Source organism: Mangrovimonas sp. DI 80 (genome assembly GCF_001975575.1).
GTDB lineage: Bacteria > Bacteroidota > Bacteroidia > Flavobacteriales > Flavobacteriaceae > Mangrovimonas_A > Mangrovimonas_A xylaniphaga.
Genome location: NZ_MSDT01000006.1, coordinates 1 through 57,671 on the forward strand (window position 1 = coordinate 1; position 57,671 = coordinate 57,671).

The window sequence follows — 57,671 nt, forward strand, 5'->3', positions numbered from 1 at the left end:
GAAAATCAACCGAAAAAAGGTCAACCTATTTCAGTATAATACAAGGTTGAATTTTTATGCATATCTTTGATGAAATTTGATATAAACCAGAGTACACGATTGCGTACACGGTTTAGCAAAAAATAGCATCAATAGCGCTAAAATTCGGGGCAGTTTTCAAACTCATAACCCGAAGGTCACTGGTTCGAGTCCAGTTCCCGCTACAAAGGACAAAAGTCAAGTATAACAAACGGTTTGGAGTTGCCAAACCGTTTTTTTATGCCTAATTTTACCGACCTTGTCAACAATGCATATGAAAGTGCATATGGAAATGCATATGATTTGTCCTTGAAAAAAAAGTATTCCAAACCCAAAATCTACACAGCAAAAGGCGACCTCAAGAAAAGATGGTATGTCTATTTTTCCTATCGAGATCCCCAATCTGGGAAGCTCAAAATGCAGACCCCGTTTTATGGCGATGCCAATAAGTATAAGACCAAGGAAGAGCGCTTGGCAGCTTTGGGAATTTACAGTAAAGTCATCAGCAAACTTTTATCGGAAGGCTACAATCCCTATGAGGACAATACCGAGCGTTTCTATGCAAGTGAAGATGGCAAAGAAGCTGTAGTAAATAAAGAGCCAATCCCAGAAGTGAAAGAGGAAACGGTAAAAACTGTTTTGCCTGTAGAAGTCCCTCAAGCTACTGAAGAGGTCAAAGAGACCGAAATAGGTGAGGGGTTCATAGAGGCCCTTGATTTTGATCTGAACCTAAAGAAGCGTTTGCTACGGGAGAGCAGTTTGAGGTCTTATGAGAACCATCTGAGTGTGTTCAGGAGATGGGTTGGGGAGAATCATCCCAAACTCAAATATATTGCCCAACTCGATAAGAAGGTTGTTCTGGAGTTTTTGAATGATGTACTCGATAGAACCTCTGCCAGAAACTATAACAATTACAGGGCGAGTTTGAGCAGTATGATGGGAACCCTTGAAAGCAACGATAAGGTGATGAACAATTTTGTAAAGAACATCAAAAAGCTCAAAACAGACCCCAAAAGGAACAAAACCTATAGCAGGGAAGAACAGGAGGGGATATTCCAATATCTTGAAGACAACGATCCATTGTTGCTCCATTTTATCAAGTTTGTTTCCTATAGTTTTATGCGCCCAATAGAGGTGTGTAGATTAAAAGTTGGTGATCTTGACCTGAAGAACAAGACCCTTAGCTTTAAGGCTAAAAACAGTCCCTTAAAAACAAAGATCATCCCTGATATACTCATTGATGAACTGCCTGACCTTTCCAGCCTAAAAAAGAAGGATTCACTGTTTACTCCCAATGGGATGGGAGGTGTTTGGGATATCACTCCCGACCAAAAGAGAGGTTATTTTACCAAACGCTTCAAGAAGGTTGTTAAGGATGAGTTTGGTTTTGATGAAGACTATGGAATCTATAGCTTCAGGCATACCTTTATTACGAAACTATACAGACAAATGTCCCAAAAGACAAATCCACATACTGCAAAGGGGAATCTAATGTTGATTACAGGGCATACCTCTATGGCTGCTCTTGAAAAATATTTAAGGGATATTGATGCCGAACTGCCAAGTGATTATTCAGAAATGTTAAAGAATTAAATATGCAGGGTGTACAGTCTATGGAAGATATCCTTTTGGATCTTGGAAAAAATCTTCTAAGGTCTTTGGTGTTTTATTTGCCAAAGAATCTCTCGGAGTATTTGGATGAAGAAGGAAAGGGGCTTTGGGAGGACCATGCCAATAAATTGATCTTGATAGAAAACAATGGCTCGAACTATTTTGTAGAAGATAAACTGGCCTGTTACCACATCATGTCCAAATCCATGTTGCTCAGTGATAATCTGTTCAAGTTAATGGAACTGAAAGGTGAGCTTGGGGAAGAGAGCCTGGGCTATCTTTTGAAGAAGTATGGGCAACAGGTTGAGGGCTGTGTATTGATGAGCCAATGGTTTCTTGACAATTGGCAGCGTGATATCCCTGAAATCACCAAGGATCAACAGAGGGCGATAGCATTTCAGCTCAAGAGTTTTCAGGATCATTTTGAAGAGTTCAAATCCCATTTTGGAAGTTATGTCATGGATAAGAATGATATAAATGAACTTCGTCGTGAAGCTATAGAGAGATGGAAGGAACAATTGGTTCAAAACAAAACGCCAATAGTAGTGCCAGCATTGCCTCCAAAGGAGCCCGAGAAAGTTACAAAAAATGATGAGAGGAAACAGCGTTTGGACAAGGTGAAAGAGCGAGCGATGCTCAATGCAAAAGAACAGATACTCGCCCAAATCTTCAAAGTTAAATTTAGGGAGGAAACCACCGATATACCCAATTAAGATATATGGCTAAAAAGAAAAAGATTCAAAACGAAGAAGAGAGCTTAAATTTTAGAATTCCAAAAGAACTCAAGGCAACAATAGTGTCACGAGCTGAAAAACGTAATATCACCGTTTCCAAATATGTTAGGGAGGTATTGCAGCAGGTTCATGATGGAACCTATTGTGAAGAGGAGTTCGGGAAATTTGAGCGGGAAGATTTTCTGTTTTCAAAGGAATTCATTCAGCTCATCATTTGGATGTATAGCTTGCGTATTGATAGGAGCGTAAAGGAAAATCGGGAGCAGGTTGAAACGTATATAGCCACGTTAAAGAAAGTTGGTGATCATGTGTCCGATGAATTGAGTGCGGAATTCGATAAGGTATTGCTAGAGCTTTTGGAACTTAAAAAGAAAGACACATGGACTTATCAAAGCTATTATTTTTCGGACTCGGGCTCTGGTTCAAGTAAATTTAATTTTAGTGTGTTGGAATCCTTTTTCTTAAACGAGGGATGGATAAGAACCTTCACTATTGATATGAGTAGAAGCTAAATTTTGTCTCAGATTTTTTTGTGATAATTCCTGTGATATTTTTGTGATAAAAAATTATCACAAAAATATTTTTTGTTTTTTGAACTGTTGATTATGTCTCAAAAGCCTTGTAAAATGGAATAAATTGAATGTCAATGTTCAAAATTGAATTGTTGCAATGGTTTATTTTTTGTGATACAAAATGTTTTTATGGAAAGGTTAATTTGAAAGCTCTCTTATTTAAAATCTTTAGTTGTCACTCCAATGGGGATTTCCAAATTCAAACCAATCCGTAGGAGGGATGGAGGAGCCGTCCGTATTCATTGGAGTAAATCTAACCTTATATTTACTGAATCTATCGAACTCGAATGCGCCTCCACACATGCCATGTCCCACCAGTAGTTTGTTATTTCTGTTTGTAATGTAGTAGGTACTAGTTCTAGTGGTAGTTAGATTGACAACTTCCGTTTTAAACCATATTTCGGATCTTGAATTATGCTGCAGACTGAAAATTGCATTTACAGAAGGGCCGCAACCAAGTTGTTTGACTTCTGTTTTTTCAAATGCAATATTGAGATTTATATCTAAGGGGTCGCATGCTGTAATCTCTCTAGTGATCCAATGTACTTTTTCTGTCCTTTTTGTATCGGGATACCATTGTGTGAAAAACTCATCTTCGCCAGTAGTGTTTGGTTTTTTTAGGTAGTAAATGGTGTTGGGGCTTAGTTGCTTTTCTGGTTTGAAGAGGGCTTGGGTGAGGCCTTTCTGCCCTTCTAGGATTTTTTGAAGTTTTAACTCTACTAAATCTCCGTTTTCACTTAGCAAGAAGACTTTTTGTTTTTTAAACTCAAGAATTTGCTTTTGACTTTTAGCATAGCCTTGTATCATAAACATGGAGCTCATGCTGATTTCCTTTTGCGATGGAAAAAATTGAAATCCTCCATCTGTGCATTTTGCAAAAGCCGTTTGTACCATTAAAAGGGAAAGTAAAATAAGTAGGTGCTTTTGCATTTCTGTTGTTGTTAAATGGGGTTCTAATACGTAGTTCTGTTAGTTTTGGATAGGAATGATGATGGCTAAAAAGTGTAATATATATAATACTTGTCTAGCCATTCAACCAGCCATTTAGGTTGATTGATAGTTATAGGATTGTCATAAAAAAAGAATTCTTCAACCTTAGTTAACTTGGCGATGGATTGGGGTAATGTTTCCAACTCATTTTTAATAAAACTTGCTTTTTTTAATGAGGTTAAATCTCCTAAGTCCTTAGGGAGTTCTTTCAAGTTGTTTTCTGGCACCCATAAAATTTCAAGACGCTCCAAATCCACAATGTCCTTAGGTAAATAAGTAAACTGGTTGGCTCCCAAATACAGTTCCTTAAGGTTCTTTAGGTTGCCAAAACCTTTGGGTAGTTCTGAGAGCTTGTTCGATGACAGGATAAGAATTTCCAAATTGCTTAGTTTGGAAAAACTTGTAGGCAATCGTTCTAATTTATTTTCCCCTAAATGCAGTTCTTTGAGATTGTTCAATTGCCCAAACGATTTTGGTAATTGGGTGAGGTTATTGGCTGTATAGCCTCCCAGCTTTAAGATTGTTAGGTTCTGTAGTTTGCTGATTTCATTAGGCAGTGCGTTTAAGCCGTTGTTTTCCATATCCAAATACGCTAACTGCTTAAACTCTAGTACGGCCATTGGAAATGTCTCAAAACGATTATCACTAATATCTAAGTATGATAAGGGAATAGCAGTAGGGAAGGTACTTGGTAGGACTTCAAAATTATTCCCGCTTATGGTGAGTTTTTCAAGATTTTTAAATTGTTGAAGTTGTAAAAACACCTGCTCCCAATCCAGTTCTGGGGCTCCAATAATTTTAAGCTCTTTTAGGTGTTTCAAATTGGAAAAACTATCAGGTAGCTTTGTCAGGCCTGCAAGTTTTCCATTACCAAGGTATAAGGAGGTGAGCGAATCAAAGATCCCTATTTGTTCAAACTGTTCAGGAGTATAGTCTGTGCTAAACGTAAGATCCAAAGTAAACACCTCTTTGGGATGTTCTAAAGCAAACCAAAGGTTTTCAAAGGTATCATCTTTTTGAGCCTTTGCTTGAAGGCTCAAAAAGATAGTGATAAGGAACATTAGGTTTTTCATGGTTTTAAATCGGGTTAGGGTAAAATTGATTTTCTATAATGATAGAAAAATGTCCCACATTCCATCATTGTAGCATCTTATGTTTGTGCTAATAACTATTAGCCTTGTTTTTTTCCATTCTTCCACTCACCTTTATAAACTTCTCCGTTTGCATAGGTCATTGTTCCAAAGCCATTTCTCTTTCCATCTTTCCATTCTCCTTCATATACATTTCCATTTGAATATTCCATGGTGCCCTTTCCGTGCATTTGGTGTTTTTTCCATTCACCTGTATAAATATTTCCATTTGGATAACTCATAGTTCCTTTCCCTTCCTTATAATCGTTTTTAAATTCACCATCGTACATAAACCTTTCAAAACCGGAGTATTTTAGAAGCCTTCCATTCCCGTGACGTAGACCTTTATGGGATTCACCTGCATAAATAAATCTATGAAGTGTATTAAATCTACTTACTCTAATCAACCCCCCATTAATATTTTTATTGTGTTCTATATCAAGTCCATCTTTGCTACAGCTAATTTTAATGTATTGATAATCACTAGTAGCTTTGCCTTTATAGTTTCCCGGAGTCCATAAAGGAGAAGATTTAACTGTTTCTAATATTTTATTTGTTAATTTATCATCAACATAGGTCTCACCCCCCGCTTCAATTGAATAATCTTTAGAATGTTTTTTTATTTTTAATTTTCCTTGTTCATCTATGGTAACCCAGAGACTAATGTCAATTACTCCTGCCTTTGGCCTATATGTGATGTGAGCGAGTTTTTTTTTTAACCAGTTTTCAAAGTTTAGAGAGTCTAATAATCGAGCTCCAGTGAAAATTAGGTTTTCTTCTAGCATCACACCATTTTCCCAATAGCTTTCATAAATATTCCCATCCGTAGGTAATTTATACCCCCAGTAGTCTCGCTTATCTTTTTTCCACTCCCCTATATATAAATCTCCGTTCGAATTTCTCATTATCCCTATTCCACTTCTTTTTCCCGCTCTCCATAGGCCTTCGAATACAGAACCATTTGCATAGGTCATTGTTCCTTCGCCACTTTTCTTATCATTTGCCCACTCTCCTTGATAAACATTTCCGTTTGAGTATTCCATTGTGCCCTTTCCGTACTTTTGGTTCTTTTCCCATTTACCTTGATAAATATCTCCGTTTGAATATTTCATTGTTCCGGTAGAGTGCTGGTAACCGTCACTCCATTTACCTTCATCACTCCATTTACCTTCATAAACATCTCCATTTGAATATTTCATTATCCCTTTGCCATTTCTCCTTCCGTTTATCCATTCCCCTTCATAAATATCTCCATTTGAATATTTCATGATTCCCTTACCATTTTCAAATCCACCATTAGCCATTTCGCCTTCATAGACTCCATCATAACTGCTTCTGGTTCCTGAAATCCTTTGTCCATTCTGATATTCTCCTTGAAAAATAATATCCCCATTTTGCGATCTTAAAGTGCCCAAACCATTTTTTTTGTTGTCTTTCCATCCTCCCTCATAAACTCGTCCATCTCGGTAGGTCATTTTTCCTTGGCCGTTTCTTTCATCTTTTACCCACAAACCATTATAAACGTGTCCATAAGAAAATTTGTGGATCCCTTGTCCATCTCTATAACCTTCCACCCATTTTCCCTCATAAATACCACCGTTTTTGTACACCATTTTCCCATAGCCATGTCGCTTATAATCTTTGAAATCTCCTTCATAAAAATCACCATTTTCATAGATTTTTGTTGTGGTTCCATTTTCATATAGTTTTTGTTGAGCAATACGCAAATTATATTGCCTCTCTTTTTCTAAATTTTTAGAAACAAAGCTCTCAAACGACTCAAAGTAGAACTTACTATTGTCTATTCTAAAATCTAAAACTGAGGTTGGATCATAATTTTTATTTAGTGCATTCATGTAATTATTTAAATGCTCTTGCTTAAAGAACACTTTGGCAAAAACGCCATAGCCATTTTTGCTATATCTGCTTTTTTCTTTGATGTCATATACGTAGTTGTTGAACAAATATTGGTGGGAATTAATTTCTTTTATAGGGATAGTTATGACATCTGAACTATAAACATAGTATGCTGGTAATACATCTGTAATAAAATCATCAACAGAAGGGACATACGATTTCTGTGCTGCATTAGTATAATCATATACAGTTGACCCCGATTTAGTGGACAATTGAATTAATTGTATAAATACATTACCACTATCAAGTTGTTTCATCAATTCGTAATTTATTTCCCCTTCATATAAAATGGACAGTAAGGATCGTATTGGTTCAACTTGCCGATTTCTACGTTTTCTTTCTAGATTGACTTTTTCATAACCTGCTTCAGCCTTTGCATACTTTTCTAATGCGTTATTTTCTTGTTTGACATTTTCCTTAAAGAATTTTGAAATCGAAGTATTTAAGGATTTTTGAAGTACATCATATTCAGCATTCATTTGGTCAATATATTGCTGCGCTTTTTGAGCCCCTGTTTGCTCATAACCTGCATTGGTAGCTCTATGTCCTGAGGCAACCTTAGCATTAAGATCGGCCAGTTCCTGATTTTTTCTATCGCGCTCCGCAGCAATTTCAAGTTCTTTTAATTTTTCATTGGCCTTTCGTTCTTGTTCGGCCATATATTCATTGTGTTCGACTATTTTCTTCTGGGTTTGTTTTTCTTTTTCCTCAACTTTTTTTATTTGTTCCTCCTTTTTCTCTTTTAATAAGTCATTTTTTCTTCTTGTTTTTAATTTGTCGAGTTCTTCGAAATAACTATTGGTTAATAATAAATTTCTGAAACTAAAAGGTAAAAGGTAAAATTCTGTACTGTTCTTTATAGACAAACGATCCGCTAATTCTTGGACTTCAGTATTTGTCAAATGTGTGATATCAAACGCACCAGAACTTACACCGCGTATTGTTTTTTCAACCTCATAGAAATTATTATTACGTGATCCAAACGTAACAATTGCTTCTAAATCACTTCTGATATTACTTATTTTGATTGGAAATATTTCAGGATATAAATCTTCATAATGTTCACCATTGAATTCGAAACGGTCTATTTGATATGAGATAATTGAAAATTGTAACCGGACATCATTCTTACCTGGGTTGTTAGCTCTTACTTTTACTGTGGCGCTATAGGAATATGTCCCTTCGTTAGCTGATCTGTTGGATTCTATTACATTATTTTCTGCAGTTAGGAACTGAGCGAAGGAGATTGAAGGTAATAGAGAGAGAAAAAGGATAGTAAAAAAGTATTTGCTTTGTTTGGTCAGAAAAGATTGCATTAAAATTATTGTTTAATAGTTGTACCAAATAAATTATTATTGGTTATTATAGATTGTAAGTCGATTAAGTTTGGGGAGATTCCTGGGGTTTGAGGCAAATTAACGAAATAATTCCTACAAAATAATTAATTTTCCCTAAACTTAAGGCCTTATTTATTAGAACGGTATCCGTGTTTCTACGTATTTATGGAATGCTTGGTTTTACCGGTAATTAGATAAAATCGACAGAAATACTATGCAGACACGGGATTATGACAGTTATATACAGGTTGAAGCACTTAAAGGCTTTAGGCAACTCAATGAAGAATTTACGGCTGTAATTCCTGCCCAAGAAACTAATGGTTATACCAATATGTATGCTAACAGTATAGCGGTTAGTTTTTTGCACGATATGGAAGACGAGCAGTTAAACGCCATTCACTTTTTTGAGGACCACCAGAAAACCATAATGGATACCATAACAGGACACCTTTCAAAAACCTTCGAAGCCCCCAAAAAGGCGTTGGGGCTTGATTGCATCAACATTCTAAATGAGCACAAGGATGGAATTTGCTATGTGGCCTACCGCTTTTTGGATGCGGCGGGAAATAGGTTGATTGTGAAGCTCCATAGGGATAAAATTATTGAAGGGGGAGGCTTTATGCGGAAACTATACAATTGGCTAGCAAAGTTTAAGAATTGATAATCTTTGGCTCAAACTATTTTTATGATTAAGACTAAAGAAAAAATTACTTACATACTGTTCTCTGTACTTATCTTAAGTGCCTTTTCGTGCAAAAATGCCAATACAAACAATGTTTATGCTGTTAAACCTAGTAAAGGGGAGAGTGAAATCCAATACACTAAACAACCTGAAAGAACGGTCTTTCGGAATTTAGAAGTGGACACAACAAAAATATTTGGTCTTTGGTCCCAGGATCCAACCGCTCCCTTTGCGGATTTTCACATATCGGCAACATCCTTTAATGTGGTTGATCCTGATGGAGGAGGTCTTAATCCTTATAGTTTGGAAAAAAATAAAATTACGGTATTTCATAAGGGGCTTAAGCATAAAGGCACCATTACTTATTCGGTAAATGATACGCTAAAAATAAAATGGACCGATAGTGATTTTGAAATGCTGTATGTTAGAGTTGGAAATTAATAGTTGGATGGTATTTTTAATTGCCTCCCTTCACGAAGTGCTTTTGTGTCTTTTTAATTTTCGGCCAACTTTATTTATACCGATATCGTAAACTGACTTAAGGGGGCTTCTAAGCAACGATGGTCGCAACGGTTATTTTTAGTAAATTTAAGTCATGTGTTTCCATGTTAGTACATATCAAGAGCCGGAAAATTTAGAAAGGAATTTTAAGGTAAAATTAGCTGATGAAAGCTTACGGCCTTATTTTAACCAGCCACACTATCATCACAATGGCTTTTCTCATCCCAATATGTTGGTCATTCCCCAAGAAAATTCGGCTGTCTTGGCGCCTGGGGTTTGGGGCATCGTTCCAAATGATAGAACAGTAGAGGAAATTAAACCCTATTATAAAGAATCTGTGGCCTATGGGGCTGGCTTAAATGCCCGTTCCGAAAAAGTATTCCAGCACTTTCTCTACAAGGAATCAATTATGGGAAAAAGGTGCATTATTCCTGTATCTGGCTTTTTCGAACCTCACGACCACAAAGGCAAAAAATACCCTTTTTACTTTAGGGAAAAAGAAAACAAGCCCTTGGCATTGGCAGGCCTGTATACCCTTATCGGTACCTATATTACCTTCACAATCCTAACTAGGGAAGCCTCTCCCTTGTTTGCCAAAATCCATAATAAGAAAAAACGGCAACCATTGATACTCGAAGCCGATTATGCTCATAACTGGCTGTCTATGGACCTTACTCAATCCGACATCAAGGACATAATTAACTATACTTTTCCGGAAGAGCGCCTCGATGCCTATTCGGTGAGCAAAGACCTCTTCAGCCCAAAAGTGGATAGCGATGTGCCTGGTATTATTGAAAAAGTCGAGTATACGGAACTCGCTTAAAAACATTATGGGATAGGTAGGGGGCGTAATAATTCCTGTGATATTTTTGTGATAAAAAATTATCACAAAAATATTTTTTGTTTTTTGAACTGTTGATTTACTCTCAAAGGCCTTGCAAAATGGCCATAGTTATCTGTTGGTGTTCAAATTTGAACTGTTGCAACAGTTTAATTATTTGTGATACAATATGGTTATTGTATTGTTGAGTTTTGATGGGTTCTATTTAGGTTTCATTTGAGACAATAGGAAAATGAAACGCGCCCAACAGGAGCAGCTTTTCTATGACATACACTCTTAGTATTACACGCTAACGTCGTGACGTTTATTTCCCCTCATAATAAAACCAATCATAAACCGCTTTGTTTTTGGAGGCCTTGCCATTGCTGGTAGCATACATGCCTATCCCTGGGCCATTAAACATGGCATTTCCTTGAAGGTCTGCAATCACAATTAGGTTTTGTTTGTCTCCAATAGGTTTTAGGGCGTCTAGAGTTTCTCCATAGCTAAATTGAATGTCCAAATCGTTGCTTTCTACATGGAAATAGACTTCTTTGTTTTTATAAGGGATACGGGCTATTTCGGTTTGTTCACCTTTAAAAGCCTTGGTCAATACTAAGGAATTCTTGTCTTTTAAAAGGTTGAAGTGATTTTCATTGGTTCTGTATACTGTTAAACCTGCCTGTTCATTGGTTTGGGAAGTTTTAAAAGTCATCTTGGTGGAGGCTTCAAATTTATGGTGTTCAATGCGCTGTACCAAAATGGAAGAGTTGACAAGGCTGTCCATAACTTCCTTGCGTAAATTTAGGTTTACTGCTCCCTTTTCTACAGTGTAAAAGGGCTCTTTAGGTATGCGAATGGTACACCATTTTAGATCCAGTTTGTCACCATTAAATTCGTCCTTGGCAGGTTGTTTTTCAAAAGGGGTCCAAGGTAAATTGGGGCGGGTTTGTGTCATGAGTACTTTGCCTTCCCCTGGATTAAATACAGGCGTTTGCTCATCAAATTCTACTTTGGCCAAAAAGGTTTCTCTAGCAAGGGTGGTTAAACGGTCAAGACGACGTTTGCCTAGCATCACACACCACCATTCGCCGTTTTGGGTCTGTACCAAATCGCCATGTCCAATAGCATGCACAGGGTAATCCTGTCCTAAATGGCGGTGACTCAACACTGGGTTGATATAATCTGTGGTGTAGGGACCAAATACAGAATCGCTGTGGTGTACGGTAAGGGCGTGGTAAATACCTGTGCCTCCTTCAGAAATCATTAAGAGGTATTTGCCGTTTATTTTATATAGATGTGGTCCTTCGGAATAGGAGGCATTGTTGGCATGGCCGTAGGTAGCGTTATGGCGTTCGCCTACCAATTTCTTTTGTTGTAAATCCAGTTCTTGGGTAAAAATAACCCCTTGGTCTTTCCATTCTGGAATTTCGGCACCTACCACTCCTGTATAATAACATTTGCCATCATCGTCCCACATTAACGAAGGGTCAATGCCATCGGCTTCAGGCAGCCAATTAGGATCGGACCATGGCCCTGCAGGATTGGTCGCGGTTACATAGAAGTTCATCCCGCAACCTACACAAGTATTGATGATATAAAACACACCATCGTGATGCCTAATGGTAGCAGCAAACAGGCCAAGCATATCTGGTAACTTATCGAAATTCATTTGACCTGGGCGGTCAATAGCATGCCCAATAAGTTCCCAATTTACCAAGTCCTTACTATGGTATATGGGGATGCCCGGAAACCAGACAAAGGTGGAGTTTACCAAATAATAGTCGTTACCCACCCTGCAAATGGACGGGTCGGGATGATACCCCGGAAGAATAGGGTTGTCAAAAGTGGTTGGTGCTGTTTGTCCGAAGAGGGAGAAACTAATCATTAGACTAAAAATGGCTAGTTTGATGTGGTGTAGTTTAGACATGTAATTGTATAGTGTTCATTGAATATAACAAGGGGTGAGCCTCGTTGGTTTGAACGGTTTTATGCAGTGCTAAAGGTAAGAAATCCTTATGAAGTAATAGTACAGCTTTCTTTCTGTTGTTTTAAAAAGAATAGTTTGAATTTCTTAATTTTGCAGTATGGCAGATGCAATTCAAAGATCGGTATCAGAGTTCAACAACGAACTTAAGTTAAAAGGCTTTAATGTTTTTCAGATAGAGAAGGATAGCAATGCGACAAAGGTATACAGTCGCAAGGATTTTTATAAAATCTGTTTAACCACGGGGAAGAGTATTATTCATTACTCGGATAAGAGTTATGAGGCAGATGATACTATTTTGTTCTTCGGAAATCCCCATATTCCATATTCTTGGGAGACCTTATCGACAACCTATGTAGGTTATACTTGTTTGTTTTCAGAAGAGTTTTTGAAGTTGTCCGATCGTTCGGAAAGTATCCTGCAATCCCCCTTGTTTAAACTGGGGGGAACCCCCATTTTGAAAATCTCTAAGGAACAACGTGAATTTTTAAATGCCATTTTTGAGAAAATGATTGAGGAACAGTCGTCTGACTATTCTCATAAGGATGATTTAATTAGAAATTACATCCATTTAATTATTCATGAGGCCTTAAAAATGGAGCCTTCAAAAAACTTCGAGCAGCACATGAATGCTTCCGAGCGCTTGACTACGGTGTTTTTGGAATTGTTGGAACGGCAATTCCCTGTAGAGAGCGCCGATAAACCATTGGGCTTAAAAACGGCTAAACATTTTGCAGAGAACCTTTCGGTACATGCCAATTCCTTAAATAGAGCAGTAAAAGAAGTAACAGGAAAACCTACGTCTGCCCATATTTCAGAACGGATTGCCCAAGAGGCCAAGGCTTTGTTACAACATACCAATTGGAATATAAGTGAGATTGCCTATGCGTTAGGTTTTGATTACCCTACCTACTTTAATAACTTCTTTAAAAAACAAACAGGAACCAATCCTAAGACCTTTAGGATGGAGGCTGTTTGAATTTCTTAATTTTTGGTTTGATTATCGTTAACCCCTAGGACTTCTTCAGGAGTAATTTTGTACCATAATTTTTAAATAAAGATTATGAGTGTAAAAAAGGAACCTATTAAATCCCAAAATATTTTTGACAGAATAAGGTCTGGTGAAGTGGTGTCTTTCAATGATCCAGCCTTTTATCAACTTGCAGAACAATCAGAAAGAACGATTGGTTTACTAGTAGACTTGAACGCTTCCAAATCACTTGATGATATCAGAAAGCATTTAGGTCGTATAATAGAACAAGAAGTAGATGCTTCTACTACAATTTACACACCCTTCAGTATCAATTATGGTAAAAACCTAAAATTAGGCAAGAATATCTTTATTAATCAAAATTGTCAAATGTTGGATCTGGGTGGTATAACCATTGAAGATGATGTGATGATTGGCCCTCGCGTTAATTTATTATCTGAAACCCATTCTATTGAACCTGAATTACGAGAAGCACTAATTGGTAAGCCAATTCATATTAAAAAACATGCATGGATAGGAGCTGGCGCAACTATTCTTCCAGGAGTAACTGTAGGTGAGCATTCGGTGGTTGCAGCAGGAGCAGTTGTTTCTAAAGATGTTCCAGACAGAACAGTGGTAGCAGGGATTCCAGCAAAAATTATGAAATCAATTTAAAACTAAAAAGAGAATGAAACATAAAGTATTACTCGTAGTACTTTTTATGAGTACAGTGGTATTTGGTCAAACAAAGTCAAATCAAAATTTTAAAAACATGAGTACAGCAACAGAACAGTATACGTTCAAACTGAGCGATAAGGTAATCAGAGAAAAAGTATCATTTAAAAATCGTTACGGAATTACAATTGCAGGTGATTTATATACACCTAAAAATAGAGAAGGAAAATTGGCAGCATTGGTCATTAGTGGCCCTTATGGAGCTGTTAAGGAGCAGGCTTCAGGTTTGTATGCTAACCAAATGGCAGAACGCGGATTTGTGGTGTTAGCTTTTGATCCGTCTTATACAGGAGAAAGTGGCGGAGAACCTCGTCATGTATCGTCACCAGATATCAATACGGAAGATTTCAGTGCAGCGATCGATTTTCTTGGATTGGAGGATAAGGTCGATAGAGAAAAAATAGGAATTATTGGTATTTGTGGCTTCGGAGGATTTGCGCTTAATGCTACAGCGGTAGATAAACGTGTAAAAGCCGTCGCAACAACCAGTATGTATGATATGTCCAGAGTAACCTCAAAAGGGTATTTCGACTCTATGACACCAGAGCAACGCACAGATATGTTAGAGCAACTAAGTCAACAACGTTGGGTAGATGCCGAAAACGGAACGGTTCAACTATCAGGGATGGGATTACCGGAAAAATTGGAAGGAGGAGAGCCTGAGTTTGTTCAAGGCTATTTTAACTACTACAAAACGGAACGAGGATTCCATCCAAGATCCATTAATTCAAATAGTTCGTGGACGAAAACAACGCCAATTTCTTTGATGAATATGCCAATTATGACGTATATTGAAGAGATTTCCCCAAGACCTATATTACTGATAGCTGGAGAAAATGCCCACTCGCGCTATTTTAGTGAAGATGCCTATAAAGCAGCAAAAGAACCTAAGGAATTGATGATTATTCCAGGGAAAGTACATACCGATTTATATGATCAACTGGATGTGATTCCATTTGATAAGTTGGAAGCCTTCTTTACTAAAAACCTTAAATAAAGATGAAACGATTTTTAGTCATATGTGGTGTCATGGCTTTTTTTTGAACAGCTGTGGAAGCCAAAATGAAGAGGTTCCTATTTTTCCTAAAGGGGAGAAGGGGGCAGAAAAATTCTTTACAGGAAATGCCTATAATTATGGGTTGGTGCCAATGGATTCTACCTATACCACTTTAGTTGGTAATGTGTATTTTGAGCCAGGGGCTCGTAGTAATTGGCATACACATCCTGGAGGGCAAATATTGATCATTACAGATGGTGTGGGGTACCATCAAATAGAGGGACAATCCATACAAGTAATGAAAAAAGGAGATGTGGTGAAGTGTCCTCCAAACAAAAGGCATTGGCATGGAGCAAGTCCAAATCAAGGATTGCAGCAAATGTATATAGTGCCCAATACCGAAAAAGGAATTGTAAACTGGATGGAAGCTGTGAGCGATGAACAATATCATATGAATCAATAAAATAACCTATCATGAAAATTTATAAAAACGGAGATATCCCATCCATGAAAGGACCAGATGCTTGGTTTACAGGAGAGGTCATTGTAGATCCCTTATATCAAAATATTGAAAACGTCACCAAAGGTGCCGCAGCGCTTGTAACCTTTGCGCCAGGGGCAAGAACGGCATGGCACACACACCCAGCTGGACAAACCTTGATTGTGCAAACTGGATTGGGGTGGATTCAAAAAGAAGGTGGGCCAATAGAGGAAATTCGCCCTGGTGATATCGTGTATTTTGAGCCGAACGAAAAACATTGGCATGGAGCATCGGCAACCAAAGCTATGAGCCATATAGCCATTCAAGAGGAAGTAAATGGAGAGGTAGTGGCATGGATGGAAAAGGTTTCGGACGAGCAATACTCAAAATAGAACGATGCCACATATTCAAGTAAAATTGCTTTCAGGTAAAAGTGAGGAACAAAAGCGGGAATTAACCAAAGCGCTTATGGAAGCAGCGCAAAGTGTTATTGGTTATGGAGACAAATCCTATTCGGTAAGTATTGAAGATTTTTCACTTCAAACTTGGAAAGATGATGTGTGCCCAAATGATATCCTGGGTAATCAAGACATATTATATAAAAAACCGGGGTATAAGATGTAATCGAAATTAAAGTTTCGGAAATAAATATAGCTTCGTATAAAACAAAAAACCGATTGCTTCGAAATCTTGGCAATCGGTTTTTTTTTTTGTCTTTAAGAGAGCAATTTTACTTTCTTGAGTAATATTCTTTAAGTACATAAAAAGCTTTCTTTTTGATTCCTTTTTCAGAGATTAAACCTTTGCGGTTCCAGCCATCCTGAATACCGGGTAATTGTCTTAAAGGTGACATGTAGTCTACTAATATCCAAGGGGTCATTCCAACCATGCCGTCAATTTTGTCAAACATGGCGATGCTTTCTTTGTAAAGGTCTTCTTGGAATTCTTCACTCCAGCGGGTACGTTTATCTCCATGAAACCCTTGTAGCGCACCACCGCCAAACTCACTAATAATGATTGGTTTTTCAAATCCAGAGGTAAAGGATTTGGTTCTGCAAGCCTCAGGCAATCCGCCGTACCATCCCAAATATTCGTTGATGCTCAAAATGTCTAACTTTTCAATAAGTGGATCGTTGTAGGTGTAAACGCTATCCGGGTGCCCGTCTAATTCTTGGTCTTTTTTAATGGCTGCCGAAATCAATCTGGTTTGGTCAATGCCTCTAATGTAATCGGCCATTTCAGATAGGAATTCATTTCTTGAAGGGATAGGTGCTGTTTCGTTGGCAATGGACCAAATGATAGAACTCGCGCGGTTGTAATCACGGTTGATCATTTCGGCATATTGAGCCTTGGCTTTTTTGAGCACTTCAGGGTTTTCCCATTGAATTCCCCAATATAAAGGCAATTCTTCCCAAAGTAAGATTCCTAATTTATCGGCCAGTCTCACCAATTTTTCTTGATGTGGGTAATGTGCCAATCGTATGAAATTGCAACCAAGTTCCTGTGCCCATCCCAAAACCAGTTCCGCATCTTCAATGGAGTTGGCACGATCCTTTCTAAGTGGGTTTTCATCGTGTAAACAAATCCCTTTTAAAAACACAGGTTTTCCGTTTAGCAGGATTTCTTTGCCTCTGGTTTCAATGGTTCTAAAACCAATCTCGTCATTGATACTGTCTTCACCAGCTTTAATGGTGATGTTGTATAATTTAGGAGTCTCAGGCGACCATAGTTCCAAGTTTTTAACGTTCACTTGAAAGTTGGTTGCTCCTTTTGGGTTAACATCAATTTCTTGGTCTATTTTTAATTCAGGAATAAGGATGCGGGCCTTTTTGGGTAAAGAGGTACCGGTAAGTTCCAGTTTCCCATTGATATGCTTAGTTTTTTGATCGAGGGAGCTTCGATCCAACGATAGAAAATAGTTGTTGATAAACGTATTGGGTACTTCAATAAGTTTGACACCTCTCGTAATTCCTCCATAGTTGTACCAATCATGTACTTTGGCAGGAATGTCGTCAGCATCTCGTTTGTTGTTCACGCCAATGATTAGGAAGTTGTCCTTTTCTTTCATCAAATCGGTGACTTCAAAATTGAAAGGAGTATAACCACCTTCATGTTTTCCCAATGTTTTCCCATTGAAGGTTACGGTGGCCGTTTGATTGGCTGCATCTATGTAGACAAAATAGCGTTTATTGGCAGAAAGGTCTGGTTTGTCAAATGTTTTTCTGTACCAAATGGCCGCTTCAAAATATTCCAATTCGGGCTTTTGGGTATTCCAGCTTCCGGGTACATATAATGTTCTGCCTTCAGTAAAGCCATACTCCACACGGCCTGTTTTGTCAGTAGGTTCGTAGTTGTCGGAAATGGCTCGACCTCCCATACCGCCAGTTTCGTAGGGATCTAGGATATAATTCCATTTTCCGTTGAGGTCTGTAAAGGTTCGGTTTTCTGTATTTGAAATAAAGGTGTTTTGGGCCTGTTGTGCAACTGTCCATAGACATAGGATCAAGGCCATGGGAAGTAATAAATGTTTTTGTGACATTGAAATTTTAGTAATTGGTATTGTATCGAATAAGATCTTGCTGCAAGATTGGAAAAATAAAAACGATTTACAATTTGTAGATTTCCAATAATAAAAAAGCGCAGATTAATTAACCTGCGCTTTTCCATTGTCTATTTGATTGGAGTATATACAAAATTCTTGAAGCGCACATTGCCTTCTCCCATGGAGCACAGGCCAATTCTAAGTCCCATGAAACCACTTAGGACATTGTGGTGGTAGGCAGTGGCATCGAATGAGTTTTCAATTTTAAGCCATTCCTTACCGTCCAAACTGTAGTACATATCTACTAAGTTATTTGTGTTTTTCAAGCGGAGGTAGACATGCCTAGTGTGAACCTGTTTTTCGGTTTCAAACTGCCAGCCTCTAAGGTTAGCCAATACATTTTCTTTGTCGGCAAGAATTCCCGAAAAAGCATTTTCGTTGTAGAACAACACCAAGCCACCTATGGCATCTCCTTCAATTTCCAATTCTACGTCTGCAGTATACGAATGGTTGGCAGGCATGGTAAGCAAAGGGGAGCAATTGGCAACACCATTGCCTTTACCTTTAACTTCTAAGCTGTTGTCGATAAACTGATACCTGTTGGTGTCAGATCCTTTAAAGAAACTCCATTGAGGTTGCAGTTCGGGTCCTTTGAAGGTGTCGCTAAGGGTAAAGCTGTCCTTTAGCTTGTTTTTAAGTTTAGGAAGTTTGATGACTTTGTTAATTTCGATATGGTCAGGGATTTTGTACCAGCCATCTTTGGTCCATTCAATTGGGACTAACATGGTTTGGCGGCCCATATTGTAAAAACCTTTTTCGTAGCCGTGGAATAGCATATACCATTGGTCATGCCCATCTTCAAAAATCGTGGCGTGCCCCATGGACCACCATTGCTCCTCAACAGATTGCGTTCTAAGGATAGGATTGTGAGGCGCATTTTCCCATGGTCCTAAAGGGGATTTAGAACGTGCGGAAATCACCATGTGCCCAGTGGCGGGTCCAGCAGTACCACCTTCGGCAACAGTTAGATAGTAATAGTCTCCACGTTTAAACAGTTTAGGGCCTTCCATGCAGAAACATTCAATACTCCATTCGCGTGGAATTTCCCAGCCATCATACACATGTTTAGGTTCTCCTGTCACGGTAAGACCGTCTTTGGAAAGTGGTACATAACTACCGCTGCTGAAGTAGAGGTAGCGGTTGCCTTGGTCGTCGGTGATATGACCGGGGTCGATCATGGTAATTTTTAATTCTTTTGGAGCACTCCAAGGTCCTTTAATATCGTCCGCTACAATTACATAGTTGGTGTCACTTGCTGGGAAATAGATGTAATACTTGTCTTCGTATTTCACCAAATCTGGTGCCCAAACGGAACCTACATAGGTGTTCAGGGCATTGGTAACTGGTTGCCAGTTGATGAGGTCTGTGGAATGCCAGATCAAGAGGCCTGGGTAATATTCAAAGGAAGAATGTACCATGTAAAAATCATCCCCATCCCTTAAAATACTTGGGTCTGGATAATCACCAGGGAATATAGGGTTGGTGTAATATCCTTCTTGGGTTGTTTGCTTGTAACTTTGGTTTTGGGCATTTGCCGTTATAGCTGCTATGGAAAGCAATAATGCCAGCAATAATCGTTTCATGAACTTAGCTAATAAATTGATAATGTTTGATATGTTGTTTGAGATATAACTTATGGTCATATTGACTGTAAAGATACGATTTGTATTTTGGTTTTTATGTACAACTAGGACATTCTAATGGAGATTTGAGGTGTATTTTTATTCGCTTTTATTGAAATATGATGAGGTTTGGATTAGTGTCCAATAAATAAAAGTCCGATTTTTGTAAAACGATCTTCAAAGGGGCAATAGAATAGAATTAAAGCATTCAATTAATACAGTTATTATACTCAAACTATGACAAGAAAACATTTTATATGGGGCTTATTCTGTTTTGTGCAGTTCGCATTTGCACAGCAGCAGAACGAATGGGAAAATCCAAATGTAATAGACCGAAACAAGGAAGAGGGGAGAGCACATTTTGTGGTTGCTGATGCTAAAGATTCCAATAGTTCTTCCTATGTGAAAAGTTTAAATGGGAATTGGAAATTCAATGTGGTTAAAAATCCAGAGCAACGGTCTCTTGACTTTTTCGAACCTAATCTGAATGATACTTCTTGGGGCAATATAGAAGTGCCTTCCAATTGGGAATTACAGGGGTATGACATTCCTATTTATACCAATGTTACCTATCCTTTTCCAAAGAATCCGCCTTTTATTGATGGCGATTACAATCCCGTAGGATCCTACCGAAAGACCTTTACCATTCCAAAGGATTGGAAGGGGAAAGAGATCATGTTGAATTTTGAATCTATTTCGGGGTATGCACGAATTTACTTGAACGGAGAGGAAGTTGGGATGACCAAGGCTTCAAAAACTTCAGCAGAGTTTAATATTACTCCGTATGTAACGTCAGGAGATAATTTGCTGGCCGTGCAAGTAATCCGCTGGCATGATGGTAGCTATTTGGAAGATCAGGACTTTTGGCGTTTGAGTGGTATTGAACGAGATGTGTATTTACAGGCATTACCGGAAGTGACGGTTTGGGACTACTTCATCAAGGCAGGTTTAAATAATACTTACACTGATGGGATTTTGGATGCTGAAGTAGATTTTAGGGCTTTTGGTGATAAAAAAATAAAGAAGGGAGAGGTCTCTTTCATTTTGTTTGACCAGGAAGGACAAGAAGTTTTCAGGCAGACAGAAAACCTAAAGAATAGTAACAACGGAATCCACTTTAAAACGGTTTTAAAAGATGTGTATCTGTGGAGTGATGAAACTCCTTATTTGTATAAGTATGATATAGTTTGGAACCTTGGAAAGAAAGAGAAATATCGTATTTCTGGTAAAACAGGTTTTAGAAGTGTGAAGATAAAAAATGCTCAGCTTTTGGTCAATGGAAATGCCATTACAGTTTATGGAGTCAACCTTCACGAGCACCACGGAACAAAGGGGCATACGCCAGATGAAGCTACCATGAGACAGGATTTGGAATTGATGAAGCAACACAATGTCAATGCTATTAGAATGAGCCACTATCCTCATGATACCAGACTTTACGAGTTGTGCGATGAATATGGTTTATATGTAGTTGACGAGGCCAATATTGAAACCCATGGTATGGGAGCGACCTTACAGGGGTATTTTGACAAATCGGTGCATCCCGCTTATTTGCCAGAATGGGCTCCAGCACATTTGGATCGAATAAAAAGAATGGCCGAGCGTGATAAAAATTATCCGAGTATCATTTTATGGTCATTGGGGAATGAATGTGGCAATGGCCCAGTGTTCCATGAGGGCTATAAGTGGTTGAAGGCATTTGATGATACCCGTTTTGTTCAGTTTGAACAGGCAGGTGAGGAAGACAACACGGATATAGTTTGCCCAATGTATCCGGGAATAGATTATATGAAATCTTATGCCGCCGATATAACTAAAAAACGTCCCTTTATCATGTGTGAATACAGTCATGCGATGGGAAACAGTAACGGGAATTTCCAAGAGTATTTTGATATTATTGACAATAGTCCGCACATGCAAGGCGGCTTCATTTGGGATTGGGTTGACCAAGGTTTGAAGGCGGAAGAAAATGGTCAGGAATATTGGGCTTATGGCGGAGATTTAGGAGGTGAAAATCTTCAGAATGATGAAAATTTCTGTGCCAATGGTCTGGTGTCGGCCGATAGGGTTGTGCATCCAGCCATTTATGAGGTGAAAAAAGTATACCAGCCCATCAAATTTGGTTATCAGGATGGGAAAATCGCAATCTCAAATGGTTATTTCTATACCAACTTGAATCAATTTGATTTTAAGTGGGAAGTATTGAGAAATGGAGACATTGAAAAGACAGGGACTTTTAAAATAGATGGAAAACCCCAAGATAAACTCATTCAAGAAATTCAATTGCCTCAGGTAGACAATGCTGCAGAATATTTTCTGAATGTTTATGCTTTAACCAGTAAGGCTTCTAGTTTTGTGCCTGCTAATTTTGAATTGGCAAGAGAGCAATTTCAGTTAGGTGCTAATGATTTCTTTGCAAACCTATCTCAGAAAAATGCACCCAAAAAGGAATTGACTTATGCCAAAAATGGGGATGTGCTGACGTTTGAAACAGGAGCAGTAGAAGGAGCTTTTGATCTTAAAAAAGGAACCTTGACTTCCTATCACGAAAAGGGAGAAAAAGAAGTAATGCTAGCTTTTCCCGAACCTTATTTTTGGAGGGCTCCAACAGATAACGATTTTGGAAATGGTATGCCTGAGCATTTAGGAGTCTGGAAGGAAGCACATAAGATGCCTAAGGTACTATCTGTTGAAGTTGGAAAGCAAAACGAATTAGGATTGCCAATAACAGCAACCTATGAATTAGCGGGTGTTGAGGTATCCTACGTTGTTGCATATGTGATTTTGAATAGTGGAGATATTCAGGTATCGGCTTCCATCGATATGAACGGTAAAGAACTTCCTGAATTACCAAGATTTGGAATGCGTATGCAGCTTCCTGAAGAGTACTCCCAATTAAAGTATTATGGCCGTGGACCATGGGAAAATTATTCCGATAGAAAAACTGCGACATTTTTAGGAAACTACAAAAGCACTCCAGAAGATGAGTTTGTGTGGGAGTATATTCGTCCTCAAGAAAATGGATATAAAACAGATGTACGTTGGTTAACATTGGCAAATACCAATGGTACAGGGTTGAAAATTCAAGGCATGCAGCCACTTGGATTTAGTGCGCTGCCAGTGTCTACAGAGTACTTGGATCCAGGGAAAACCAAAGCGCAGCGTCACGCTACGGATGTTCATTTTGAGGATAAGGTATATCTACATGTTGATCTAAACCAAAGAGGAGTTGGAGGCGACAATAGTTGGGGAGCCTTACCTCATGATGCATATAGATTGCTAGGAAAAACATATAGTTATTCTTTTGTACTTTCTTTGAAAACAGAGAAATAAAATAAGAAGAATTAAATGTGGTAAGGGAGGATGAAATTTGTATATTCGAGTATTAAATTTTTGTTTAACAAACAACTTCAAACTATATATAAATATGCATAAGATTATGCATATGTTTTTGGAAAATGTAGTTTTTTAAACTGTTGAAAATCAATAGTTGTTAAAATGAGGGTTGGACTCATAACCCGAAGGTTACTGGTTCGAGTCCAGTTCCCGCTACTAATTGGAAATCATCAGAATAAGCAGTTTAGTTCACACTAAACTGCTTTTTTTATGTCCAATTTGAACGAATTACTTAAATTAGAACACGAAAGTGAACACGTTTTAGAACTCGATTTGCCAACCAAAAAACTATTTTCGAACCCAGAAATCCATACGGCAATAGTAATGTTTTTTCGAATAGACTCAGCCATAATTAGGAGCCAACCTTCTCCAAATTTTTAAGCATTTCGAGGAATTCCGTTTTTCCAATCTTTCCAACAGCGTAATCAAGTACCTTTCCCTCAGGATCGGTAAAAATTGTTATTGGCGTGCCTCCAATTTTATAATGCTTTACAATTTCGGCTGCATTGGGGTCGTTGATATTGATCATTACTGGTACAACTTGCGAATTGATTGCTTTCATGACTTCTTTATCCGCAAAAACTTCACGTTTCATAATTCGGCAGGGCACACACCACTCTCCAGTGAAAAATAAGAGCATGTTCTTGTTGGAATTATTGGCAAGTTCCTTTGCTGAGACCATATTGTCTACCCAGGCCACATCATTGGAAGGTACATAAAAGGAATACCATGCATAAGCAAGGGAAACCACAAGGAACGTGAGCCAGAACCATCTCTAAAACGGATGGGACTTCTTTTTTTTAATTTCTGGGGAATTGGTCGATGGATTGGCGGTGTCAATTTTTATTTGTTTCATTCGGGGTACTAATTTTAAGACTCTGTAAGCAATGGTTGGCTAAGGCATCAGTTTTGGGAAGGGGCTTGTGTAAGGTCTCCATTGTAGGATTACTTGGATTAAAGATAGGTAAAGAAAACCGACTTTCACGACAGCAGGTGATTTTTCGAAAGGTAAAACGATGTCTCCCTTCAAAAGTGATATAAATACTAGACGGTTTAAAGGCAATTAGGTGATTTATCCCTTGTATATAGCCTTTAAAGTGCTATTTTCGCCAGAATTAATTTTAAACCTTGAATCTATGAAAGAACTTTTAGAACAAATCAGCGCACAATTCGAAGCATTTTCAACTGATGCAGCAGCACAATTGGAAAATGGAAACAAAGCGGCAGGAACAAGAGCTCGTAAAGCAACTTTGGAAATGACGAAGTTAATGAAGGAGTTTCGTAAAGTGTCCTTAGAGGCTTCTAAGCAATAAGGTATCTTTAGATTAGTTGTTTTGCTGTAGTTGGTATCAACTTCGAGAACACACAAATAATAGAAAACAGCTCCATTTTTTGGAGCTGTTTTTATTTATATCATGAATTCTCAGGCTATTTAGGTTATTTCTCTTAATAATAAAACCAATCATAAATGGCTTTGCTTTTAGAGCTTTTGTATTCTCGAAAAAGGAATTAAACAAAACTGGGAAATTGTTTAAAGCAGCCCTTTTGCCTCCAAGGTTTCTTGCAGCTCGTCATGGTTCTTCCAAAACCGCTCGTCAATCTTTTTCATGACAGATCCATACTCAGGGTGCGCTTCCAAAGCTTGTAGTGCGGGGTCCAAGCGCATGAACAAGACAATCCAGTATTGAAAATGATCTTGTGTTGAGAAGGCCTTTAAATGCTCGATAGCGAGATCAAAATTACCTTCATGGGCATATTTTACAGCCAAACTAGCATCTTTGTAGATAGAAGCATCTTGTTCGCAATAGGCCGTATAAGAATCAAACAATCTGGAAGCTTCTTCCTTTTGGCCCATTTGTTCATAAGTAAAACCTATTTTGATGTCTTCTTGTGGGTAAATAGCCAAACCTCTGGCCTGCCTAATGGAGTCAAATTGTTTGTAGTAGTAATAAGCATTATCATAGTCTTTTTGGAAATAGTGCAACTTGGCTACTTCCTGTAAGATATCCAGTCGTGTTGTGTCCTTTTGATATTCTTTTTTAAGGGCATGAAGGGTCTCTTGGAGATTTTGGTTTTTGGCGTAAAGAATATAAGCCCTCAAATACGGGGAGTAAGGATTGTCGGGGAACAAGGCAAGGGATTGGTCAATATAGCTCAGTGCTTCGTCTGTAAATCCTGATTGCACAAGAGCATTGCTCAAATGCAGATAGATATAACTTTTGCCAATGGAATCATTGGCGGCAATATCCAGTTGAATACCTTTTAAGGCGTACTCCAGGTATTTTCCAGTATTGGGAATGTAATTGGCATACAGACCGGATAATAACTGCATCACAGCAGAAGAATTGGGATTGTACTCCAGCGCTTTTTCCAAATGGGGCACTGCCAAACGGTAATCGCCTATATGTTCATAGTATAGCGCTTTGGCGATTAGGCTTTCGGTGAGTTTGGAATCGTAGAGTAGTGCTTTATCTGCGTAGTTATTGATAAGTTCCGTATACTGTTTTTCTTTTTTGAACCAATCAAGATAATAGTAGGAAATGGCCAAATCGGCATAAGCCAAGGCAAACTTTGGGTCTTCCTCTAGCGCCTTTTCAAACAGAGGAATGGCCTCCAAAAGACCTTCGGTGGTTCTTCTAAAAAAAGGTTCTTGTGCCTGTAGGTAATAGTCATAGGCCACGAGATTATTGGTAGGTTTCTTGTCTATTTGCTCTAGCTCGGAAGGGGTGATGTTGGCTTGAATGGCATCGGCAATGGTTTTGGCAATTTCATTCTGTAAAGCAAAAATATCTACAATTTCATGACTGTACTGCTGGCCCCAAAGTCGGGTGTCCGTCGCGGCATCGATCAGCTGTATGTTCAACAATACTTGATCATCTATTTTTTGTCCGCTGCCTTCAACGATATAGTTCACATTCAATTCGGCAGCAATCTCCCCAATGTTTTTATTGGAATGTCTATATTTTTCCACCGAAGTCCTACTGATCACTCGCAGCGTACCTATTTTCTGAAGGTTGCCCAAAGCGGCCTCCATCAAGCCATTCACAAAGTATAAGTTGGTGGAATCGCTGCTTTCATTTTTAAAAGGAAGCACAGCAATCGATTTTTCCAAGTCTTGGTTGATTGGTCTTGTCTTTTCCTCTGAAGGCGTTGAAGGGATTAAAAGATAGGTGATAATTGCTAGTGCAATCACAGTTCCTACAATTGCAGGCCATTTGTAACGTCTGAAAAAGGTGGGAGAAATGGCTTTCTCTTGAACTTTGATCTCTTGGGTAATCTCCTCTGCTTGTTTGCCTACCTCACCGGGAGTAACACCGTATTGTTCTTTAAAGCATTTGATAAAATAGGAAGAGTTTCCAAATCCCACCTGAAAGGAAACTTCTGAAATAGTGAGGTCAGATTCCTTGAGTAGCTCCATGGCCTGTTCAAGACGCACCTGACGCATAAACTGGCTGGCCGAAAGATTTGTCTCCTTTTTACACTTCCTCAATAAATTCGACCGGCTCATATACATGGCAGATGCCAGTTCTGAGACTCCAAAGCTCTCATCACTTAAATGCTCAAGAATAATGGCTTTGGCCTGATCGGTAAATTTCAGTCCTTTTTGGTCTTGTGTCATGGTGGTTTGCTACTTACTGATACAAGCAAAGATAAACAATTACTTAGCACGGCATACGGCACAAATTGCGCCATAAATGGCATGCTTGCGTCATAAGTTGCATCCCTTCCGCTCCCTTTGCATACTTCGCTTCATGGGTTATTGGTCTTGCTTCAGCCTTTGCAGGACCTTTGTAATGTAAAATTTAATGTTCAACACAATTAAAAATTAAAATCATGAAAACAATGCAATTCAATTCCGTAAAACAGTTTAAGTATTTACTTCTTATTGCCGTATTGGTCCTTATGGCTTGTAAACAGGATAAAACCGAAACTTCTCAAGAAACAATGGCTAAAACGGAAGTTAAAGCTCCCAAGATTAAATTACAGGAGGCAGTTATTTCTGGAAATATGGATGCGGTACAGCAGCACATCAAATCAGGCTCTCCGTTAAATGAAAAAGATGCATTCAGTGGTGCCACTCCATTAATTTCGGCCATTACTTTTGGGAAGCAGCCTATTGCAAAAGAACTCATCCGGGCAGGGGCAGATCTTTCCATTAAAAACAACGACGGTTCAACAGCGCTTCATGTTGCTGCATTTTTCTGTCGTGTGGAAGCGGTAAAAATGCTATTGGATGCGGGAGCAGATAAAACCGTGAAAAACAACTTTGGGGCAACACCCCAAGAAACAGTTATGGGGCCATTTGAGGAGATAAAACCCTATTATGAAATGCTCCAGCAACAATTAGAACCATTGGGATTGACTCTGGACCTTTCTGAAATAGAAAAAACACGTCCAGTAATCGCTATAATGTTACAGTAAAAATTAAAGAATTAGAAATCATGAAAACAATTAGAAGATACGATATTGATTGGCTGAGGGTAATAGCCATAGCTTTACTTCTTATCTACCACATAGCCATCGTTTTCCAACCTTGGGCCTCGTTTATAGGGTTTGTAAGAAGTAAAACTCCTTTACAGGATTTATGGATTCCTATGACCATGTTGAATGTGTGGCGTATTCCATTTTTATTTTTCGTATCGGGCATGGGAATGTTCTTTGCTATGCGCAAACGGAATTGGAAACAACTTCTAGGTGAACGCTCCCGACGCATATTGTTGCCGTTTATTTTTGGGATTGTAGCAATTACCCCATTGCATATGTATGTATTTCAGATGTTTTACAAATTGCCATCGAGTTATTACCCGCATCAAGGACATCTATGGTTTTTAGGGAACATTTTTGTCTATGTACTGTTATTTTTGCCTGTTTTTTATATGATGAAGCACAGGGAAATGGTGGGGTTCAAGAGGGTGATGGAGAAGGTGATGTCAAACCCCTTAGGACCATTGGCTGTTTCTTTATTTTTTATGGTAGAAGGCCTGTTGGTAAAACCCCAGGTCTATGCCATGTACGCCGAAACCTGGCATGGCTTTTTCCTGGGGGCACTAGCCTTCTTTTTTGGATATCTGTTTGTGTATAGCGGTAGCAGTTTCTGGAATACGGTTAAAAAATGGAAATGGGGGTATCTAATTTTAGCACTGCTACTGTATGGGATAAGATATCTGAAATTTGAAATGGAAGCACCTAGTTACCTAATGGCCTTGGAATCTATTTCTTGGATTTTATGTCTCTTTGGAATAGGTTATCACTACTTAAATAAACCGAGTAGGGCTTTGTCGTATCTAAGTCAGGCCGCCTATCCTGTGTATATCATTCATATGGCGGTTTTATATTTGAGCTCTTTATGGATTTTGAAAATAGACATGTCTCCGTTCCTGCAATTTTTGGTGATTACAACTTTTACCTTTGTATTGTGTTTTGTTATCTATGAATTTGTTGTCAGGAGGCTAGGGGTGCTAAGACTTTTGTTTGGATTGAAGGTTAATTGATTTCAAGGAAATGAGGGTTTTTGAAATGCAATGAGTATGAGTTTGAAAGGGGTGAGGCATGATAAAGGTATTCCTAGTTGCCACATTGCTCTTGCGAAGAACTAATAATGTTGTCATACTCCGATTGGTTGATGTAAATGGGGGTATAAGTTCCTAATTGGGCTACAAAGCTTCGGAAATGATTGCGGGATCCACAGGCTAAATTGTCATAAACTTCCAGTAAGTCGGTTTTTGAAGTATGACTGACAAAGATACTGATGTCATTGATGTCCAAGTCTTCTATATTGGCGCCTACTTCAAGGGCTTTGCTTAAGGAAATATCGGAGATGGCAGTTAATTGATTGTAAAGTGACTGTAGTTCGCTATTTGAAAAGATGCCTACGGCATTATTGGTTACAGGATCGACAAGTTCATACTTGTTTAACAAGAATAAAACGCCATTCATGTGGGATTGCTCGCTGTTGGAAATATTGGAAAATATAATCTGGTTGTATAGGTTATAAGAATAGAGATACACATCCCTTGCTAACTTTTCTTCTTCCCTCAAAAATAGCAAATCGGCCTTTTCTTGGTCGCTTAAATAAGAAGCTTCATCCTTTTCGCAAGACGTAAGAAATGAAACCCCAATGACAAAAAGTAGTACAAACGTTTTCATATATAAATTTAAGAACCTTAATCCATTTCTTTGGTGACTAATGCTACATAGCAACTTTAGATTTGGGAAGATTTATATATAACGGTTCAGTTTAGGGTTGTGTTCAGCAACGTACATCTCTATAAGCCCAAATATTTCTTGTTGCCGTTCTTTTTGTTCAGAGTTTATGTCTTTAATTACATTTTTTATCAAGGAAGTATTTTGGCTATGTGGGTTTTTGGAAAGGAACTGCTTTAAGGATTTCCGTAGTATTTTATAATCGTGCCATTGGCCTATGTGTTCATTGAGTGACTTTATTTGGCTTCGAAGGGTAACCATTGCGTTGTTGGTATTTAATTCTTCTATAACAGCCAATATTTCCTGCATGGCTTTTAGTTGAATCCGAATTTTATGAAGTTTATGTTCGTTGAAAAGCAACCCCTTGGTTTTCGCGATTTTTTTGTTCCTTTTTTTAACATTGGCCAAAGCTTGTTTTAAAACAATGTCATCTGGAATCTTTATAATCGCCTTAAGCAACTTGGCATTCAATATTTCCAGTTTTTGGAGCTCAAATTTTTCGAGGGACTGTGTTAGTTTCTTGCTGTAGTTTTTTTCCTGTTTTATCAAGCTCTCCGTGTATTCCGATAAATTAATATCCTCAAATTGCTCTGTCATCAGTAGGTTTAACTGTGTTTCTCGCAACTTTCCAGCTGATCTAAATAAATTTTTAACCAATGAAAAATGCTTGGTTTTCTTCCATTTTTTATCACTAAGCATCTCGAGTAAACACCAAATGGCTTTGAGTTTTTTTACAGCCACTCTCATTTCGTGTATGGCCTCCATTTCCATACTTTCCTGCGCTTGATTAAAATACCTTAGAAAAGTGTCCGATTGGTTGTTGTAATATTGAATGAGCTTACTTTTATTCATTGCTATATTGCTGAAAGGTTGGTGAAACTTTGCCGTTACCACATTGTATGTTTAAAGATAGCTAAAGGAAACCAACTTTTGCATTTTCGAGTGGTTTTCTGGAAATGTGTAGGCAAAGCTAACTCGTGAAAGCAAAATCCTAAATTTTATGCCCTACACTAAATTTCTAACAGTTTTAAGGTAAAGGATAAGCGCATTACCCTTACAGAACGCGATTATTTAAACTTTTTAAGGAAAGCTGTAACAAAGAAATATAATTTGCGTTTGAACAAAAAAAAAGAATTAAGTTGCACAACATAATTCAGTGACGTCTACCTTTAATAAAGGAAAATTATGAAATACATCATTAGTTTTATTGTCCTTTTAAGCTTAACATCTACAAAATTACTCCCGGTTGAGACAGTAACAACCAATCCTGTTTGGGATGCCAAAAGTAGTGTTGAAAACTTGATTGAAAACGGAACAGTCTCTGGTGGGCCTGTAGAACTTGATTCATTAAATGAAGAGCAACTTCAAAAAGCAAAAAAAGTTCTTTGTAATATGAATTATATAGTTGAATTAACCGGAATCAATAAAGATAGATATCAAGAAGATCTTACTAAGATTGGTGTCTTCAATGGAACAAAAGAAGAATTCAAAGTTTTCTTCCCAGAATTCTTAAAAAAATACTCCGATCATTTTATTTGTCCAGAAAATAAACAGAGAAATATTCGTGCGGGTTATTTTTTAAAACAAACAGCCCAACTGGGAATTTTCAGTATTTTTGATAAAATTTTCTTCGAATATGAAGAAGGTGGAGTTGATTTCAATTCCTATGAAATAGTTGATGGAAAAAAAGAAACTCTTCTGGATTTTGTAGAAAAACTCATTGCTCAAAATTATGGGGAAAAAGCACAACTTGAATACCTTGCAGAGGTCATAAGAGATGAATATGGTGCAAAAAGAGGAAGTGAGTTGAAGGAAAACTGATTTTATAACTCCTGGTTAACTATTCAATTTTTTGATATTGATAATTTATTTAAAATTAGTTTAAATGTAAATGATTGTAAATTAATTGTTTAGATTGTTTTTAGCGTGATCGAATTGTATATTTGTATATAATTTAAACACTTGAAATCATGGCAATTAGATTCTCTCATAGCTGCGACCATTGCGCCAATATGGAAGCAACTCATATGTGTGCAGTGCATCATGTTAAAGTAAATCATGACTATACTTGTGATTCTTTCGATATGAAGCTGGCTTTAAAAGATGATACCAGTTGTGCAACGTGTTTGCGATTTTCAACACCAAGTTGCCCAAATCCAACAAAAGCTGCGCCAGACATGTTGTGTTCTCATTGGGGACCAAAAAATATTGCTTAATACTTTTGGGTTATAAAGCCTATGGTTTAGCTCCATTGGGTAGGGGGAATTGTCTGGTTTTATAAAATTTGCTTTGGTCAATTAGTAATGCTTACGCCATAATTTTTAACATCCTCAAGTTTATTCGATTAATAGAAAAAGCCACTTTCTTAAGAAAGCGGCTTTCATATTTATAAATGGAATGGTTTTGGGGCTATATATCAAAACGGTCGGCATTCATAACTTTCACCCAAGCATCCACAAAGTCTTTTACAAATTTCTCTTTGCTATCATCTTGGGCATACACTTCAGCATAGGCTCTTAAAATGGAATTGGAACCAAATACCAAGTCGATTCTTGTGGCTGTCCATTTGGTAACTCCAGATTTGCGATCACATATGTCGTAAACATTATTGCCAACAGGCTTCCATGTGTAGGCCATGTCGGTTAGGTTTACAAAGAAATCGTTGGTTAAAGCACCCGCATTATCGGTGAATACGCCATGTTTGGTGCCTCCGTAGTTGGTTCCCATAACACGCATACCACCTAATAATACAGTCATTTCAGGTGCGGTTAGTCCCATCAGTTGGGCACGGTCCAACAACATTTCTTCTGAACTGACCACATAGTCCTTTTTCTGCCAGTTTCTAAATCCATCAGCTAAAGGCTCCAAGGGCTCGAAAGAATCCACATCGGTCATCTCTTGAGAAGCATCGCCACGGCCAGGAGCAAATGGTATTGTTAGGTCCATGCCAGCATTTTTAATTGCTTTTTCTACACCAACATTACCTGTTAACACAATGGTATCGGCAACGCTAATTCCAAATTCAGCTGCAATTGGTTCCAATACAGATAAAACTTTGGCCAATCTTTCAGGTTCGTTTCCTTGCCAATCCTTTTGAGGGGCTAAACGAATGCGGGCTCCATTGGCACCACCTCTAAAATCAGACCCTCTATAGGTTCTTGCACTGTCCCAAGCGGTAGCAACCATTTCAGGAATGCTCAATCCCGAAGCAGCGATTTTAGCTTTCACAGCAGTCACATCATAATCGGATTTTCCTTTAGGAACAGGATCCTGCCAAATTAAATCTTCGGAAGGGATGTCCGGTCCAAACCAGCGATCTTTTGGTCCCATGTCACGGTGTGTCAGTTTAAACCACGCTCTGGCGAAGGCATCGGAAAAACCTTCAAAATCGTCTTTAAATTTTAATGAAATTTCTCTATAAATAGGATCCATTTTCATGGACATATCAGCATCGGTCATCATAGGATTGTGTCTGGTGGTCATGTCTTCCACATCCACAGGCATATCTTCTTCTTTGATACTTACCGGTTCCCATTGATGTGCTCCTGCGGGACTTTTTCTCAATTCCCATTCGTGGTTGAAAAGCATTTCAAAGAAACCGTTGTCCCATTTTGTAGGATAGGTAGTCCAAGCGCCTTCCAAGCCACTGGTTACGGAGTCTTTACCTACGCCTGTTCGTGTTGGGTTGGCCCATCCGAAACCTTGTGCTTCAACAGGAGCCGATTCGGGATCTGGTCCCAAAATACTGGCATCTCCATTTCCGTGAGTTTTTCCAACGGTATGTCCACCTGCGGTTAGTGCTACGGTTTCCTCATCATTCATGGCCATACGCTTAAAGGTTTCACGTACTTGGGCTCCCGTTTTTATTGGGTCGGGCTTACCATTGACCCCTTCTGGATTCACATAAATCAGTCCCATTTGAACTGCAGCCAGAGGGTTTTCCATAGTTTCTGGTTTGCCAACATCACCATAACGCTCGTCACTAGGTGCAAGCCATTCCTTTTCAGCTCCCCAATAGGTGTCTTTCTCTGGAGCCCAAATATCTTCGCGACCAAATGCAAAGCCATAGGTTTTTAATCCCATGCTTTCATAAGCGATGGTTCCTGCCAAAATGATTAAATCGGCCCAGCTTACTTTATTGCCATATTTTCTTTTGATAGGCCAAAGCAAGCGTCTGGCTTTATCCAAGCTCACGTTATCCGGCCAAGAATTAAGCGGTGCGAAGCGCTGATTTCCGGTTCCTCCGCCACCTCTACCATCGGCAATTCTATAAGATCCTGCAGCATGCCATGCCATACGGATCATCAATCCTCCATAGTGTCCCCAATCGGCAGGCCACCAATCTTGGGAATCGGTCATTAAATTGGTTACATCTTTCTTTAAAGCTTCTACATCGAGTGATTTTAAAGCTTCCTGATAATTAAAATCTTCTCCAAGTGGGTTAACTTTTGTGTCATGCTGACTTAGAATGTCTAAGTTTAATGAGTTAGGCCACCATTCCATAACTGAATCTTTCACTCCGGTGTTGGCACCGTGTACAAACGGACATTTTCCGCCTGTTGAACTTGAATTTTCCTTCATATTACTGGATTTAAAATGTTATAATGTCTGTAGTGTTTATGTAACACCTTTAAAATTAATGATTTTATAGGAGAATCATTTGGTTTTCTATTTCAATTAACTATTTGGTAATAGCAAAAATTTATTTCGCCATGGATTCTATTTGAGCTCGGATGGGGGAATTTGTTTTGTGAAACTGAATTTGGTTAGGCTATTAGCTAGGGTGTTAAAAAAAAAGGACGCCAATCTAGATTGGCGTCCTTTTTCGAAATTAAACAATTGTGTAATTAATCTTTAATTACCTTAAATGTTTTTACTTGATTTAAATGGGTTATTTCTACTAAATAAATGCCATTGCTTAAAGAAGACATATTAATCGTATTATTCTGAAAGCTTAAAAACATTTCTTTACCTAGGATGTTATATACTTTAATGCTAGATTGTTCAGGGGCATTTATATATAAATTGTCTTTAACTGGATTAGGATATACACTAAGTTGAGGAAGATTGTTAATGTCTTCGACAGATAAGGTCGCAGAAGAGTATTTAATGCTAGCGGCAAAGATGTTAACTATACCTCCTCCTGAATCTTTGGTGATATCTATTGATGAAATGGTCTTACTTTGGTTTGCAGCTTCCAGGTCTATTCCTAATTCATACAATCGCGGGTTGCCACTTGGGTTTTCGGTGTTGTTGTTAGACGTATTGATTCTTCCAAATCCAGATAAAGCAACAGGGAGCGTGTTTGAATTAAACCAATCAGGGACAGTTGAAGAAGAAAATGTTTGCGTTGAGTTATCATCAAAATGGATGGTTCCTGAGATCATACCTGAACCTGAACCAGCAGTAACCAATAGGAAAACCTTTTCTGCGGGATAAGCATTTGAAACGGTCAGAGTCTGTGCGACACCAGTGGCTACCATTCTTAAGGAATTATTCTCACTGTAGGAATTAAACTTATAAGTAAGGTTAGCGGTATTTTGACTGGATGCAGTTCCATTAATAGGAAGACCATAGGTTAAATCGCTGCTGCCTTCTGTTGCTTTAAAATCCTTGCTAAAAAACGCATAATCGGATCCATCGATATCCTGAGGAGCAGATACGGATGAGTCTCCAATGCCGTTGGCTATAACGTCGGCATTGAATCCTGCAAGATCTATAGGTGCATAACCTCCTCCAAAAGCAACAGGTCCTACCCAAGGGCTATAGTTTGTACCATCAGGACAAAGTGAGCGTACATAAAACTCTTGAAGATCTGTTGTTGAATTTGTAGCTTCATAAGTGGTTTCCGTTACCGTAACACCATTTGTTGCTCCATCAGGAGCATCCAAGTTCGCATTTTGAACTAATATTTCCCAGCTAGAAGCAGTAGCATCAGTCCAAGATAAAGTAGCCGTGGTTGGTGTTGTGCTAGCTGTTAAATCAGATGCGGTAACTTCACAAAGTGGAGCTCCTGATGTGGCTAAATCGTCTATATATAAATAGTACTCATTCTGTGAAGTTGCTTTTATGGCAAAATAAATGGTCTGTCCGATGTATGCGGAAAGATCATAAGTATATTCTGTATAGGAGGCTGGAGGAGCTACATTAGAAGCCAAAGTATTTGTAAAATCGGCTTCTTGGTTTCCAGTTGTAGAAACCATAACATCAAATTGTTCTATATAGTATGAGAGGTAACTTCTTGCCCAAAAGCTAATAATATCGCTTACATTAGCGGTAACAGTAAAAGCAGGTGTGATTAAATAATCGCTGTGTGCTGCACTGTTGTATCTTATTCTAGCAACTTTGGATCCACTATGTGAGTATGTTGTTGAGTTTTCAACAGTCCAAGTATTTGCGGAACCTCCGTTAATTACAGACCAACAGTTAGGGAAGCCTCCATTAGTGTCTTCAAATCCTTCATTAATTCCAGAAGCAGGAAGACATGTAGTTGTAAAAGTAGTTGTGGTCCATGTACTATAGCCATCAACAGTGCCACAATTAGCTCTAACATATACATCGTAAGAAGTATTATCTGTTAATTCAGAAAGACTTGAAGAATTAGTTGTTAAGGGTGTTCCTGAGCTAGGTTCTGGATCTCCTGCTGGGACATAGGTGAATTCCCAGTCAGTTGCTGTACCAGCATCCCAAGACACTTCTGCAGTAGAGGTAGTAATGGAAGAAACTGTAAGTCCTGTTGGAGCAACACAAGAAACAGGAGTGGAAAAATTAAAAGGACCTGTCCAATAGCTATAGCCTTCTGGGGAACAAACCGTTCTTACGTAAACATCATAAGAAGTATCAGGAGTTAAATCGGTAAAATTATAAGTGTTTGTTGCTGCATCAATACCCTCTGTAGGTTCAGCATCACCAGCAGGAACAATAGCAACCTCAAAAGTGTCATTAACATCATAAGCGTCCCAAGTTAGGTCTGCATCATAAGCTGTTACAGCTGTCAATGAAATATTTGAAGGGGAAGGACATGGCGCTGCTTTTTTTCCACTAACAGCAAATAAATTAAAAATAGTTTGGCTTGTAGTGTCATTATGGAAAGAGATTCCAGTAACATTCTTAGATTGATTTGCAATATCAATTGCGATTGCAAATTGGAAGATATAGGGCCCTCCAGAGGGTGTTCCAGAGAGAGTATTGTCACTTCTGTTTCCTCGACCAAGGTTAGTGACAATTCTGGTGCCGCTTCCATACCAATCTGGCGCAGTAAAAGAGAAAGCTTGTGTACTAGCATCATCAAAATTAATGGTTCCACTAACTGGGCTGGCACCACTACCTGAAGTTACCGCTAAATAAGCAACCTCTAGTTTTTCAGTTTCAGAAAAAGTAACTGAGCCACTAATAGGATTGCCCTCTTCTGGTTGTCCGGCTCCTGCTTGAGGATTATTGGAGCCAATTAGTCTAAGGGAGTTGTTGCCTGTGTAAGGTGCTAATTGATAAGGAATATCACCATAAGTGATTGCCCCGTCAATAGGAAGGCCATAGGTGCTTCCTACATCTTGAGTTATAAAGCAGTAGTTGCCTGTTAAGATGTCTACACTAGATGTAGTTGTTTCATCTAGACTGCTGGTTTCGGCCACAACATCTTCATTGAGGCCTGTAAGGGTAAATGAAACATAGTTTGTTTGTGCTTTGAATTGAAATGATAACAAGACAAAGCCTAGAAAAAGTAGAGTTTTTCTCATAAAAAATTAAGTTAAAAAGTTAATGTTTGTAGTATTATGTTTGTTATTGCGGCTAAAAATAAGGGTTTTATTATAAGTTTTGTAGGAAAAAAAAGATTATTTTTTTATCATTAAATAATTAGTAATTCAGTTCTAAATTTAAAGGCTGACATTGTCAATTTGATTGTTTTGAATAGTTGAAAATGTGAATAGTATGGTTAGGGGAGATAATGCTTTGGGAGCCTTGCCTCATGATTCATATAGATTGTTAGGGAAGCTTACAATTGTTCTTTTATTAATCATATTTTAGATGTCTTAACTGGATGAGAAGGCTAATGGATCAGGCCCTAAGGGAATATTTTTTTATCATAAAAACATCGAAGTGATAATTTTAAAAATGAATTGGATGTTTATTTTCATTTGATAGCTAAAGCTTTTTTAATAAAAATGTAACTTGCGGGCCTAAACGAGTAACAGTATTAAATTGTCTATAATTTAGATAGATATTAGTCCAATAATTATGAAGTATTTTTTTAAAACATTTATCATTTTAATAACAATTTTCATTGCAAAACCGCTGCAAGGGCAGAATTATAAAAATAATATTACTCAATATAAGGTAAAATTGAAAGGCCGGTCTGAGAAACTGATTGATTTAGGAGATGTGGTGTCGGCAGATTCAATGAATACTACCTTTAAGGCAAAAGGTTATGGTCCCGTGGACGTAAACCTTAAATCGATGAAAAAGAAAAAAATGAGTCCAGGTAATATATATGATCAAGTGTCTGAATCTACTGTAATAGTGTCTTCAGCGGGTAGATGTGGAGAGGTAAATGAACGTGGGGCTGAGTGTAAACGTATACATACGTATCCTGCTTCTGGATATATCATCGATTCAAAAGGTATCATAGTGACAAATTATCACGTTGTGAATGGATATGTTACAAAGTACAATACGACTTCCAGAGATGTTCTAGTTGTAATGTTGAAGGATGGGACAGTTTTTCCTGTAAAAGAGGTTTTGCTTGCAGACAAATCTAATGATTTGGCCATTATAAAAATTGATCCTAGGGGTGTGGAACTTCCCGCACTAAGAGTTGCAACCGAAGATGCAGAAATTGGAGATCCAGTGTATATAGTAAGCCATCCTAAAGGGTATTTTTATGCATTTTCTTCCGGGATGGTTACCGATAAATTTAGTGAAATCAATTTTGGGCAATATAGGAACTTGATGGCCATTTCAGCTGACTTTGCAGCTGGATCCAGTGGTGCGGCGATTATCGATCAATATGGCAATGTGATGGGGACTGTTACCTATACCAAAACTTTGCAACACTCCGATGACGATAGTAAAACACAAATGGTATTGAAAGCAATCATTCCTTCGTCAGTTCTTTTAAAGTTAATTAAAGAAGGAAACTAAAGACGAAATTTTTTGTAGTTCTAAAATAAAGGTGGGGACTTTTGTTCCCACCTTTATTTTAATCAAGTGATTTCTATGAGAGCATTATTTTAATCGATATAGTTTTTCGGGATTTAAATGGAATTCGTTCATATGCCATCTTAAGGTATTTACGTATTCTAAATTTAAGGAGTCAATTATATTTTTTGTCTCATATAAATCGGTGTTAAGCTCATAAAGTTCTTGCTTACCTGTTTTGCTGTTATAAATCAATTTATGTCGCTTATTGCCTTGGGTGTGTATGATGGCATAATCATTATTCTCTTGGTGGAATGTTAATTGTCTATTGGTTTCTTCGCTGAACAGTGAAATGCCTTCCCAAGATTCAGGGATTGGTAAGCCCAATCGGTCAACAATGGTTGGTGCGATATCCACTAAAGTTGCATAGCTTGTATTTTTATATTCAAGTTTTTCAGTATCATAGATCAAAATTGGACTTAAAATTTGATTAGTATAAATATTACGACCATGACCAAATAGGCCTCTTTCCCCTAAAGCTTCACCATGATCTCCCGTGATGACAACAATGCTGTTTTGTAAGTAGCCTTTTTTTGATAAAATGCTGAAAATATTCTTTAAAAAATTATCAGCCTGCAATACACCGTTGTCATACCTATTTATATAATTTTCAGCATCGAAAGTCGTTGTGCCCGCTGGGGTATATCTTTTGAATTTGTTCAGTCTAGTCCCTAGGTTATGGACAGACATGAGGTGAAAATGAAAGTAAGCAGGCGTATTGTTGTATAGACCTATGTTTTCAAGTCCTTCAAATAGTATTCGATCGTCATTTGGGTCTGAATATTTTTTGCTGACCGCCCCATCAAGGTAGTAATTGAAATCACTGTTCTTCCCATAAAAAGATTTTAATCCATAAAAATTAGTATGGTCCCCAGAAATAATAAAATTAAGATCGTATCCCTGGTCCTTTAAAAGTTGTTGCAATGAGAAGTTGTTATATCCCATATTGGCCCATATTTTAGACCTTAATATGGCATTGATACCAGAGAAGGACTCTCCGGAAACTGAGAAGGACAAGTCTATTTTGCGTAGGTTGCCAGAGGCATAAAGGCTATCTAAAAAAGGAGACGTCTCCCTTTGGTATCCAAAAAGGCTTAAGTGATCTGATCGAAGAGCATCTACGACAATTATGATGATGTTTTTTTTCTCAAAGTCAAGGTTTTCTGGGTACGCATGTCTTATTCCAATATCTTCATTGTCTACCGCAGAGATTCTCTTGTTAAAAGGATCGGTGTTTTTTAAGTATACGGAAACAAAGGGCTCTTCTACATTAAAAAGCAGAAACGGGATTTTTGGAAATGTAACTAGGACTATTCCCGATAAAAAACCGATAAACAGTAAAAAAACAACAATGTTATATCTAATAGCTTTAGGAGGATTGTTGAAATTATGTTTTTGAATGAATTTTTTAAGGTATAAAATCCCATGATAGATAAAATTGGTCATTAATAAAAATCCAATAAAAATTAATGCTGGTACAATAAATAATACGGTATAAAGTAAAATGGGATTTACAGAGAAGTTACTTATTAATTCATCCAGATGCTTTAGGTAGCCGAAAACAATTTGAGACGTAAAAATTTTTGAATTGAAATGTTCGCCTAAGAAGGCAAATAGATAAGCATAGTATAATAGAATATTCAAAATTCCAAATAAACTTGAAACGATATATTTTGAAATGTGCTGGTAATTAAAGAGTTTTCTGGAAAATACTATAAGACCTAAACCGATTAATGCCGAATTCAAGCAAAAGATGACCAATAAGTGCCCAATTATAATTTCTGGACTAAGAAGAAAAGATTGTTGAAATATTATAATTACGATCGCAGGAATAATTACTTGAAGGAAAAAAAACAGTAAAATTGGGATGTTTTTATTTTTTGCTTTCATATGATTAGGGAAGATCAGTTTTAGAAATAAATAGTTAGTCAATAGTTTTTTGGCAATGATAAATATACTCGGTAGGAAAACTTCGAAATTTTATGATCTCACAATCGTCAAATATTATTTGGAATTTCTTAAAGTTGAATTTTGTATATAAAACCTGACTGAAATAGGATCCGTATGGCAAAAAATTGTAGGCGTCTTGTATAATTCCCATTCCTTTTTCTTTAGAAAAAAAAGAGAATGGAATGGACGAAATAACACAGTCAATTTTAAGGTGTAAATGATTTATCATGTTTTCGGCCCCGTCATTTATTATGGTAAGTCTGTCGTCGGGAATTGATTTTCTAACATAATCACAAAATTCTCCATTGACTTCAAAAGCATACAAATTAGAATTAGGGGAAATTTTATCGAGTATTGCTTTTGTAATATTTCCATGTCCCATGCCAAATTCTACGACTGTAACATCCCTGTCTATTGGAATATGTTTACAAATTTCAATCTCAACCTTTCGACTTGTCTCAGTTATGGCACCTGTTATAAATAGGTTTTTTGAAAACTCTATGGAGGTTTTCAATTTTTGTTTCAAATTTTTTTTGTTGGTCATTTTAATTTGTGATTGATCAAGTAGAATCAAAATATGTTTAAAAGGTTGCTTTTAAAATATTTTTATTTATACCTGTCGGTTGGTTAGTATTGTGAGCAAAGTTTTGTGTAATCCTACTCTTTTAAAGAAGGCTAATCCCACCCCTCTAAACAATATCACATAGACTGCTTTTTGCGAAAAGTTTTAGGGTTTGAAAAGATCAATGGTAATTGGGGTAAATTAATATCAACTAGTATTTAATTAATTTTTGAATTTAAAAGTAGCCTTTTTCTAATTTTAGATATCTGCTGTATTCTTTAATTATGAGTTTAACGGTTGGTCTATTGTTAGATATTCTTTTTCAAATTTAAATGTTATTTATATATACCATCTAGTTTTATCATGAATTTTGAAAAATTTGTTTAGGATCTATAAAATTAGGATCTAAATTGTTTGTTGTTAGAATTTTTGGACCTTTTTTTTGATGCTTTTTTAATGTAAACAGTTGTATTTAAGGTGTTTGAGTTGAAATAAAAACTTAAAGCGCTCTTAAATTTTCTTAAATGAAATCGGGTTTATTTTCAATAATGTCAATACGGAAATGAGAGTGTTGACAAAGTTGAGGTAGGAGTGCCTTTTTTGTGCAGGAATGGTAGTTTTTAGGGGGTAAAATTGCATTCTTGTCAATTCTTCAAAAACTGCTTTTTATCATATTTTAAGCTCTGCTATGTCACGAAATTTGCCTCATAACAAATCAGTTAAGACAAAAACAGTTTAAACAGATATCATATGAATGTAGCAGAGTTAAAAAAAGAAGACCTAGGAATTAAAGAATTCCAAAACGGAGCTTGGACTAAGGCGATTAACGTACGTGATTTCGTAATTAAAAATCTTACTCCTTATTATGGAACCAGCGAATTTTTGGTAGGCCCGAGTGAGCGTACCCAAAAGCTTTGGGAAATTTGTAAGGACGCTACTAAAATTGAAAGAGAAAAAAATGGATTACACTCCGTAGATGTAGATACCATTTCGGGGATTGCAAACTTTGGAGCTGGATATATAGATAAGGACAATGAAGTAATCGTTGGTTTGCAAACGGACGCCCTATTGAAACGCGCCATGAAGCCTTTCGGGGGGTATAAAGTGGTGCAAAAAGCGTTGGAAGAGCATGGTTTACAACCTGCAAATCAAATTGACGAATTGTTCTCTAAGTATGTGAAAACCCATAACGATGGTGTTTTTGATGCTTATAATGATGAAATTAGAAAATATAGATCTCTGGGGCTATTAACTGGATTGCCGGATAATTATGCTCGTGGTAGAATTATTGGGGATTATCGTAGAGTAGCCTTATATGGAATTGATGCCTTAATAGCGGCTAAAAAAGAGGATTTGGCCAAGATTGGAGGGCCAATGACCGATGCGGTAATTCGTTTGAGAGAAGAAGTTTCTGAGCAAATCAGAGCTTTAAAGGATATGATTGCTATGGGACAAGCGTACGATTTGGATTTGAGTCGTCCTGCTGAAACTGCCCGTGAAGCTGTGCAGTGGACTTATATGGCTTACCTAGCTGCTGTAAAAGAGCAGGATGGAGCTGCCATGTCTTTGGGAAATGTGTCTACTTTCTTGGACATATACATTGAAAGAGATTTGAATGCGGGACTTATTACAGAAACCGAAGCGCAAGAGTATATTGATCAATTCGTGATGAAATTGCGTATGGTACGTCACTTAAGAATGTCAGCTTACGATGAAATCTTTGCGGGAGATCCAACTTGGGTAACTGAAGCCATTGGAGGAATGTTGCAGGACGGACGCACTAAGGTAACCAAAACAGCCTTCCGTTTCTTACATACCCTATACAACTTAGGTCCATCACCTGAACCGAATATTACTGTGTTATGGTCGCCAGAATTGCCAGAGAACTTTAGAAAATTCTGTGCAAAGGTGGCTATCGATACTTCTTCAATTCAATTTGAAAATGACGATTTAATGCGTGATTTACGCGGGTCTGACGATTACGGTATCGCTTGTTGTGTGTCTTACCAAGAATTAGGAAAACAAATCCAGTTCTTTGGAGCACGTACCAACTTGGCAAAAACCTTATTGTTGGCCTTAAATGGTGGTCGTTGTGAGGAAACCGGAACCTTAATGGTGGATGGCATCGAGCAAGATACAGATGAGTACTTGAACATAGATAAAGTAATGGCCAACTTCAAAATAGCGATGAAAGAAGTAGCACGTGTGTACAATGATTCTATGAACATTATCCATTACATGCACGACAAATATTACTATGAAAAAGCGCAAATGGCCTTAATTGATACCAACCCAGATATCAATATCGCTTATGGTATTGCAGGGCTATCAATTGTAGCGGATTCATTATCGGCTATTAAATATGCCAAAGTAAAACCAATTAGAAACGAAGAAGGCTTGACTGTTGATTTCGAAATTGAAGGGGAGTTCCCTAAATATGGAAACGACGATGATAGAGTTGATGTGTTTGCACACGATGCGGTACAAGACTTTAACGATGAGTTGAAACAATTGGAAGTTTACAAAAATGCGGAATCTACAATGTCTGTATTGACCATTACTTCTAACGTGGTGTACGGTAAGAAAACTGGTGCGACACCAGACGGTAGAGCAGCAGGTGTAGCATTTGCACCAGGAGCCAACCCAATGCACGGTCGTGATACCAATGGAGCGATTGCATCATTGAATTCCGTAGCAAAAATAGATTATAAAGATTCACAGGATGGTGTGTCCAATACCTTTTCCATTGTACCTAAATCTTTAGGGGCTACTGAAGAAGAGCGCATCAACAACTTGGTGGCAACCCTTACGGGATATTTCTCCAACGGAGCGCAGCACTTAAATGTGAATGTTTTAGATAAAGACACATTGCTAGACGCAATGGAACATCCAGAAAATCACCCACAATTAACCATTCGTGTTTCTGGATACGCGGTAAACTTTATTAGATTGACAAGAGAACAACAGATGGAAGTCATTTCCCGTTCGTTCCACCAATCTATGTAACAATAACTCTGCTGATTAAGTTCTGAGGTGTTCAAAAAATGGTACGAACATTCTAAAAGATGTGATACATTTTTTGGATGCCTCTTTTTTTAATTCTTAAATCCTATCAATGATGAAAACTCCAGATACTACCTTAAGTGTACATTCTATAGAGTCTTTTGGAACTCATGATGGACCAGGAATACGATTGGTAATCTTCCTGCAGGGTTGCAAACTGAAATGTCAATACTGCCACAATCCAGATACCATAGATACCCAAGGAGGTACAGAATATCAAATTGAAGATTTAGTACAACGTGCCATTCGCATGAAACCCTATTTTGGGGATCTTGGCGGTGTGACCGTTTCGGGTGGAGAACCGCTTCTGCAGGCCAAAGCCTTAATTCCGTTTTTTAAACGCTTAAAAGAAGAGGGAATTCATACCAATGTGGATACCAATGGGAGATTACTGAATCATCCTACTATGGAACTTCTCGATGATTATGCCGATTTGGTGATGCTGGATATCAAGCACATGACCGAAGAAGGCTTTCGAACCTTGGCGGGAGCCAAAAACAAGGAAACCACTTTTAACTTTGCGAAACACCGGGAGCAATCAGGCAAAGCTATGTGGTTGCGCTATGTGTTGATTCCTGGAATTACCAATACTCCTGAATTACTTCACGCTTTGGGAGACTATTTTAAAGCGTATAAAACCATTGAAAAAATAGAACTGCAGCCTTACCATAAATTGGGAATCCACAAATGGGAAGCTTTAGGTTGGGTGTATGAGCTTAAAGATGCTAGAGAGAATACCCAAGAAGAGATTGACGCAGCTGTAGCTATTCTGAAGGACTATTTTAAAGAAGTTAAAGTGAACTAAACCAAAACGAACTGATTAACTAACCATTATTGAATATGTTATTATGAATTCACCTAAAGAAGGGATAAAAATCATAAATGAAATAGCCTTGAATAAAGAAGGCTATACGGTAAGCAAAACATTGATTCTGGCATTCTTGGCTGGGGCCTATGTGGCTTTTGGAGGTCTATTGTCAATTATTGTTTCTGGAGGTTCTCCGGGAATAGCTGCTAGCAATCCTGGATTGGCGAGATTCCTGTTTGGGGCAGCATTCCCAATTGGCCTCATTTTGGTGGTTATTGTTGGTGCCGAACTTTTTACGGGTAACAATGCCTATTTTATTCCGAATATTTTAACCAAACGCCAACGGGTTTATGCCATGTTGAAGAATTGGGGATTGGTATACATTGGAAATTTTGTAGGGGCACTTTTTCTCGCTTATGTTATCACACATTTAACGCACTTGGTAAGTGATACGCCCTATATAGATATGGTTCGTAAAATTGCGGAGGGCAAAACCAGCCATTCATTTTTGGTCACCTTTATTAAGGGTATTGGAGCCAATTGGTTGGTGTGTCTGGCCATTTGGCAGGGGATTGCGGCAAAACATACCATTGGAAAAATTGTAGCTATTTGGATTCCTGTCATGGCCTTTGTCACTATGGGGTTTGAGCACAGTATTGCCAATATGTATTTCATTCCATTGGCTATTTTTGAAGGCGCCGATATTACTTGGAGTACTTTTTTTACGTCCAATTTAATTCCGGCCACCTTGGGTAATATTGTTGGCGGTGCTTTATTTGTAGGCACGCCTTACGGATACCTTTTTGGAAAAGCAGAAGATTGAAAGGTCTAATAATCGTTTGAACGGAGACCATAAAAAACTTTTTGAATTTTAGGATTCAAGGGACTTTTACTTAATTATTTGTCAAGATGTTTGGTCGCGGATTTCTTTAAGTATGCTTAACATTTCCTTAAAATGGAAAGCTTTAGCTTTTTCCTACTTTTGCACCTTTCGTAGAGGTCTAGGATGATGAGGGAAAGTGCAACTGAAATTGGGCTTGAGGAGATTAAAAAGTGATAAACAAATCAGAAACCTAAATACAAAAACATAGAATGAAATTAATCTTAAGTGTTATGGCTTTCTTGACAATTGGTTTTGGATATAGCCAGAAGTCAGAAACAAAAACAGTAAAGGAAACCAACAAGCCTTTAAATGTTATTTTGCTGATAGGAGACGGTATGGGATTGTCCCAAATGTCATCAGTGTTTTATTTCAAAAAGGACAGCATCAACCTTCCAAATTTTGAGCATGTTGGCTTGTTAAAGACCTCGTCTAGTTCGCATTTAATTACGGACTCTGCTGCTGGGGCGACAGCCTATGCATGTGGGGTGAAAACTTATAACGGTGCTATTGGAGTATTACAGGATACCACGGCAGCTGAAAATATGACTGAAGTACTGTCTAAAATGGGTTATAAAAACGGGTTGGTTGCAACATCTTCAATTACCCATGCTACCCCAGCGTCTTTCTTTGCTCATATGTCAAGCAGAAAAATGGACGAGGCCATTGCGGCGCAATTGCCAACTTCTAATATTGACTTTTTTGCAGCTGGAGGTTTGAAGTTCTTCAACAAGAGAAAAGACGGAGCGGATTATATAGCTGCGTTGGAAAAGAAGGGTTTTGAAATGGATACCGTGCAATTGGGAGATAAAAAACTTAAAAAGAACCGCAAATATGGGTATTTGTTGGCTGAAGATGGCATGCCTAAAATGACCGAAGGAAGAGGGGACTTTTTACAGGAAGGTACAGAAAAGGCCTTGAGTTATTTATCACAGACTTCTGGAGGATTCTTTTTAATGGTAGAAGGCTCACAAATTGATTGGGGAGGCCATGACAATGAGGCGCAGTACCTGATTGAAGAAATGAAGGATTTTGACAATGTGATTGGCGCTGTACTTGATTTTGCCAAAAAGGATGGAAATACATTGGTGTTAATGACTGCCGATCATGAGACGGGAGGATTTACACTAGCATCAAAAGAAGGCGATTATAATGCGGTAACGCCAACCTTCTCTACTGGAGGGCATTCTGGAACCATGGTACCTGTGTTGGCTTATGGTAAAGGAGCTGAAAATTTTGGAGGTATTTACGAAAACAATGAGTTGTACCATAAAATTTTGGCCTTGATCCAACAGGACAGAATTGTGGAGTAAATAATCAATAGAGATAAAATAAAAGCAGGTGCTTAGAAGTCCAATTTAGGATTTTTAAGCACTTGTTTTTTTATGTAAAAGGTTGAGGTCTAAAGTGAATTCTTATTGATGAAATCGTGGAACTTTGTTTTGTACTGCTCTGAAACGGTAATGCGTTGGTTGTTGATAATAATTTGGCTGCGCTCGATGGTTTCAATATTTTTTAAGGAGACAATATATGATCTGTGTACTCTCATAAAGTCTTCTTGCGGCAGTTCCTCCTCTAAGGATTTCAAACTCATTAGGGTGAGGATGGGTTTGGGAGTGTCTTTCATCCAAATTTTCACATAATCCTTTAAACCTTCAAAATACAAGACATTTTTTAGCTCAATACGCAACTGGCGGTATTCAGATTTTACAAAAATAAATTCCTTTTGAGGAGGTAAAGTCTCAATTGGAGTATTAGGGGTATCATGTCCTTTTGAAGGTTGCAACCTTAGTCTGGCCTTATTGGCTGCCGTTAAAAATTCGGCATAATCAAAGGGTTTTAGGAGATAGTCAATGGCATTTACTTTAAAACCTTCCAAAGCATACTGGTCGAAAGCAGTGGTGAAAATAATCCCTGTTTCTTTTGGAATCAATTTGGAAAGTTCCATGCCGGACAGGTCAGGCATTTGGATGTCCAGAAAGATAAGGTCGACTGTCGTTTGGTTTAAGAATTCCAGAGCATCGATGGCATTTCCAAACTTGCCTTGTAATTCCAAAAAGGGTGTTTTTTTAATGTATTCTTCTACCAATCCCAAGGCCATTGGTTCGTCATCAACGGTAATGCAAGTAAGTTTGTTGCTGCTCATTTCCTAGTGGTTTAAATCAATCTCCAAAACTGTGGTGTATGTATTGTCTTTTATTTCTGTGGTTAAGCTATGCTTTCCGGGATAGAGTAGTTCCAGTCGTTTTTTGAGGTTTTCCAAGCCAATACCAGAACCACTTTTGTCACTTTTTTCTTTAGGAAAGTTAGGGTTTTTTGAGACAAACAAAACCTTATTATTGTTAATATCCATGTTAAAAGATATGTCTCCTTCCTTATTGGCGGAAACCCCATGCTTAAAGGCGTTTTCTATTAAAGAAATGAATAATAAGGGAGCTATTTTGATGTTTTGGGAAACCACAGGGAAGGTGTAATTTACCTGGGTAGTTTCTGGAATCCTAATTTTCCCCAATTCAATATAACGCTTTATAAAATCAATTTCATGGGAGAGGCTTACAGATTCGGTTTTGGTATCATAAAGCAGGTATCTCATTAGTTTTGCCAATCCATGGAGGCTAGTTTTGGCCGTTTCGGGAGCGGTATCTACCAAGGCATAGATATTGTTTAGGCTGTTGAAGAAAAAATGAGGCTGCAACTGGTATTGCAAATGCTGAAGTTCGGAATGGAGTTTTACATTGTCGGCTTCGGTTTTTTCAAATTCTATTTTCATCCAACGTTCAGTGGTCTTTATGGCGATTGCGAATGCCAAAGGCAGTAAATAGGTGATAAATTGAAGGTAAAAGAACAAATCCTTTGGAGGTGGATTGTTCATATTCTCCATTTTCATAGGAGGCATGTCCCGCATGCCATCAAAAACCAAATGGTTTAGTTGAAATTGAAGCGCAACAAAGGCTATGATGCAAATCAGGTTGATGATACTGAATAGCCAAACCTTCTTTTTAAAAAGTAACCTATCGATTAGCCAAAGATAATTTAGGTAAAAGATAGAAGCAAAGACTGATAATTGCAGCCAAGTCCTAACCATGATGGCCCTGTCAAATTGATTTTGGCCCGAAGAGTTCGATAGCAGGTAAGGGGTGCTGAAGATGAACCCCCACACCAATACATGCGAAATAATGCTTACAGCTTTTCGGTTTTTATATTTTTTAAAGAAATCATTCATATCTCAAAGCTGTTATAGGGTCTAAAGCGGCTGCCTTTTTTGCGGGGTACCATCCAAAAAATATTCCAGTAACGGCACATACCACAAATGAAATGACTACGGAATAAGAGGTGATCACTGTTGGCCAACTTAAAATATTTTCAATAAAAAACGAAGCGGCCAAGCCTAAAAGCACTCCCAAAAGGCCTCCTGAAATACTGATCATGACGGCCTCAATTAAAAATTGAGTAAGGATGTCCCTCCCTTGTCCACCTACGGCCATTCGTAATCCAATTTCGCGGGTGCGTTCTTTTACCGATACGTACATAATATTCATAATGCCAATGCCGCCCACCAAAAGGGAAATTCCAGCTATGGCTACCAACAGGATGGTGAGTATGTCGTTTGTTGAGCTGAACATGGAAACCAATTCTTCCATAGAAAATACGTTAAAATCATCGTCGTCATTAGGGCCAATTTGGTGGGAACTTCTCAAAATGCTTGTAATTTCCTCTACAGCATCCTGAGCCTGTTCTTCACTTAGGGCCGAAGCGCTAATGGAATGTAGGTAATCTATGGCTAATATACGTTTTTGTACCGTGGTATAGGGTGCTATGATGACGTTATCCTGATCTTGCCCAAACGTGTTTTCTCCTTTTTGAGTCAACACCCCAATAACTTTCATAGGGATGTTGTTGAACCTAATGACTTTTCCAATAGGGTCTATACCCTCACTAAATAGATTGTCTACAACGGTTTGTCCTAATACTACAACTTTGGCGGCTGCTTTAACTTCAGCTTCTGTAAAGATGCTTCCTGTTTTTACTTCCCAAGATTTCACGGCTAGGTAATCTGGTAAAACGCCATAGATGGAAGTAGGCCAGTTATTGGTACCGTTTATGGACTGCCCGCTACCTTCTACCATGGGGGTTAGATAGGTGAGGAGTGTGCTGTTGTCCTTTAGATTCTGGAAGTCTTTTAAAGTCAAGGTTTGCATTTGTCCTGGATCCATTCGCACCCCTCCTCGCATTTCCGATCCTGGTCTGATGGTAATCATGTTTGAACCCATTTTTGCAATTTGACTTTTAATGCTTTGACTGGAGCCTTCCCCAATGGCCAACATGGCAATTACAGAGGCTACGCCAATAACAATTCCTAGCATGGTTAAAAAGGTTCTAACCTTATTTAGGATGATTGCTTTCCATGCAATTTTTAATAAATTAAATAGCTTCACCTTACAAGTTTTTTTGTTTACGAATTGTCTTCTTACTCATGCCTCTAACTGTTTCACTCTGTTTCATGGTCTTCTTTTGGCAAAAGCGATAACATTTCTCTGGCGTCCTTCACATTGCTGTTTAGGGCGTCCTTTATAATTTTTCCGTCTTTTAAGACAATGGTACGTTGACTGAACTCTGCAATATCTGGTTCGTGGGTTACAAAAACGATGGTTTTTCCTTGACGGTTTAGGTCTTGAAAAAGGGCCATGATTTCATAGGACGTTCTTGTGTCTAAATTTCCGGTAGCTTCGTCTGCCAATATCACCACAGGATTGTTCACTAAAGCTCGTGCAATGGCTACCCGCTGTTGTTGCCCTCCCGATAACTGCGCAGGTGTATGGTACATTCTCTCCTGTAGTCCCACTTTTTTTAAGGCCGAAATGGCACTTTCTTTTCGTTCTGCACTGGAAACCGAGCTGTTATACATTAGGGGTAATTCTACATTTTCCAAGGCAGTAGTTCTAGCCAATAGATTATACGATTGAAATATAAATCCAATCTTGTGGTTCCTGATTTTCGCCAATTGGTTTTTGCTCATTTCGTTTGTGAGCATGCCATCTAGCCCGTAGTCGCCTGCTGATGGTTTATCCAAACAGCCCAAAATATTTAACATGGTGCTTTTGCCGGATCCACTAGAACCCATAATGGTCACAAATTCCCCTTCCTTAATATAGAAAGAGATGCCTTTTAAGGCATGAACGACCTCGTTACCCATCACAAAACTTCTTTTCAAATCTTCTATTTCAATGATTCTTTTCTGCATGTTACGGGTATTGGTTTTAACCTTGGTTTCTACAAATGTTTCCATGTTATTGGGGATTTATTTTTTCTTTCCAGGAGGTTTCGGCATAAATGGGCTGCTGTTTTCTTCTGGCATTGGAGCCGCTTCTTCTGTCAACCCGATGGCTTTTAAACTGTATACCAAATTGTCTCCAGGCTCAAGCCCTTTCAAGATTTGTACATGTATGCCGTCACTGGCTCCCAAGGTTATTGGGGTAGGTGTAATATCCCCATTGGCTTTATAGACCCAAACCATGGAGCCTTCGGTTTCTGCGGGTGGTGGTCCTTGAGGTGCTGCCTTCTCAATGTTGTTTTCTTCTAGAAAACGGTGAAGGGTTTCCATGTTGGGCTTGAAGTTGATAGCTTTTGCTTCGGCAGTAAGCACATCTTTAAGTTCCAAGGTGTAAATGGACACCGAAGCCGTTAGACCTGGTTTCAATTTAAGATCAGGGTTATTGGCTCTGATGACCACGGTATAGGTGACCACGTTTGAAGTTGTGGTCGGGTTTAAACGTACCTGTGTAACGACGCCCTTGAAGATGTCATCTTGGTAGGCATCAACTGTAAAAGTCACGCTTTGTCCTTCTTTTACCTGTCCTATGTCGGCTTCATCTACATTGGCTTCTACCTGCATTTCTTCAAGGTTTTTGGCAATGGTAAATAGGGTTGGGGTGCTATAACTGGCCGCTACGGTTTGTCCTTCGTCCACATCGCGGGACAAAACCACGCCATCAATAGGCGAATAGATATTGGCGAAACCAAGATCGGTTTGTGCGCGGTTCAATTCAGATTGACGTTGTGTTACTGTACTATTGGCTGTGTTGAGTTTGTAGAGCGCTTCATCGTAATCGGATTTACTTATCACCTTGCTGTCGTAGAGTTGCTTTTGACGGTCAAAGATGGTCTGTAAATAATTCTTTTCATTAAGAGCATTGTCGTAAAGTGCTCTGCTCTGTACCACGGCAGCTTTCAGGTTGGTTTTGTCCAATTCGGCTATGAGCTGTCCTTCGGTTACCTCACTGTTATAATCTACATAAATCTTCTCTACAACTCCCGAAACTTGGGTTCCCACTTCCACTTGGGTGATAGGGGCAACCGTTCCAGTGGCAGTGACTGTGGTAATGACATCTCCTTTGGAAATAGCCACTGTTTTAACCTCTACCTTAGAGGTTTTGCTGCTGCTTAAAAAACTATAGCCTAGAGCGGAGGCTCCTAGAATTCCTATAGTGATTGCGATTATTTTTAAAGTTTTGCTTTTCATTGTTTTTAAATTTCAATGGCGTTTCCTTGGTAAAATTGAAGGAGTTGGTAATACAAAATGTTTAGATACTTGGCTTTGATATAATCGAGCTGGGCATTGGTGTAGTTGTTTTGGCTAACCACGAGGTCTAACGTGTTTAGTGCATTCAATTCAAACTTCTTTTTGGCCAGTTTATAGGATTCCTCGGCGGCATCCTTTGCGGCACCTGCCGCCAATAATTGTTCCTGAGAAGCTATTGAATTCTGCCAAGCAGTATCTACTTTTTTGTACAAATCCTTTTTGGCATTTTGCAATTCCAAGTCGGTTTGCTCGGCATTGATTTTTGCCAGTTTAATTTCGGTTTTGGTTTGATTTTTATTGAATATGGGGATGTTAAGTGACAGCCCGATTCTTTGGTTAAAGTTGACATTGATTTGGTCAACGAAATTCAATTCTTGGGTGCTGGTAAATCCAGACCCCAAACTTCCATTTAGGTAGAGCGATGGGAGGTTATCACTTTTGGCAATCTCAATATCCTTTTCGCTGATGGCCTTATTTAATTCCGTGGCTTTTATTTCAGGAAGGATGCTTAAAGCCTTTTTGTAGACTTCTATTTTGTCCAATTGCGTCTCGACCATCTCATTGATGTTGTCAGGTGTTTCTATGGCAAATTCAGTTTCCGGGTCCAATTCCAAAAGCTGTTTAAGAGTTGTAATTTGCTGGGCATAGTTGTTTTTTGCTGTAATCAAATCGTATTTTTTGGTAGCCGCTTGGGAAGTGGCATCGGTGTAATCTTGCATGGGAATGCTTCCTGCATCAAGTTTGGCCTTGGCCAATGTGGCTTCTTGTAGAGATGCTTCTAGATTGTTTTCGGCTATGGCAATGCCTTCCTGCATGTACAGTGCCTGTAAATAAGCTTCGGTAACCTGAAGGGTAATATTGTTTTGGGTTTCTTCCACATACAGGGTGTTTTGCTCAAAAATCAATTGTTGTTGCTTTTGCTGTTTATTGAGTTTGCTACCTTCATAAACTGTCAGGGAGGAGTTGATTCCAAAACTGGAGGAGTGGATTTGCTTCGTGACATAATCGCTGGTAATAGGGTCGATGCTATTTCCGTTGGATAGGGTTTGGGAAGCGCTTCCTGTTACATTTGGGAGTTTGTTGTATTTGGACTGGTCGTAGTTCAATTGTGCTTTGTCTTGACTGTATAGAGCATCCTTCACCGATATATTATGGGTGGTTGCATAGGCTATACATTCTTCGAGGCTCCATTTTTTTACTATTTCTTGAGCATGTTCCTGAGCCCGACCAATAGTTGTAAGGAGTACAATTAGTATTGAAAAATATATTTTCATTTTATGAGATACTTTCTTGAGTGTAAAATTCAACAGAATTATAATGTTTTAAAAACCAAATAGATATACCCGAAGTTTTACTAGACGTTTCCCTAGTATTTAAGGACTAAGAAGTTTTTGTAGGATGTTACTTAAATTGACCTATTCTGTCTAGTAAAGAGGGTTTAAAACTGTCGCTTACAGGAAGGTAGATGTCATTCAGTTTGACCTTCTTTTTCTGTATGGCGGTTATTCTTGTAATGTTTACCAAAAAACTAGGGTGTATCCTGACAAATTTTGCGGTATCCAGTTTTTCTTCAAGCGCGGTAATTTTCATTAGGGTTCTCACGGGAGGTGTATTTACCATATGAATTCTTAAAGCGCCTTGCATACCCTGTATATAAGTGATGTCGTCAATGCTCACTTGATAGGCCTCATGGCCATATTTCACCATAATAGCTTTTGATGAAGTAAGGGAAGTGCCATCGGTAGGGAAGATGTTGGTTTCCATCAAGGCACTGAAGTCCAAAATTTTTAAGGCTTTTTTTGTAACGGTTTTGACAGTTTGGGCTGTGATGGGACCTTGAATGGATTCTATCGTTTTTAATCCTTTAATACGAGTAAGGGCCGCATTGGTTTTGCTGCGGAACACGAACATTGGATTGCCCTTTAAGTGTTGGGTAAACTTTGTTGGGTTTGCTTCCAAAAGGCCTATGTTGCAAAATACCAATACAGTTTTAAACGAATTTATAGTATCGATAGCTTCTAGAGGATTTTTATAACTCCCCATCCAGTTTAAATCGTCATTTTCGTAACAATAGCGCTGAAGGGCGTTTAAATACTTTGGGTTGCTTTCTATGATGATACAATTGATTTTCATTTTTCAACGTACTTCTGATTTGTATTAAAATGAATATTTACGGGACTTTCACTAATTGGATATTGTTCTCGTTAAAGTCCTTTGGGCTCAGTGAAGGGTTCTGGCCTTTGCTTAGAAGTTCCATTACTTTTGAACCAGCCTTTTCGGCATCCTTTTGGGTTGAAAACTGAAACTTTCCATCCAAGGCAGGAACGTATTCTTGTTTGATAAGCAGTTGTTGCGAATGATAGATGTTATAAATCCATCCGCCTTGCTCACTTTTTTGAGTAACCACATGGTACCCTTTTTTTTCAATGAAAGAATCTTGTTGTAGGCCATTTGAATAAATGACCGAAAGGCTTAGTATTGTTGCCAAAACTAAACCTATCCCAATGGTTTTGATATTTAGATGCTTCATCTCTTTTCTTATTAAATCCCCAAAGTTTAAAGCGATAAGTCAATCACTTTAAACCTTTATGGGAGTTATCACATTTTATTAATCATCGGTATCTTGAACCTCTGTAGGGAAGTATTCGTAGTTGTCATCCAAATACAGACTGCCGCTTTTTCCTAAAGCGATAAAGGCTCTACTGCCATTACTAAATGCGATGGAACCTTGTCTTGAAACACCTTCAAAGTTGGCTTTTTCTTCCCAACTATCTTTCGAAGGATCGTATTCCCAAATGGAGTTGTCTACATAAGAACTGTACACGCCCAATCCGAAATACCCCTTGCCATTCATTGAAAATCCTACGCCGTTGTTTCTAATAATGCTGTAATCGTCATCTTCGTCCAGGTCCTCAAGTTGGGTCCATGTTTCAGTATCTAGGTTGAAAGCCCAAAAGTCGGTTTGGTTGATTCCGTTGGAAACACCAGTTCCTAAATACACGGTATTGTCGATTGTGAAGGTTGAAGCTTCGCGACGTTTTTCGCCTCCAAACCCAGTTTGAAGACTCCAAGTGTCTGTAGAAGGCTCGTATTTCCAAAAGTCTTTTTTATCGTTTTGTCCATCGTATCCTGTACCTACGTATCCAGCAGTTTCAGAGCTGAAGGCCACGGCGCCACGTCTGGTTCCTCCACCAAAATCGGCAATGCTAGCCCAGGTATTTGCTTGTGGGTCGTAGCTGTAAAAATCACCCAGTTCGTCATTGGTCTCGCCGTCATATCCCAAACCAACATATCCTTTGTTATTGACATTGAATGCCACTGCGTAACTTCTGGCTACTCCAGGAAGGTCGGATAATTGATACCAATAATTGCCGTCGAAATCATAAGCCCAAAAATCGTTCAGGTAATCATCGCCATCGTACCCAGTTCCCATATAGCCAATGTTGTCTATGGTGAAAGCCACGGCATTGCTTCTTGGGACACCATCAAAAACGGAAACTTCTATCCAATCTCCGTAATCGTCGTCATCTTCATCGTCTGAGCTACAGGACATGGTGAGGCAGGCCATGGAAATGGCTATTATTTTGATGGCCTCAAAGCGGAATTTTAATCTAAATAAATCTGTCATTTTTCTGTTGTTTTTATGTTATTGTCTAATTGAAACTTTATCCCAAAATGTATGGAAAGGGAGTTGTTGCTGTTAAGTGGATACAATGACTTCCCGTTTTGGGAGTTTATCTCCAGGCTAGTATTTGTATGGTATCCTGCCCCTATGTAGACGCGGTAATATTCGTGTAAAGCGGTTGAATAGTTTAGCTCAAATTTGGTACTGCGATATTCCAGTTTGCTGTTCGTTATTGCTTCTCCGTTACTAAAAAGATAGGCGTTGCTAGGGTTGTTTATATAATCCCCGTCCTGCTGTGCTGTAAACGACCATTCGTTTTTCCAAGAAGGCTTGTACTTAATGAAGCTTTGTGGAAACCCAATTTGATAGCTCCATTTTGTCCCTAGTGTACTTTTGTATGAAATGATTGGGTAGAGGTTAGGGGCACCAAAAAGGGGTCCGTAGCCTAAACCAAATTCCACTTGTCCCTCAATAGATTTTAGTTTTTTTGAGAATGTACTTTTGGTATTGAAAATCACATCTTCCAATGAAGGGGAGGCATTTAAGGTGCTGGAAAGGGTTGGGCTTAGGGATATTTGCCATTGCCATTGGTTGCCAAATGTTAAGCCGTAGGCTGCGTTTAGTGTAATCAGGTGGTTTTGTTCAAAGGCATTTACTAGGGGCTCATCTTCTGCAAAACTGTTAAAGATGACACCGTAATTGTAATATCCCAAGCCAAAATTCAGGGACGATGCACCAATTCCAATAGTCTGCTCAACCTCACATCCAATGATGGTTAGTTGTTGCTCACCTAAACTTGGAACAATTTCATAGCTGAAATCTCCCTTCAGTTGACTGTTTGGGGGGGCTTCCGTTGTTTGGCTGTATAGGTTGCTGAGGCACCAAAATGCGCACAGCATAAGTAAGATTCTCCTTTTCATCGTCGCAAACGTAGATTGCAACTTTCTATCCTTTCATATTTAATATACAAACAATGGAATCATACGGTTAAAGCCTTCTATTTTGTCTACAAACAAAGTTTTGGACAATCGTAGTGAGAATTTAGGCTTATATAGATAAAAACCGTCCGTGTGTATAGTCTTGACTATTTGCACTTTCAAAACCTCTTTTATTTGCTTCATATCTAAAAAAATGTAGCTATGAAGTCATTTCTGTGCATACTTATTGTAGCATTGACATTGGGGGCCTGTTCCTCACCTTATGAGGGGGATTATTTTCTGGTGGACGGTGATTATTTGGAATCGGGGACCAAAATTATGGTCATTGATACGTTTACGGTAAAGCTGTCCAATTTTAAGATTGACAGCATTGTCACCTCTGGAACCGATCGTTTGTTGTTTGGACAATATGATGATGAATATTTTGGAAGGGTTCGCGCCGAATCTTTCTTTCAAATGTACCCTTCTAGCTATTCCATTACAGATGGAGCAACCTTGGACAGTGTGGCTTTGATTTTGGGTTACGATAAATATTATTACGGAGATACGCTTCAACCGGTTACGCTAAACATTCATAAAGTCATTGAAAAGGTAAAACCAGCAAATGATGACTTCTACAATACCAGTTCCATTGCTTACAACCAGACACCAATAACGCAGGTAACAGTGGCTCCAAGACCACTATCTGGCGATTCTATTCATGTGACTCTGCCAAACAGTTTTGGTGCAGCTATTTTTAATGCTATTGAAGAAAATCAAATTGA

The 57,671-nt window shown here is 38.4% G+C and carries 48 protein-coding genes (1 of these 48 running past the window's edge); 24 read left to right on the top strand and 24 right to left on the bottom strand.

The window, feature by feature from the left end:
- Positions 1-258 precede the first annotated feature (258 nt).
- The 3 genes from BKM32_RS11975 to BKM32_RS11985 are packed head-to-tail and all read left to right on the top strand — an operon-like array spanning position 259 to position 2,875.
- Positions 259-1,611: a tyrosine-type recombinase/integrase gene (locus BKM32_RS11975; protein ID WP_076664017.1), complete on the top strand. Its 1,353-nt coding sequence runs from the start codon at positions 259-261 to the stop codon at positions 1,609-1,611.
- A 2-nt stretch (positions 1,612-1,613) separates the two neighbouring features.
- Complete coding sequence (locus BKM32_RS11980) at positions 1,614-2,342, top strand: hypothetical protein (protein WP_076664018.1); 729 nt, start codon at positions 1,614-1,616, stop codon at positions 2,340-2,342.
- Positions 2,343-2,347: 5 nt separating this feature from the next.
- Positions 2,348-2,875 (top strand): hypothetical protein, encoded by a 528-nt coding sequence (locus BKM32_RS11985; protein WP_076664019.1) that lies wholly within the window; start codon positions 2,348-2,350, stop codon positions 2,873-2,875.
- A 228-nt stretch (positions 2,876-3,103) separates the two neighbouring features.
- Here BKM32_RS11985 and BKM32_RS11990 read toward each other — a convergent pair whose 3' ends face one another.
- The 3 genes from BKM32_RS11990 to BKM32_RS12000 form a co-directional block, all read right to left on the bottom strand.
- Positions 3,104-3,865, bottom strand: coding sequence for a hypothetical protein (locus BKM32_RS11990; RefSeq protein ID WP_076664020.1), 762 nt, complete (start codon positions 3,863-3,865; stop codon positions 3,104-3,106).
- Between the two features lie 65 nt (positions 3,866-3,930).
- Complete coding sequence (locus BKM32_RS11995; protein WP_076664021.1) at positions 3,931-4,998, bottom strand: leucine-rich repeat domain-containing protein; 1,068 nt, start codon at positions 4,996-4,998, stop codon at positions 3,931-3,933.
- Between the two features lie 98 nt (positions 4,999-5,096).
- Entirely contained in the window at positions 5,097-8,288 is a 3,192-nt protein-coding gene (locus BKM32_RS12000) for an MORN repeat-containing protein (protein WP_076664022.1), read from the bottom strand.
- Between the two features lie 235 nt (positions 8,289-8,523).
- Here BKM32_RS12000 and BKM32_RS12005 point away from each other — a divergent pair, with 235 nt between their 5' ends.
- The 3 genes from BKM32_RS12005 to BKM32_RS12015 all read left to right on the top strand — a co-directional run bounded on the left by BKM32_RS12005 (position 8,524) and on the right by BKM32_RS12015 (position 10,315).
- Entirely contained in the window at positions 8,524-8,970 is a 447-nt protein-coding gene (locus BKM32_RS12005; RefSeq protein ID WP_076664023.1) for a hypothetical protein, read from the top strand.
- A 24-nt stretch (positions 8,971-8,994) separates the two neighbouring features.
- Complete coding sequence (locus tag BKM32_RS12010; protein WP_076664024.1) at positions 8,995-9,432, top strand: hypothetical protein; 438 nt, start codon at positions 8,995-8,997, stop codon at positions 9,430-9,432.
- Positions 9,433-9,586: 154 nt separating this feature from the next.
- Positions 9,587-10,315, top strand: coding sequence for an SOS response-associated peptidase (locus BKM32_RS12015; RefSeq protein ID WP_076664025.1), 729 nt, complete (start codon positions 9,587-9,589; stop codon positions 10,313-10,315).
- A gap of 322 nt (positions 10,316-10,637) precedes the next feature.
- Here the strand turns inward: BKM32_RS12015 and BKM32_RS12020 are convergent, their stop codons facing one another.
- A complete protein-coding gene (locus tag BKM32_RS12020) occupies positions 10,638-12,242 on the bottom strand; it encodes a glycoside hydrolase family 43 protein (protein WP_076664026.1) in 1,605 nt (534 codons plus the stop codon).
- Between the two features lie 157 nt (positions 12,243-12,399).
- Between BKM32_RS12020 and BKM32_RS12025 the strand changes: the two genes are divergently transcribed.
- The 6 genes from BKM32_RS12025 (at position 12,400) to BKM32_RS12050 (ending at position 16,106) form a co-directional block, all read left to right on the top strand.
- Complete coding sequence (locus BKM32_RS12025) at positions 12,400-13,278, top strand: AraC family transcriptional regulator (RefSeq protein ID WP_076664027.1); 879 nt, start codon at positions 12,400-12,402, stop codon at positions 13,276-13,278.
- 84 nt (positions 13,279-13,362) lie between these two features.
- The gene (locus BKM32_RS12030) at positions 13,363-13,944 is read left to right on the top strand and encodes a sugar O-acetyltransferase (RefSeq protein WP_076664028.1); all 582 of its coding nucleotides are present in this window, start codon (positions 13,363-13,365) and stop codon (positions 13,942-13,944) included.
- Positions 13,945-14,041: 97 nt separating this feature from the next.
- Positions 14,042-15,001 (top strand): alpha/beta hydrolase, encoded by a 960-nt coding sequence (locus BKM32_RS12035; protein ID WP_253187458.1) that lies wholly within the window; start codon positions 14,042-14,044, stop codon positions 14,999-15,001.
- Positions 15,002-15,044: 43 nt separating this feature from the next.
- On the top strand, positions 15,045-15,464 hold the full coding sequence (locus BKM32_RS12040) for a cupin domain-containing protein (protein WP_253187459.1): 420 nt from the start codon (positions 15,045-15,047) through the stop codon (positions 15,462-15,464).
- 11 nt (positions 15,465-15,475) lie between these two features.
- On the top strand, positions 15,476-15,874 hold the full coding sequence (locus BKM32_RS12045) for a cupin domain-containing protein (protein WP_076664031.1): 399 nt from the start codon (positions 15,476-15,478) through the stop codon (positions 15,872-15,874).
- 4 nt (positions 15,875-15,878) lie between these two features.
- Positions 15,879-16,106, top strand: a complete 228-nt coding sequence (locus BKM32_RS12050; RefSeq protein WP_076664032.1) for a tautomerase family protein — start codon at positions 15,879-15,881, stop codon at positions 16,104-16,106.
- Positions 16,107-16,212: 106 nt separating this feature from the next.
- Here BKM32_RS12050 and BKM32_RS12055 read toward each other — a convergent pair whose 3' ends face one another.
- Together BKM32_RS12055 and BKM32_RS12060 are read right to left on the bottom strand one after the other, a co-directional pair.
- Positions 16,213-18,021 (bottom strand): glycoside hydrolase family 2 protein, encoded by a 1,809-nt coding sequence (locus tag BKM32_RS12055; RefSeq protein ID WP_076664033.1) that lies wholly within the window; start codon positions 18,019-18,021, stop codon positions 16,213-16,215.
- A 131-nt stretch (positions 18,022-18,152) separates the two neighbouring features.
- Positions 18,153-19,667, bottom strand: a complete 1,515-nt coding sequence (locus BKM32_RS12060) for a family 43 glycosylhydrolase (RefSeq protein WP_076664454.1) — start codon at positions 19,665-19,667, stop codon at positions 18,153-18,155.
- 276 nt (positions 19,668-19,943) lie between these two features.
- On the opposite strand from BKM32_RS12060, the gene BKM32_RS12065 reads away from it, so the two are divergent.
- On the top strand, positions 19,944-23,039 hold the full coding sequence (locus BKM32_RS12065; RefSeq protein WP_076664034.1) for a glycoside hydrolase family 2 TIM barrel-domain containing protein: 3,096 nt from the start codon (positions 19,944-19,946) through the stop codon (positions 23,037-23,039).
- Between the two features lie 415 nt (positions 23,040-23,454).
- Here the strand turns inward: BKM32_RS12065 and BKM32_RS12070 are convergent, their stop codons facing one another.
- The gene (locus BKM32_RS12070) at positions 23,455-23,853 is read right to left on the bottom strand and encodes a thioredoxin fold domain-containing protein (RefSeq protein WP_253187460.1); all 399 of its coding nucleotides are present in this window, start codon (positions 23,851-23,853) and stop codon (positions 23,455-23,457) included.
- A gap of 385 nt (positions 23,854-24,238) precedes the next feature.
- On the opposite strand from BKM32_RS12070, the gene BKM32_RS12075 reads away from it, so the two are divergent.
- The gene (locus BKM32_RS12075; protein ID WP_076664035.1) at positions 24,239-24,415 is read left to right on the top strand and encodes a histone H1; all 177 of its coding nucleotides are present in this window, start codon (positions 24,239-24,241) and stop codon (positions 24,413-24,415) included.
- 218 nt (positions 24,416-24,633) lie between these two features.
- On the opposite strand, the gene BKM32_RS12080 is transcribed toward BKM32_RS12075, so the two are convergent.
- Positions 24,634-26,721, bottom strand: coding sequence for a helix-turn-helix domain-containing protein (locus BKM32_RS12080; RefSeq protein WP_076664036.1), 2,088 nt, complete (start codon positions 26,719-26,721; stop codon positions 24,634-24,636).
- Between the two features lie 215 nt (positions 26,722-26,936).
- On the opposite strand from BKM32_RS12080, the gene BKM32_RS12085 reads away from it, so the two are divergent.
- Positions 26,937-27,524, top strand: a complete 588-nt coding sequence (locus tag BKM32_RS12085) for an ankyrin repeat domain-containing protein (RefSeq protein ID WP_076664037.1) — start codon at positions 26,937-26,939, stop codon at positions 27,522-27,524.
- A 20-nt stretch (positions 27,525-27,544) separates the two neighbouring features.
- Positions 27,545-28,594: an acyltransferase family protein gene (locus BKM32_RS12090; RefSeq protein WP_076664038.1), complete on the top strand. Its 1,050-nt coding sequence runs from the start codon at positions 27,545-27,547 to the stop codon at positions 28,592-28,594.
- A 73-nt stretch (positions 28,595-28,667) separates the two neighbouring features.
- On the opposite strand, the gene BKM32_RS12095 is transcribed toward BKM32_RS12090, so the two are convergent.
- A complete protein-coding gene (locus BKM32_RS12095) occupies positions 28,668-29,249 on the bottom strand; it encodes a DUF2202 domain-containing protein (RefSeq protein ID WP_076664039.1) in 582 nt (193 codons plus the stop codon).
- Positions 29,250-29,321: 72 nt separating this feature from the next.
- Positions 29,322-30,158: a CHAD domain-containing protein gene (locus tag BKM32_RS12100; protein WP_123812116.1), complete on the bottom strand. Its 837-nt coding sequence runs from the start codon at positions 30,156-30,158 to the stop codon at positions 29,322-29,324.
- 333 nt (positions 30,159-30,491) lie between these two features.
- Here BKM32_RS12100 and BKM32_RS12105 point away from each other — a divergent pair, with 333 nt between their 5' ends.
- Both BKM32_RS12105 and BKM32_RS12110 read left to right on the top strand, forming a co-directional pair.
- Positions 30,492-31,127 (top strand): hypothetical protein, encoded by a 636-nt coding sequence (locus tag BKM32_RS12105; RefSeq protein ID WP_053975887.1) that lies wholly within the window; start codon positions 30,492-30,494, stop codon positions 31,125-31,127.
- Positions 31,128-31,276: 149 nt separating this feature from the next.
- Positions 31,277-31,522 carry a hypothetical protein gene (locus BKM32_RS12110; RefSeq protein ID WP_076664041.1) on the top strand — a complete coding sequence of 82 codons (246 nt, stop codon included), beginning with the start codon at positions 31,277-31,279 and terminating at the stop codon, positions 31,520-31,522.
- 193 nt (positions 31,523-31,715) lie between these two features.
- Here BKM32_RS12110 and katG read toward each other — a convergent pair whose 3' ends face one another.
- A complete protein-coding gene (katG, locus tag BKM32_RS12115) occupies positions 31,716-33,887 on the bottom strand; it encodes a catalase/peroxidase HPI (RefSeq protein WP_076664042.1) in 2,172 nt (723 codons plus the stop codon).
- Positions 33,888-34,153: 266 nt separating this feature from the next.
- A complete protein-coding gene (locus BKM32_RS12120; RefSeq protein ID WP_076664043.1) occupies positions 34,154-37,042 on the bottom strand; it encodes a T9SS-dependent choice-of-anchor J family protein in 2,889 nt (962 codons plus the stop codon).
- Positions 37,043-37,541: 499 nt separating this feature from the next.
- On the opposite strand from BKM32_RS12120, the gene BKM32_RS12125 reads away from it, so the two are divergent.
- Positions 37,542-38,444 (top strand): serine protease, encoded by a 903-nt coding sequence (locus BKM32_RS12125; protein ID WP_076664044.1) that lies wholly within the window; start codon positions 37,542-37,544, stop codon positions 38,442-38,444.
- Between the two features lie 84 nt (positions 38,445-38,528).
- Here the strand turns inward: BKM32_RS12125 and BKM32_RS12130 are convergent, their stop codons facing one another.
- Both BKM32_RS12130 and BKM32_RS12135 read right to left on the bottom strand, forming a co-directional pair.
- Positions 38,529-39,947, bottom strand: a complete 1,419-nt coding sequence (locus BKM32_RS12130) for a sulfatase-like hydrolase/transferase (protein ID WP_171971876.1) — start codon at positions 39,945-39,947, stop codon at positions 38,529-38,531.
- Between the two features lie 478 nt (positions 39,948-40,425).
- On the bottom strand, positions 40,426-40,995 hold the full coding sequence (locus BKM32_RS12135; protein ID WP_076664046.1) for a class I SAM-dependent methyltransferase: 570 nt from the start codon (positions 40,993-40,995) through the stop codon (positions 40,426-40,428).
- A 768-nt stretch (positions 40,996-41,763) separates the two neighbouring features.
- Between BKM32_RS12135 and pflB the strand changes: the two genes are divergently transcribed.
- From pflB to BKM32_RS12155, 4 genes are all read left to right on the top strand, one after another.
- Positions 41,764-44,019 (top strand): formate C-acetyltransferase, encoded by a 2,256-nt coding sequence (gene pflB, locus BKM32_RS12140; RefSeq protein ID WP_076664047.1) that lies wholly within the window; start codon positions 41,764-41,766, stop codon positions 44,017-44,019.
- A gap of 109 nt (positions 44,020-44,128) precedes the next feature.
- Entirely contained in the window at positions 44,129-44,881 is a 753-nt protein-coding gene (gene pflA, locus BKM32_RS12145; protein WP_253187461.1) for a pyruvate formate-lyase-activating protein, read from the top strand.
- Between the two features lie 43 nt (positions 44,882-44,924).
- Entirely contained in the window at positions 44,925-45,707 is a 783-nt protein-coding gene (locus tag BKM32_RS12150; RefSeq protein WP_053975882.1) for a formate/nitrite transporter family protein, read from the top strand.
- Between the two features lie 269 nt (positions 45,708-45,976).
- Positions 45,977-47,077, top strand: a complete 1,101-nt coding sequence (locus BKM32_RS12155) for an alkaline phosphatase (RefSeq protein ID WP_076664048.1) — start codon at positions 45,977-45,979, stop codon at positions 47,075-47,077.
- Between the two features lie 89 nt (positions 47,078-47,166).
- Here the strand turns inward: BKM32_RS12155 and BKM32_RS12160 are convergent, their stop codons facing one another.
- From BKM32_RS12160 to BKM32_RS12205, 10 genes are all read right to left on the bottom strand, one after another.
- Positions 47,167-47,910 carry a LytTR family DNA-binding domain-containing protein gene (locus BKM32_RS12160; RefSeq protein WP_076664049.1) on the bottom strand — a complete coding sequence of 248 codons (744 nt, stop codon included), beginning with the start codon at positions 47,908-47,910 and terminating at the stop codon, positions 47,167-47,169.
- A 3-nt stretch (positions 47,911-47,913) separates the two neighbouring features.
- Complete coding sequence (locus BKM32_RS12165; protein WP_076664050.1) at positions 47,914-48,987, bottom strand: sensor histidine kinase; 1,074 nt, start codon at positions 48,985-48,987, stop codon at positions 47,914-47,916.
- Positions 48,980-50,200, bottom strand: coding sequence for an ABC transporter permease (locus tag BKM32_RS12170; RefSeq protein ID WP_076664051.1), 1,221 nt, complete (start codon positions 50,198-50,200; stop codon positions 48,980-48,982). Before BKM32_RS12170 ends, BKM32_RS12165 begins: the two co-directional genes overlap by 8 nt.
- 53 nt (positions 50,201-50,253) lie before the next feature.
- The gene (locus tag BKM32_RS12175; RefSeq protein ID WP_076664458.1) at positions 50,254-51,006 is read right to left on the bottom strand and encodes an ABC transporter ATP-binding protein; all 753 of its coding nucleotides are present in this window, start codon (positions 51,004-51,006) and stop codon (positions 50,254-50,256) included.
- A gap of 57 nt (positions 51,007-51,063) precedes the next feature.
- The gene (locus BKM32_RS12180) at positions 51,064-52,284 is read right to left on the bottom strand and encodes an efflux RND transporter periplasmic adaptor subunit (protein ID WP_076664052.1); all 1,221 of its coding nucleotides are present in this window, start codon (positions 52,282-52,284) and stop codon (positions 51,064-51,066) included.
- Between the two features lie 5 nt (positions 52,285-52,289).
- Positions 52,290-53,618, bottom strand: a complete 1,329-nt coding sequence (locus BKM32_RS12185; protein WP_076664053.1) for a TolC family protein — start codon at positions 53,616-53,618, stop codon at positions 52,290-52,292.
- A 127-nt stretch (positions 53,619-53,745) separates the two neighbouring features.
- On the bottom strand, positions 53,746-54,477 hold the full coding sequence (locus tag BKM32_RS12190) for a LytTR family DNA-binding domain-containing protein (RefSeq protein ID WP_076664054.1): 732 nt from the start codon (positions 54,475-54,477) through the stop codon (positions 53,746-53,748).
- A gap of 37 nt (positions 54,478-54,514) precedes the next feature.
- Positions 54,515-54,874: a DUF4907 domain-containing protein gene (locus BKM32_RS12195; RefSeq protein ID WP_076664055.1), complete on the bottom strand. Its 360-nt coding sequence runs from the start codon at positions 54,872-54,874 to the stop codon at positions 54,515-54,517.
- Between the two features lie 78 nt (positions 54,875-54,952).
- Positions 54,953-55,972, bottom strand: coding sequence for a kelch repeat-containing protein (locus BKM32_RS12200; RefSeq protein ID WP_076664056.1), 1,020 nt, complete (start codon positions 55,970-55,972; stop codon positions 54,953-54,955).
- Positions 55,969-56,868, bottom strand: coding sequence for a DUF6268 family outer membrane beta-barrel protein (locus BKM32_RS12205; RefSeq protein WP_076664057.1), 900 nt, complete (start codon positions 56,866-56,868; stop codon positions 55,969-55,971). The genes BKM32_RS12200 and BKM32_RS12205 overlap by 4 nt, the downstream gene beginning before the upstream one ends.
- A gap of 240 nt (positions 56,869-57,108) precedes the next feature.
- On the opposite strand from BKM32_RS12205, the gene BKM32_RS12210 reads away from it, so the two are divergent.
- Positions 57,109-57,671 carry the 5' end (the start) of a DUF4270 family protein gene (locus BKM32_RS12210; protein WP_076664058.1) on the top strand. The gene runs 751 nt beyond the window's last position, so 563 of the gene's 1,314 nt are visible here — the first part of the coding sequence; it begins with the start codon at positions 57,109-57,111; the stop codon falls past the right edge of the window.

What these genes read in the sequence shown, in the direction of transcription:
- BKM32_RS11975 (WP_076664017.1), top strand. Translation starts at nt 259, where the DNA reads ATGCCTAATTTTACCGACCTTGTCAACAATGCATATGAAAGTGCATAT.
- BKM32_RS11980 (WP_076664018.1), top strand. Translation starts at nt 1,614, where the DNA reads ATGCAGGGTGTACAGTCTATGGAAGATATCCTTTTGGATCTTGGAAAA.
- BKM32_RS11985 (WP_076664019.1), top strand. Translation starts at nt 2,348, where the DNA reads ATGGCTAAAAAGAAAAAGATTCAAAACGAAGAAGAGAGCTTAAATTTT.
- BKM32_RS11990 (WP_076664020.1), bottom strand. Translation starts at nt 3,865, where the DNA reads ATGCAAAAGCACCTACTTATTTTACTTTCCCTTTTAATGGTACAAACG.
- BKM32_RS11995 (WP_076664021.1), bottom strand. Translation starts at nt 4,998, where the DNA reads ATGAAAAACCTAATGTTCCTTATCACTATCTTTTTGAGCCTTCAAGCA.
- BKM32_RS12000 (WP_076664022.1), bottom strand. Translation starts at nt 8,288, where the DNA reads ATGCAATCTTTTCTGACCAAACAAAGCAAATACTTTTTTACTATCCTT.
- BKM32_RS12005 (WP_076664023.1), top strand. Translation starts at nt 8,524, where the DNA reads ATGCAGACACGGGATTATGACAGTTATATACAGGTTGAAGCACTTAAA.
- BKM32_RS12010 (WP_076664024.1), top strand. Translation starts at nt 8,995, where the DNA reads ATGATTAAGACTAAAGAAAAAATTACTTACATACTGTTCTCTGTACTT.
- BKM32_RS12015 (WP_076664025.1), top strand. Translation starts at nt 9,587, where the DNA reads ATGTGTTTCCATGTTAGTACATATCAAGAGCCGGAAAATTTAGAAAGG.
- BKM32_RS12020 (WP_076664026.1), bottom strand. Translation starts at nt 12,242, where the DNA reads ATGTCTAAACTACACCACATCAAACTAGCCATTTTTAGTCTAATGATT.
- BKM32_RS12025 (WP_076664027.1), top strand. Translation starts at nt 12,400, where the DNA reads ATGGCAGATGCAATTCAAAGATCGGTATCAGAGTTCAACAACGAACTT.
- BKM32_RS12030 (WP_076664028.1), top strand. Translation starts at nt 13,363, where the DNA reads ATGAGTGTAAAAAAGGAACCTATTAAATCCCAAAATATTTTTGACAGA.
- BKM32_RS12035 (WP_253187458.1), top strand. Translation starts at nt 14,042, where the DNA reads ATGAGTACAGCAACAGAACAGTATACGTTCAAACTGAGCGATAAGGTA.
- BKM32_RS12045 (WP_076664031.1), top strand. Translation starts at nt 15,476, where the DNA reads ATGAAAATTTATAAAAACGGAGATATCCCATCCATGAAAGGACCAGAT.
- BKM32_RS12050 (WP_076664032.1), top strand. Translation starts at nt 15,879, where the DNA reads ATGCCACATATTCAAGTAAAATTGCTTTCAGGTAAAAGTGAGGAACAA.
- BKM32_RS12055 (WP_076664033.1), bottom strand. Translation starts at nt 18,021, where the DNA reads ATGTCACAAAAACATTTATTACTTCCCATGGCCTTGATCCTATGTCTA.
- BKM32_RS12060 (WP_076664454.1), bottom strand. Translation starts at nt 19,667, where the DNA reads ATGAAACGATTATTGCTGGCATTATTGCTTTCCATAGCAGCTATAACG.
- BKM32_RS12065 (WP_076664034.1), top strand. Translation starts at nt 19,944, where the DNA reads ATGACAAGAAAACATTTTATATGGGGCTTATTCTGTTTTGTGCAGTTC.
- BKM32_RS12075 (WP_076664035.1), top strand. Translation starts at nt 24,239, where the DNA reads ATGAAAGAACTTTTAGAACAAATCAGCGCACAATTCGAAGCATTTTCA.
- BKM32_RS12080 (WP_076664036.1), bottom strand. Translation starts at nt 26,721, where the DNA reads ATGACACAAGACCAAAAAGGACTGAAATTTACCGATCAGGCCAAAGCC.
- BKM32_RS12085 (WP_076664037.1), top strand. Translation starts at nt 26,937, where the DNA reads ATGAAAACAATGCAATTCAATTCCGTAAAACAGTTTAAGTATTTACTT.
- BKM32_RS12090 (WP_076664038.1), top strand. Translation starts at nt 27,545, where the DNA reads ATGAAAACAATTAGAAGATACGATATTGATTGGCTGAGGGTAATAGCC.
- BKM32_RS12095 (WP_076664039.1), bottom strand. Translation starts at nt 29,249, where the DNA reads ATGAAAACGTTTGTACTACTTTTTGTCATTGGGGTTTCATTTCTTACG.
- BKM32_RS12100 (WP_123812116.1), bottom strand. Translation starts at nt 30,158, where the DNA reads ATGAATAAAAGTAAGCTCATTCAATATTACAACAACCAATCGGACACT.
- BKM32_RS12105 (WP_053975887.1), top strand. Translation starts at nt 30,492, where the DNA reads ATGAAATACATCATTAGTTTTATTGTCCTTTTAAGCTTAACATCTACA.
- BKM32_RS12110 (WP_076664041.1), top strand. Translation starts at nt 31,277, where the DNA reads ATGGCAATTAGATTCTCTCATAGCTGCGACCATTGCGCCAATATGGAA.
- katG (WP_076664042.1), bottom strand. Translation starts at nt 33,887, where the DNA reads ATGAAGGAAAATTCAAGTTCAACAGGCGGAAAATGTCCGTTTGTACAC.
- BKM32_RS12120 (WP_076664043.1), bottom strand. Translation starts at nt 37,042, where the DNA reads ATGAGAAAAACTCTACTTTTTCTAGGCTTTGTCTTGTTATCATTTCAA.
- BKM32_RS12125 (WP_076664044.1), top strand. Translation starts at nt 37,542, where the DNA reads ATGAAGTATTTTTTTAAAACATTTATCATTTTAATAACAATTTTCATT.
- BKM32_RS12130 (WP_171971876.1), bottom strand. Translation starts at nt 39,947, where the DNA reads ATGACCAATTTTATCTATCATGGGATTTTATACCTTAAAAAATTCATT.
- BKM32_RS12135 (WP_076664046.1), bottom strand. Translation starts at nt 40,995, where the DNA reads ATGACCAACAAAAAAAATTTGAAACAAAAATTGAAAACCTCCATAGAG.
- pflB (WP_076664047.1), top strand. Translation starts at nt 41,764, where the DNA reads ATGAATGTAGCAGAGTTAAAAAAAGAAGACCTAGGAATTAAAGAATTC.
- pflA (WP_253187461.1), top strand. Translation starts at nt 44,129, where the DNA reads ATGATGAAAACTCCAGATACTACCTTAAGTGTACATTCTATAGAGTCT.
- BKM32_RS12150 (WP_053975882.1), top strand. Translation starts at nt 44,925, where the DNA reads ATGAATTCACCTAAAGAAGGGATAAAAATCATAAATGAAATAGCCTTG.
- BKM32_RS12155 (WP_076664048.1), top strand. Translation starts at nt 45,977, where the DNA reads ATGAAATTAATCTTAAGTGTTATGGCTTTCTTGACAATTGGTTTTGGA.
- BKM32_RS12160 (WP_076664049.1), bottom strand. Translation starts at nt 47,910, where the DNA reads ATGAGCAGCAACAAACTTACTTGCATTACCGTTGATGACGAACCAATG.
- BKM32_RS12165 (WP_076664050.1), bottom strand. Translation starts at nt 48,987, where the DNA reads ATGAATGATTTCTTTAAAAAATATAAAAACCGAAAAGCTGTAAGCATT.
- BKM32_RS12175 (WP_076664458.1), bottom strand. Translation starts at nt 51,006, where the DNA reads ATGCAGAAAAGAATCATTGAAATAGAAGATTTGAAAAGAAGTTTTGTG.
- BKM32_RS12180 (WP_076664052.1), bottom strand. Translation starts at nt 52,284, where the DNA reads ATGAAAAGCAAAACTTTAAAAATAATCGCAATCACTATAGGAATTCTA.
- BKM32_RS12185 (WP_076664053.1), bottom strand. Translation starts at nt 53,618, where the DNA reads ATGAAAATATATTTTTCAATACTAATTGTACTCCTTACAACTATTGGT.
- BKM32_RS12190 (WP_076664054.1), bottom strand. Translation starts at nt 54,477, where the DNA reads ATGAAAATCAATTGTATCATCATAGAAAGCAACCCAAAGTATTTAAAC.
- BKM32_RS12195 (WP_076664055.1), bottom strand. Translation starts at nt 54,874, where the DNA reads ATGAAGCATCTAAATATCAAAACCATTGGGATAGGTTTAGTTTTGGCA.
- BKM32_RS12200 (WP_076664056.1), bottom strand. Translation starts at nt 55,972, where the DNA reads ATGACAGATTTATTTAGATTAAAATTCCGCTTTGAGGCCATCAAAATA.
- BKM32_RS12205 (WP_076664057.1), bottom strand. Translation starts at nt 56,868, where the DNA reads ATGCTGTGCGCATTTTGGTGCCTCAGCAACCTATACAGCCAAACAACG.